Source organism: Bacillus sp. JS (assembly GCF_000259365.1).
Classification (GTDB): Bacteria; Bacillota; Bacilli; order Bacillales; family Bacillaceae; genus Bacillus; species Bacillus stercoris.
Map to the genome: position 1 here is coordinate 1,063,700 of NC_017743.1, position 57,257 is coordinate 1,120,956.

Here is a 57,257-nt window from a genome sequence, read left to right on the forward strand (position 1 = left end):
GCTTCGCCCTGGAGGATTGGAGAAAGGGCTGGCTGAAGCCATAAAAAGCTATGGCGCGCTTATTGGATTGAAGGTCATGTTTACCCAAAAAGGCTGCCCTGTTCTGACTGATGAACAGGAGCATATGCTATGGCGTGTCGTACAGGAAGCATTAAATAACTGCAAAAAGCATGCCGGAACAGATACGGCGTATGTCAGTCTGACTGCTGCTTTGGGCCATGCGGAGCTGGATATTATCGATCATGGGGCGGGGTTTTGTTATGAAGCGCATGCCGGTCTGCCTTCACTTGGCATCAAGGGCATGAAAGAACGAGCGGAAAAAGCCGGCGCGAAGTTTCGGATTGATTCAGCGCTTGGAGCGGGAACAAAGCTGTCCATCAGGCTTCCGCTATCAAGCCAAAAAGGAGGGACGGAATGAAAATTGTCATTGCTGATGACCACCATGTTGTCAGAAAGGGTCTGCGTTTTTTCTTTGCCACCCAGGATGATATTGAAGTGGCCGGGGAAGCCGCAACTGGAATAGAAGCTCTCCGCGTCATCGAAGAGACAAAGCCGGATCTTGTTCTAATGGATCTGTCCATGCCCGAGATGGATGGCATTCAAGCCATTAAAAAAGCAATACAGCAATTTCCTAAGATTAAAATTATTGTGCTAACGAGCTACTCTGATCAGGAGCACGTGATCCCCGCTCTTCAGGCAGGTGCGAAGGCGTATCAATTAAAGGATACTGAGCCCGAGGAATTGGTGAAAACATTAAGACAAGTGCATGCTGGCGAATACAAGCTTTCTTCAGCTATTATGCCCCATGTGCTGACACATATGAAAAATCAGCACGACCCGGAAAAAGAAAAATATTATCAATTAACAAGAAGGGAAAAAGACGTTCTGACTGAAATCGCGAACGGGAAAAGCAATAAAGAAATCGCAGCAGCCTTGTTTATTTCAGAAAAAACAGTGAAAACCCATGTATCGAATCTGTTAGCAAAACTTGAAGTGGCCGATCGCACGCAAGCAGCGCTTTTCGCAGTGAAATATAACTTGAATGGAGAGATCTCGAAATGAACATGTTAGTCATAAATGGCACGCCAAGAAAACATGGCAGAACAAGAATTGCAGCATCCTATATTTCCGCACTGTATCACACGGATTTGATTGATCTTAGCGAGTTTGTATTGCCGATTTTTAATGGTGAAGCGGATCAGTCTGAGCTGTTGCAGGTACAGGAGCTTAAGCAACGCGTTACTAAAGCGGATGCGATTGTATTATTATCGCCTGAATATCACAGCGGCATGAGCGGCGCTTTAAAAAATGCCTTGGATTTTCTTAGCAGTGAACAATTCAAATATAAGCCCGTTGCATTATTGGCAGTGGCGGGGGGCGGAAAAGGCGGCATCAATGCGCTGAACAATATGAGAACTGTGATGCGGGGTGTCTACGCCAATGTCATTCCGAAGCAGCTGGTGCTTGATCCGGTGCATATTGATGTTGAACATGCTACAGTGGCTGAAAATATTAAGGAAAGCTTAAAAGAGCTTGTCGAAGAACTCAGCATGTTCGCAAAAGCAGGAAATCCCGGCGTCTAAACGCCGGGATTTGTTTATGTGAGCAGGGCTAATTGATCTTCATAAGTCAGCTCTGTGGCATGATCTATATAACGGAGAAGGGAATACAGCATCTTTTCTAAAACGGCGTAATCCTGTTCAAAATGATACGCATGCAGAAAATGCTCGATTCGTTTTGACAACAAATCATCCTCTGTACGCACCATTAAAATTAATAAATTATCCCATTGAGAACGATGGGTGTAATAAAGCGCTTTATCATAATCGGCATAATCCATGAATCGCTTCTCCTTTCTTGGATGAGAAGTTCATGATTAGTTTATGCCGCATCCTCTGTTATTGACGGGGCAAAACTTGGCGTCTGCGGCAGTAAAGGGGTAGCAATATGAGGGAGACATAAAATCAAAATGCCTGAATGAAGATAGCGCTTTTGGTAAACCTATGAGGGAACATATTCTTGGTACAGGAGACTGTAAATATGAAATCTCTGCCGTATACCATCGCGCTTCTTTTTTGCGGATTGATCATCGTGTCAATGGCTGCAAAAGGTCATTCAACGGACACAAACGAATCCGTTCAAAAGTGGGAACAGCTTGCCTGGAGCAAAATTCAGGATGAATATAAGGGCGCTTCATTTTCTGACTATGCTTATATGGGGCGGACCGAGGTGAATGATCAGCAGACGAAAGATGTCTTTCGGGTGACAGTCAGACAGAAAGATGACACTTTTTCTGTTCGGGCCGAAGTCTATTTTCATCCGGTGACAAATCATATGATCAGCATCAACGTCTTTAGGCTCTAATAAAAAACTGTACAGCCGTTAAGGCCGCACAGTTTCTGTTTTTAGAAATATCGTTTTGCACCGAGATAGCGCTGTTTCCAGTAAGAGTTGTTCATATTGGAAATGACAACTCCGGAATCGTTGGCATTTATGAATTCCCCGTTTCCTAGGTAAACTCCAACGTGGGAAGGGCCGGCTTTATATGTTGTAAAGAAAACGAAATCTCCGACAGCAGGCTGGCTGACGGGCTTCATTGTGTTCCAATATCCAGCTGCCGTTAATCTAGATACGGATGTGACTTTGTTCAGTACATAGTAAATGAATCCGCTGCAGTCAAACCCGGATGGTGTCGTGCCTCCCCATCGATACGGAACCCCAATCTGCTCTTTAGCGGCGGCAATCATTGTGTTAATCTTCGCGCTCGTTGAGATGGTGGTGTTTGAAGAACCGGAGGAAGACGACGATGATGATGCTTTTCCGGTAATGACCAGCTTTTGGCCAACCTGCAAGACATCCGTTTTTAAATTGTTTTTCTCCCGGATCTGCTGAGCTGTTACATTAAATTTCTGAGCAATCACCCACAAGGAATCACCGCTTTTCACCGTGTATGTAGTCGTCGTGCCTGAGCTTGCATTTGACGAAGAAGACGACGATGATGAAGTGCCTGAAGATGCTTTACCTGTCAGCTTCAGTACTTGTCCAACATAAAGCACATCTGATTTCAGATTGTTGACATTTCGGATTTGCTGTACAGTCAGGTTATAGTTGTTTGCGATTTTCCAAAGTGAATCACCGCTTTTTACAGTATATTTCGTTGTTGCCGAATTTTGGTTCGGTTTGGATGAAGTGTCTTTGGAAGACGTATCAGAGCCGCTTGATTTTGTTTTCAACACCTGATTCACGTAAATGGTGTCTGATTTTAAGTTGTTCAAGACCTTCAATTCAGCAATGGACATATTGACTTTGTTTGCAATTTTCCAAAGTGAATCTCCAAGCTGCACCTTATATGTTCCCGTAGCAGATGAAGAACTTGAGCTCTTATTAGAACTGCTTTTTGAACTGGAGCTTGAGCTTTTATTAGAGTTGCTTTTTGTACTGGAACTAGAGCTTGAAGAAACTGTGCCGGACACCTTTAATTTCTGCCCCGCACGAATCAAATCGCTGCTTAGTCCGTTTAATTTCTTCAGTTCCTGCACCGTCATTTTATACTCATTTGCGATCAGCCAAAGTGAATCGCCGCTTTTCACAGTGTAAACAGAACTTCCGCTCTTCTTGGTTGTTGAGCTTGAAGTAGATGAAGTGCCGGAATTGCTGCCAGGAATGGTAAGCGTCTGGCCGATCGACAGAACAGTAGTCGAAAGATGATTGGCGGATGTGAGGGCCGCCACACTTGTGTTGTAGGTTTGGGCCAGTTTCCATAAAGAATCTCCGCTTTTGACCTTAATCGTTGCTGCTTCAGCTGGTGTTACTGCTAAAGTTGTGCCGACAATCGCAGATGCTGTCAGCCCTGCTGCTAATTTCTTTTTCATCTTAGCTCTCCTTTTTCCCCCAATGATTTTGAATTTGCTGTTTCTTTTTTATATCGGCACATTTTTCTTATCGTTTTGCCTTTTTTAAAAAATAGCTATATTATCTTAATACAAAAGGGGCAAAAGGGCACAAAAAAAGAAGGAATCATGGATCTATTCCTTCATTTTTAAAAGCTTCATGATATCTTCTTTGTTTTTGACGAGGTCGCGCAGTGTATATTTGTCTAAAACCGCAAGATAGGCCAAAAGCGCTTCATTAAGCACATGTTTTAAGCCGCACACCGGGGAAATAATGCAGAGATTCTTGTTCGCATCAAAACATTCAACAATATTAAAATCGTCCTCCGTTTTTCTGACAACCTCACCGATGTTGATGTCTTCAGGGGACATGCCTAATCGTATGCCGCCACCTCGTCCGCGTATCGTTTCTACGTAGCCGAGCTGGCCGAGCCTGTAAATGACTTTCATAAGATGATTTTTTGAAATAGAATACGTTTCAGCGATTTGCTTTATATTTGAAAGTTCTCCGGGACGCTCTGCAGCCAGAAAAATCAACACTCTTAATGAATAATCTGTATAATTGGTTAACTTCATAATAAGACCTCAGAATAAGACATTTTCTATATCTTATCATAATCGATTGAAAAATGAAAAAAAAGGAATTAAAAAACATGCACCCTGCTGGGTGCATGTTCTTTTGTTTACATGTCATTTGGCGGATTTTGGTTTTGGCCGTTTTTTTCAATTTCGGTGTTTTGCATTTTGCGTTCAAATGTAGACAGATAACGTGATGCAAAATCTTTTCCGCCAAGGCCGAAGGATAAACCAAAAGCGAGTGCGAAGCCGCTAAGAACGATGATGAACGCGGAATTGACAATTGTCGCAGCGACACCAAGCTGATCCAGGGCCATAAAGAAAGCAAGTGCGATAATGGTGTATTTAGCGATGGCCGCTAAAGATTTGAATTCCTTGCCTTTTATCATGCTTGCGAGCACTTTCCGCACCAATTCCCCGGCGTAAAGGCCGATTCCGAGAATGAATACGGCGACAAGGACATTCGGCAGATACGCGATGATGCCAGTCGCAATTTCTACGAGGAAGTGCAGCCGAACAATTTGAAGCGCCTCGGCTGTAAACAGCAGAATGACAATGATTTGCGCAATCAAACCGACAACTTGAGACAAGGACAGCTTTGCAGACGTTCCGGCTTCCATGCCAATTTTTCCTAAGACAGAATCAAAGCCTGCGCGATGGAGCAGTCCGGACACCATGGATTTCACCCATTTTCCTGCCCACATACCCGCTAAAACAAGCACGATGGCAATCATGATGTTCGGAAGCATGTTTAAAATCGTATTCAGCATAGAGACAGCCGGTTTTGAAATGCCGGCGACATTCAGCTGATCCAGCGCTGAAATGACCACCGGAATCATAATCAGCACATAAGCGATTGTTCCGATGACTGCAGAAAGGCTTGTATCTTTTAAGTAAATGGATAAACCCATACGTGCCGCGAATCTTTCCGTGCCGATGCTTGCAAGGAAATTCGTAACGATATCACGTACAAGGCGGGCAACAAGCCAGCCGATTAATACGATAAGCGCCGCTGCAAATAATTTCGGCAGAAAAGCGAGCACGCTTTCCATCATATTTGTAAAAGGGCCTGAAATGCCGCTTATTTTTAAAGAAGATAAGACCCCTGGCAGGAAAACAAGCAGCACGAGATAAAAGACAATTTGTGAAGCGGTATTGACAGCCTGATGAATATCTTTTCCTTCAGACACCAAATTCCACTTGCGCAGTTTGTCACTCGTGTTCAGCTTCATCCCGATTTTTTTGACAAGGAAGCTCAAAACAGAGGCTGCAGCCCATCCTACCAGCAGAATGAGTCCGGCTTTCAGCACGCTTGGGATCGCCGCTGCAATCGCCGACAGCATACTGACAAATGGTGATGCCACTGTTGTCAGGTGCAAAATGTTAAAGAATAAAATAAAGACGATGATCAATGCGATAAAATAAACGACTTTGCTTATGACTTTTTCCGAGGAATAGCGTGAAGGCTTTTTCCCGGCAAAGAGCTTGTCATCGATTTTTGTTTTGCTGAGTCCTTTGTATACCGCTTTTTCAATGATTTTAGCGATAGCCCATCCTATTAATAAGACAAGTAAAGCAATAATTACGTTTGGCAGCTTACTGAGATAAGAAGAAAGCACGTCTGCTACATTCAATTGGTATCGCTCCTTTTTTTCGTAGTATGGTGTGTGTTTACCCACTGATCCAATAAGCAAACTACTGAATGTGCCGGGGAATTTTTTTCTAGCCAGAGTGAGGCTATCATCTTTTGTCTGGCGGGGTCATACATTATAGATAAGTCCAAGTAGGGGGGATTCGGTTGAACGCGGAGGAGAAGAAAGAATTACAGCGGGCAATTGAGGAAATTACCGAAATTGCAAAAGGATTCGGCCTTGATTTCTACCCGATGAGATATGAAATCTGCCCGGCTGAAATTATTTATACATTTGGCGCGTACGGGATGCCGACAAGATTCAGCCACTGGAGCTTTGGCAAGCAGTTTCACAAAATGAAGCTGCATTATGATCTGGGATTAAGCAAGATTTATGAGCTGGTCATTAACTCAGATCCATGCTACGCTTTTTTGCTGGACAGCAACTCACTGATCCAAAATAAATTGATTGTCGCTCACGTTCTTGCCCATTGCGATTTCTTCAAAAACAACTGCCGTTTCCAAAACACGAAGCGCGATATGGTGGAAAGCATGGCGGCAACGGCTGAACGGATAAAACACTATGAACAGGTTCACGGGATAAAAGAAGTAGAGTCATTTTTAGATGCGATCCTTGCGATTCAGGAGCATATCGATCCGTCGTTGGTCCGCCCAAAGCTCCAATGGAGTGTGGATGATGAGGAAGAGGAGATTGAAGAGGCAGCCACACCTTACGATGATTTATGGTCTTTGGATGAAAAGAAACCGAAAAAACAAGTGAAAAAATCGAAAAAACCGTTCCCGCCGCGGCCAGAAAAAGATATCCTGCTTTTTATCGAGGAGCATTCGCGGGAGCTGGAGCCATGGCAGCGTGATATATTAACGATGATGAGAGAGGAAATGCTTTATTTCTGGCCTCAGCTGGAAACAAAGATTATGAATGAGGGCTGGGCTTCCTATTGGCACCAGCGAATTATACGTGAGCTTGATTTAACCTCTGATGAAGCGATCGAGTTCGCCAAGCTGAATGCAGGTGTCGTTCAGCCGTCCAAAACAGGCATTAACCCTTATTATTTAGGGCTGAAAATATTTGAAGACATTGAGGAGCGGTACAACAACCCGACGGAGGAAATGAAGAAAATGGGCGTGCAGCCTGACTCCGGTCGGGAGAAAATGTTTGAGGTCAGGGAGATTGAATCCGATATCTCTTTCATCCGCAATTATTTAACCAAAGACTTAGTCATGCGCGAAGATCTTTATTTGTTTCAAAAACAGGGCAGAGATTATAAGATCATTGATAAAGAGTGGAAGTCGGTGCGCGACCAGCTCGTAAGCATGCGGGTAAATGGCGGCTTTCCATATTTGACGGTAAACGACGGCGATTATATGAAAAATAACGAACTCTATATTAAGCATTGGTATGAGGGCATAGAGCTGGATTTGAAATACTTGGAGAAAGTGCTCCCTTATTTATTCCAGCTTTGGGGAAGAAGCGTGCACATTGAGTCTGTGCTTGAGGATAAGGAAGTCATGTTTTCGTATGATGGAAAAGGTGTTCACCGCAGGTATTTATAAAAAAAAGGATGCAGCGTTCTGCATCCTTTTTATTTTCCAGCTTTTAAAATCTTAAATATGATATTTGCCTGATCGGTATTGTTAATCAATCCGCGGAATTTTTCTTTTCCGGGACCGTACGCGTATACCGGCACTTGTTCGCCGGTGTGATCGGTACTCGTCCATCCGCTGTTAGAGCGAGTATTAAAAATCTTGATGATGGCTTTGTAGGCGCCTTTGCTTTTGTCAGCCTGTGCAGCAGCTTCAACACTTTTGATTTCTTCTGATGTAATTTTCAGATTTGTATAGCGGGCGAGCACATCTTTGACCGGTTTGCCTTCACTGATTTTTTTGGCCATAAATTCAGGCGTTTTTTTCGCGGAGAGAATCGGCTCCGCGTGCCAATTCTTTTCGCCGTTTGCGCCAATGGCAAAGCCGCCGGTTGTATGGTCAGCAGTTGCAATGACAAGTGTATGTTTGTCTTTTTTCGCAAATTCAATCGCGGCTTTATAGGCCTGTTCAAAGTCTTTCACCTCGCTCATGGCTCCTACTGTATCATTGTCATGGGCCGCCCAGTCAATTTGGCTGCCTTCGACCATCAAGAAAAATCCTTTTTTATTTTGGTTCAAGCGTTCAATTGCTGAAACCGTCATGTCTTTGAGAGACGGTGTTTTGCTGTCGCGATCAAGCGCTTTAGCAAGCCCTCCATCCGCGAAAAGCCCGAGCACCTGCTGATCCTTATTTTTCTTCAGAGCTTCTTTAGTAGTCACATAGCTGTAGCCGGCTTGTTTGAATTCCTTTGTCAAGTTTCTGTCCTTGCGGTTAAAATACGATTTTCCGCCGCCCAGCAAAACGTCTATTTTTTGTTTGCCTTTTATTTTGTCATCCATATAGCTATTGGCGATTTGGTCCATGTTTTTCCGAGATTTATTGTGGGCCCCATATGCGGCAGGGGTGGCGTGGTTAATTTCAGACGTTGCAACAAGACCTGTTGACTTGCCTTGTTGTTTGGCCTCTTCAAGCACAGATTTCACTTTTTTTCCGTTTTTATCGACGCCAATTGCATTGTTATATGTCTTAACGCCTGTCGCTAATGCTGTTCCGGCAGCTGCTGAATCTGTAATATTATAATCAGGGTCATCCGGATGCGTCATCATCATGCCTGTCAAATTCCGGTCAAATTCAGTCAACTTCGGGTTATTCGGTGTTTCACCGTTATTTTTCAGGGAACGGTAGGCGTTTATGTAAGACGTCCCCATGCCGTCGCCTATCATCACAATGACATTTCTGATCTCAGCTTTGTCTTGTTTTTTGGCGCTTGCCGTTTCGGTTTGCTGCAGCTCGGCTCCGGCAAAGATTCCAGCTGTAAGGACTGAAACAGCGGCGATTGGCAGAAGTTTTAATTTCATATTTTGAAACAAATTCATTTTTAGCATGCCTCCTTTAATGTGTTATGTTTATCATGTTAGGGAAATTTTGTTAAATGCATCTGTTGATCGTGTAAACATTAAGTAAAGCATTGTAAGGAAATGAAAAACGTCCTTTCGTTATTTTGCCTTAGTTGGTTCAAAGCATTCCTTTTTCAGAAAAATCTTTACCTCTCTGTCTTTGCATGATATGTTTGTTTAAATAAAAAAACTGCGGATAACCGCAGCTTTCCTCGTATATTCTTTATCACACATTCTTCCATAAGTGAGTGGACTCCCGAAAGTTTTCATTTATTTCCTTTATGTTGAAAAACATCCCATAAAACATGACAAAAGCACTCGTTTTTTGTCACCTTTGCAACGAAAATGAAATATTTAATACCCTTAAAAACTTTTTTTTAGAACGAATAATTAAGAAATTTGTCACATGAAGTCAAGACTATTTCTAATGGGAATCTATCCTTATAATAGAAACCAATAAGATTAATTAAAAAAAAGAGATACATATATAGAGAGTTAACATTTGGGGAGGAAAATATGAAAAAGCAAATCATTACAGCTACGACAGCAGTTGTTTTAGGATCGACATTATTTGCAGGAGCGGCGTCTGCACAAAGCATTAAGGTGAAAAAAGGCGACACGTTATGGGATCTTTCAAGAAAATACGACACAACGATCAGTAAAATTAAATCAGAGAACCACCTTCGTTCAGACTTTATTTATGTGGGACAGACTTTATCGATTAACGGCAAATCTACAAGTTCAAAAAGCAGCAGTTCTTCTTCTTCCTCTTCTTCTACGTACAAAGTAAAGAGCGGAGACAGCCTGTGGAAAATTTCAAAAAAATACGGCATGACAGTCAATGAACTGAAAAAACTGAATGGCTTAAAATCAGACTTGCTTCGTGTTGGACAAGTCCTGAAACTGAAAGGCTCATCAAGTTCAAGCAGCTCCAGCTCATCGAGCGTATCAACGTCATCAACTTCCACTTATAAAGTGAAGCGCGGGGACAGTCTGTCTAAAATCGCAAAACAATACGGCACTACGGTTAGCAAATTAAAAAGCTTAAACGGCTTAAAATCAGATGTAATCTATGTCAACCAAGTATTGAAGGTGAAAGGAACAAGCACTAGCAGCTCCAAACCTGCTTCTTCTTCATCATCTTCAAGCAGCAAAGCATCATCTACTACATCACTGAATGTGAGCAAGCTGGTTTCTGATGCGAAAGTGTTAGTCGGAACGCCATATAAATGGGGCGGAACGACAACTTCCGGCTTTGACTGCAGCGGATTCATTTGGTATGTACTGAATAAACAAACAAGTGTGGGCAGAACAAGCACTGCGGGATACTGGAGTTCTATGAAAAGCATTGCCAGCCCGTCTGTTGGTGACTTCGTCTTCTTCACAACATATAAATCCGGCCCTTCTCACATGGGGATTTACATTGGAAACAACAGCTTCATTCATGCAGGATCTGACGGCGTACAAATCAGCAGCCTGGACAACAGCTACTGGAAGCCTCGTTACCTCGGTGCGAAAAGATTCTAATTTTAGAGGAAACCCGTTCATTGGAACGGGTTTTTTTCATTAGACGGAGCACATTCATTTTGGTTGCTCCTAAAAATGAAAATGTGATAAAAAATCCAAGAATTTTTTTTCTTTCTTATTTTCATAAAGGGCGATTGCATAAGCGCCGGCATAGGGCAGCTGAGCAGACTGATAAGGGATTCTGATCATCTGTTTTTCTGCTAACTCCCGCTTTACTGTAGATAAAGGCAGAAATGAAACCCCGAGTCCTTCCTTGATAAACCGTTTCGTTATATGTGTTTGTGTAACCTTCATTGTCCTCACAAATGGAAATGTCACTCTGACTTGACGGAGCAAGTCGTCCCAGTAATCAGGATGATTGTGGGTCAAAAGCAGGTATTGCTCGAGCACCTCTTTGGCATCAATTTCTTTGTCTTCTATGAAACGCTGATCGGGCGGGGCAACAAGGACGACAGGGTCTTTATAAAGGCAGTGGCAGCTTAAAGAGGAAGACTGTACCTTTAGACAGCTCAATCCGATATCAGCTTCCCCGGCTTTTATCAGTGACGCGATTTCCGCTGATTCGAAAATCGTCACCGCCATTTCTGTTTCCGTGTTCATTGCTGTGTACCGCTTCATGACAGAAGGAAGCACAGTATCTGCAATAAGCGGAGAAACCGCGAGCTGTAAGGTTTGAGAGTAGCCTTGCCGCACTCTGTGAAGCTCTGCCATGCTGTTTTCATAATCATCAAGAAGCCTGAGCGCATACGGTAAATAAGCCCTGCCTTCATCAGTCAGCTGGATCTGTCTGCCTTTTCGCTCAAACAGCTTGCAGCTGATTTCTTTTTCTAATTGCTTGATATGCACAGTCACAGTGGGCTGAGATAAGAAAAGCGTTTCAGCTGTTTTTCGGAAGTTTTCATATTTCGCAGCGGTCACAAAGGTATGAAGCCATTTGAAATCCATTTCTATTCTCCCTCTGATTAATATTTTTAATTAATTTCCTTTAAAATATTCATTATTTTTTAAATATTATATTTACTATAATAACAGAAAAGGATAGGGGGAATACAAATGGTACATTACGGATTAAAGGGAATTACATGTGTGGAAACATCCATCAGCCATATTGATGGTGAAAAAGGACGTCTAATTTACAGAGGCCATCATGCAAAAGACATCGCACTGAATCATAGCTTTGAAGAAGCGGCTTATTTGATTTTATTTGGGAAACTGCCTTCAGCTGAAGAATTGCAGGTATTTAAAGATAAGCTGGCTGCGGACCGGCACCTTCCGGAACACATTGAGCGCTTGGTTCAGTCATTGCCAAACAACATGGACGATATGTCGGTGCTGAGAACGGTTGTGTCAGCATTGGGGGAAAATACGTACACATTCCATCCGAAAACAGAAGAAGCAATCCGGCTGATTGCAATCACGCCCTCCATCATTGCCTACAGAAAAAGATGGACGCGCGGTGAACAAGCTATAACACCTTCTTCCCAGTACGGACATGTCGAAAACTATTATTATATGCTCACAGGTGAACAGCCTTCAGAGGCAAAAAAGAAAGCGCTTGAAACCTATATGATTCTGGCCATGGAGCACGGCATGAACGCATCCACTTTTTCGGCACGGGTTACCTTATCTACAGAAAGTGATTTAGTGTCAGCCGTCACGGCTGCTCTTGGCACGATGAAAGGCCCGCTCCACGGAGGCGCCCCTTCTGCTGTGACAAAAATGCTTGAAGACATTGGAGAAAAAGAACATGCTGAAGCATATCTGAAAGAAAAACTCGAAAAAGGAGAGCGCTTGATGGGATTCGGCCACAGGGTGTACAAAACAAAAGACCCGCGGGCAGAAGCTTTGAGACAGAAAGCAGAAGAGGTGGCCGGCAATGACCGCGATCTCGCTCTCGCTCTCCATGTAGAAGCAGAAGCGATTCGTTTGCTTGAAATCTACAAACCGGGACGAAAGCTGTACACAAATGTTGAATTTTATGCGGCTGCTGTGATGAAGGCCATCGATTTTGACGATGAATTGTTTACACCGACCTTTTCAGCAAGCCGAATGGTGGGATGGTGCGCCCATGTGCTGGAACAGGCAGAAAACAACATGATTTTCCGCCCGTCAGCGAAATATACAGGTGCCATTCCTGAGGAAGTTCTTTCATAGCATATTTTGGCGTTTATTCACTTCTGTCGTGTGGTAACGTTCAGTATCAACCACATGTCTAGGAGTGATGAATGTGAACCCAATGGACAGACAAACAGAAGGACAAGAACCCCAGCATCAGGACAGACAGCCGGGGATTGAATCAGAAATGAATCCGCTGCCCCTGTCAGATGACGAGGATTATCGAGGAAGCGGAAAATTGAAAGGAAAAGTCGCGATCATTACCGGAGGCGACAGCGGGATAGGGAGAGCAGCAGCCATTGCGTTTGCTAAAGAGGGGGCTGATATCTCAATTCTTTACTTAGATGAGCATTCGGACGCAGAGGAAACACGTAAACGGATCGAAAAGGAAAATGTCCGCTGCCTGCTTATCCCGGGAGATGTCGGGGACGAGAACCATTGTGAACAAGCTGTGCAGCAAACAGTGGACCATTTTGGCAAACTAGATATCTTGGTGAACAACGCCGCTGAACAGCATCCCCAGGACAGCATTCTCAATATTTCAACAGAACAGCTGGAAAAAACCTTTCGCACAAATATTTTTTCCATGTTTCATATGACGAAGAAAGCTTTGCCTCACTTGCGAGAGGGGAGTGCCATTATTAATACGACGTCGATTACCGCTTATGAAGGAGATACGGCGTTAATTGATTATTCCAGCACAAAAGGTGCGATTGTCTCCTTTACGCGGTCCATGGCGATGTCGCTTGCGGATAAAGGCATCAGAGTGAATGCGGTGGCGCCCGGTCCGATTTGGACACCGCTTATTCCGGCGACATTCCCTGAGGAAAAAGTGAAACAGCATGGCTTGGATACCCCAATGGGAAGACCGGGACAGCCGGTTGAGCATGCGGGCGCCTATGTTCTGCTGGCGTCTGACGAATCTTCCTATATGACAGGGCAGACCATTCATGTGAATGGCGGCCGTTTTATTTCAACGTAATCAACGAAAAACCAGCTTTGATAGCTGGTTTTTTGTGTGGTTAGAAATTGGAAAATAAAAAATTTGTCGATTTTTCTAACAATTTTGTTTTCATTTTTGCAATTTTATATATAATATTGAGTAGGAGAAAGGAATGATTCACGACCAGTACAAATATAGTAGAAAAACAGGAAAATGACCATTGCCGCTCATGAATTCAGAAAATTCAAATAAAATATATAAAAATAGATGATCGGGAGTTGAAGGGGAATGAAAGGGAGCGTATTTAGGAAGAAAAGCATTCAGGATTTAATCGCTGCGACGAGCGGTGAAAAGTCTTTAAAAAGAGAATTAGGGGCGTTCGATTTAACGTTGCTTGGAATCGGCGCCATTATTGGTACAGGAATTTTTGTTCTGACGGGAACAGGCGCAGTCACGGCAGGTCCCGGACTGACCATTTCATTTGTTGTGGCGGCGCTGGCTTGTTTATTCGCCGCCCTGTCTTACGCGGAGTTTGCGTCAAGTGTGCCTGTTTCAGGTTCGGTGTATACATTCACTTATGCGACATTGGGAGAGCTTATGGCCTTTATTATCGGGTGGGATTTAATTTTAGAATACATGCTGGCGGTAAGTGCAGTGTCGGTCGGCTGGTCTGGTTATTTCCAATCATTTTTATCAGGGCTCGGCATTCATCTTCCGGTTGCTTTAACAGCGGCACCGGGCGCAGTGAAAGGCACCTTTACTCTGTTTAATCTTCCTGCATTCGTCATTGTAATGGCGATCACATATTTGCTATATTTAGGCATCAAAGAATCAAAAAGAGTCAACAATATCATGGTTATCTTGAAGATACTGGTTGTTCTGCTGTTTATCGCGGTGGCAGCCGTTTACGTAAAGCCGCATAACTGGCAGCCGTTTATGCCAATGGGCTTTGGCGGCGTATTCAGTGCAGCGGCGCTCGTATTCTTTGCTTTTATCGGATTTGACGCTGTATCCTCTGCTGCGGAAGAGACGAAAAATCCCGCGAAGGATCTGCCAAAAGGCATTATTTTCTCTTTATTGGTTTGCACGATTTTATATGTCACCGTATCAGCAATCATGACTGGGGTTATCCCGTTTGCTCAATTTGCGGGTGTGGATCATCCGGTTTCTCTTGTTCTTCAAAGCGCAGGGCAAAACTGGGTGGCTGGCATCATTGATATTGGCGCCGTGCTGGGAATGACAACAGTTATGCTCGTGATGCTTTACGGGCAGACCCGCGTCATGTTTGCCATGTCGCGTGACGGACTTGTGCCGGGCTCACTTTCTAAAGTGCATCCAAAGCACAAAACACCTTATGTAGCCACTTGGTTTTTCGGAACGATGTCGGCGCTTCTCGGCTCACTTGTTCCGCTGGATGAACTTGCAAAGCTGGTAAACATCGGGACGTTGTCGGCATTTGTCCTGATTTCTGTGGCAGTTATCGTTTTGAGAAAGAAACAGCCTGATCTTCCGAGAGCTTTTAAATGCCCGGGAGTTCCCGTGATCCCAGGCCTGGCGATTCTGTTCTGCCTGTTCTTGATTTTAAATCTGGGATGGGTGACGATTTTCCGCTTCCTGGTGTGGCTGTTAATCGGCTTGGTCATCTATTTCCTGTATTCAAGAAAGCATTCAAAATTAAATCAATAAATAACCTTTTGATAAAGAGAGCGGCCATACAGGCCGCTCTCTTTTCTGTTCTTGGCAAATGAATCTATAGAAATGAAGACAAAAATAAGAGATAATATAGGCTGGAAAGGAAGTGACGTTTATTGTCTGAGCAAAAACCAGTCCAATGGGCTTCGAAAATTGGTTTCGTCATGGCAGCGGCCGGTTCGGCTATCGGCTTGGGCGCGATTTGGAAGTTCCCTTACGTAGCGGGGACCAATGGGGGAGGAGCCTTTTTTCTTATCTTCGTGTTATTTACCATCCTCTTAGGCTATCCGCTTTTGGTGGGGGAATTTATTTTTGGAAGACGGAACCAGACGAATGCCATTGATGCATATAAAAAAGAAGCGCCGCGATCAGCTTGGTTTCTTACCGGGTGGATCGGTGTAGCCGCGTGTTTCTTAGTGCTGTCGTTTTACAGTGTAATCGGAGGATGGATCTTGCTGTATATCGTAAAAACGGCGTCAGGCTCACTGTCCGGGCTTTCCCAAGCACAGTATGGCGCTCTTTTTGCTTCTATTATCCAAAATCCGGTGCAGACGCTCACGGCTCAGCTTGTTTTTATGGTACTGACTGTCATCGTTGTCGCCAGAGGGGTTCAAAAAGGGATTGAACGGGTCAGCGCGGTGATAATGCCGATTTTGTTTTTGTTGTTTATTCTGCTTGTTCTCCGGTCTCTTACGCTTAATGGTGGAATGGAAGGCGTAAAGTTTCTGCTTGTGCCACATTTCAGCGATCTGACTCCGGAATCTATATTATTCGCTTTGGGACAGGCTTTCTTTACGTTAACATTGGGGGTATCGGTGATGGTGACCTATAGCTCCTATTTGCCGAAAACACAAAATATCCCTCGTTCGGCAGCCTCCATTGTCTTGATGAATATCATTGTGACACTCTTGGCAGGTTTGGCTATTTTTCCGGCGGTTTTTTCATTCGGTTTTCAGCCAAATGAAGGACCGACACTGCTGTTTACAGTGCTTCCAGCCGTTTTTGAACAGCTGCCGTTTGGCACGTTGTTTTTTATCGGCTTTCTCGTTGCATTTTTATTTGCGGCCTTAACCTCAGCATTTTCGATGGTTGAAATTATTGTCGCCACAATCGGAAAAGGGGACGAAAAGAAGAGAAAAAAACTGTCATGGACGAGCGGGCTTTTGATTTTTTTGGTCGGAATCCCATGCTGCTTGTCTTATGGCGTATTGAGTGATGTGCACCTATTTGGCAAAACGTTTTTTGATATTGCCGATTTTACCGTCAGCAATGTTTTAATGCCTTCAGGCGCTCTGTTAATTTCTCTGTTTATCCCGCTTAAAATTTCGAAGAGCGAGCTCTTGGCAGAAATGAGAAATGGATCAAATACAGGTAAAGCATTCTTTTACACATGGTTTTATTTGCTTCGTTTTATCGTGCCGCTTGCCATTATTATCGTGTTCTTAAATTTAATTGGAATTTTATCTTTTTAAAAAAACAGGCTCCGGGAATGGAGCCTGTTTTTTATTTAATAAGATGATATCAACGGCGTCCATGCCGTTTTTAGTTTTTGGATGCCGAGCTTGATGTCCTCTTCTGACAAACCGCCATAACCGATTAAGACAGAAACAAAAGGCGTTCGTTCTTTATATGAAGGGGAGACGGGATAGATGGTTACACCGTTGTTTGCTGCTGTTTTTATTGCTTCTTCCTCACTTGCTGGAAACAAAAGACGCAGCAGAATGTGAAGCCCTGAGTTTTTACCGAGAATCTCAACGGTGTTTCCTAGTTCAGAGCGGATGGCTTCTAACCGGACAGCGTGTTTTTTTCGGTATAGGCCTCTCATTCTATTTATGTGTTTTTGCCACTCTCCGGTTTCGATGAAGTCTGCCAGTGCGAATTGCGAGTGGGCAGAGACGGTTTGCTTCATTAACTGAGCGTTGTTTTTGATCGATTTCATGAGTTCAGGGGGCACAATCATGAAGCTAAGCCGCAAGGAAGGCAGAAGTGACTTTGAAAAAGTGCCAAGATATATGACTCTGCCATTCGGATCTAGACCCTGTAAAGACGGAATGGGATGGCCGCTGTAGCGAAATTCCCCGTCATAATCATCCTCTATAATGAATGAATTTGATTTTGCTGCCCATGCAAGCAGCTCCTGTCTGCGGGTTATCGTCATGATGGTCCCAAGCGGAAACTGATGCGAAGGAGTCGTATACATGAAATAAGGATTCCGGCGGTAGAGCTCATCCGGCAGGACGCCTTCTGCATCAGTACAAATCGGAATGACATTCATGCGATTTGCTTCAAATATCTTTCTTGAACGGTGAAAGCCCGGTTCTTCAAATCCGATTTTTGTCCCTGGTTTTAGCATAAGGCAAAGAATTTGCAGAAGCACGGTGGTTCCTGCACCAATGATAATCTGGCCGGGATCGCAATTGACTCCCCGAGACAGCCTGACGAATCGGGCAATCGTGTGTCTGAGTTCGTATTCTCCCTGAGGGTCGCCAGAGGTGTGAAACGAATCGGAATAGCGATCCAGACTTTTTACTATGCTTTTTCTCCATGCGGTAAACGGGAAGTGGGCCGGATCAACATTGCCTTGATGAAAGTCAATAGCAGGTGCGTTCTTTTTATGTGAGCCAGGCTGTGCAGACTGCTGAAAATGGTCAGGAGCTGACGGAAAATCTGGTTCTACTTCCGCGGCGAACCAGCCGATTTTCGGCTTGCTTTTGACATAGCCCTCAGCAGTTAATTGCTCGTAAGCTCGTTCTATTGTTGCCGTGCTGACATCGAGCAAGCTGGAGAGCCTGCGTTTTGAAGGAAGTTTTGTTCCCTTTGTGATTCGCGCATGTGAAATCTCTTGTTTGAAAAAGGTATAGAGCTGCTCATACAGCGGTATTTTGCTCTTTTTATCAAGAAACGGCGTGATATCCATCTCATGTCTCCTTTTTATCTGGCATGGTCATTTTTTCTGATATTGGCTATTTGGTAAATGCCATTTATTAGCTATGATCATTGTAACGAAAGGAAAGGGGATTGAGAAGATGATTCATATCAAACAATTAACCACGAAAGAAGAATGGGCTGAGTCGTATCCGATCATGGGTGAATTGAGAACAGAACTAGATATCGAGACGTATTTACAAAGGCTTGAAGCCTGTGTGCAGAAAGAATCGTATATGCTGTTTGCCTTATATGAAGATACAGAGATCAGAGCGCTGTGCGGCGCTCAGCCGAGGGTTTCCATTCATAAAGGAGAGCACTTGTGGGTTGCGGATCTAGTTACAACGGCACCTAGCCGATCAAAGGGATACGGCAAAATGCTTTTGGATTATGCCGCAGACTGGGCGAGTAAAGCCAGACTTGGCTTTGTCAGTCTTTCATCTGGCCTTCAGCGTAAAGACGCACATCGATTTTATACAGAAAAAATGGGTTTTGCTATAGAAAGCTATTTGTTCCGAAAACCGGTGTAAATGAAAAAAGACGCCTGAAAAGGCGTCTTTTTTTAAAAGCCAAACTGTAAATTTGTATCTACAGAAACAATGGTATACACACAAATAATCACAAAGAGATTAAGGATGACGCCGAGCAGGCCGGGGCCTGTGCGTCCTCTCTTGATGAAGAGTTCAACAACGCCGAACGGAACGGCAGCCATGGCGAACGGAAGCATTTGATAGGAATAAAACGTGACATTGCTGATAATCGCCAAATTCAGCAAGAGCAGGGACAGAACCGCTGTCCCGACAGAGATCCAGCCGAATACATTGTGTTCTTTAAAAATTCTTACCAGTTCCATAATTCCACCTCGCCGACATTCGCTGATTTTACAGATTTGTTTTTCAGCATCCGCTGGATTTCCTTGGTTGGTCCTGTAACGACCGAACCGTAAACATTGACACCGTTTTTCTCTACATAATCTAATCGGTTATCTACATTCAGGTCTTTGCGTTTTGAAATGACCTGAGCCCATTTTTCGTGTTTGGACATAAATTTCAGGGCGTTGATAAACTGATCGCCATTCGACTTGCCTTTTGTATTAAGGGCAGCCAAGAACTTTGAATCCTTTCCAGGATAGCCAAGAGGTTCTGTTGAAGCTGTCTTATTTGTGTTTTTCTCTGTTTCGATTGCGTTCCACAAAAAGCTCACATCATAGCCTTTGAATTTGTTATACACGTCTTTTGTCGGATATGCGCGGTCATATGAAAGGTAGACCTCGGATACCGTTCCTTCAGGCAATGTCTTTAATGTTTTTTCTGCTTTTGCGGTTGTTTGTTCAGACGTGTTTGAAGGGTGTGTGAAGTAATGGCCGGTTTTATTCGCTTCTAAGTCATAGTAGTTTACAGCCGGCGCTTTTACTTTGTTATAAAACATTTCAACCCGTTCATTCCCTACGGCAGCCGTCTTCGTGCCAATCTGCTTTTGCAGCGGGAATTCCGTATTCATGCCAAACAGCTTCACTTGGCTTTTCAGCCCGGAAGTATCAACAAGAACATTCGGCATGGTCAGGGCTACAGTGACGGCGGCGGTTTCCATAAACTCATTGCCGGTGCTGTGTTTTCCGCCCATCCCGTAATAGAGGTAGCTTCCCAGCGTGCAAAGTGGCAAAATCATCAATGTCGAAATGACGGCAAGTACAGAAATTCGCAAATAAGATTTGCGTTTGCCGTAGGCTAAAATCGCTTTTTGTTTTTCAGGACTGATGCTGATATCCCAATCGTTATCGTCCTCTAGCTCGCTGTCAATCAGTTCCTGATATACTTCGAGCTTCTCAAGTTCTTCCTCAAATGCGGTCATTTCCTGGTCGCTCATTTCCCCATTTTTATATTGATCAAAACGCTTTTTAAATTCTTCATTCATCATTAACACCTCTATTATAAAGTGCTTTCAGCCGCTGTCTGGCACGAAATAAAACACTTTTAAAATTCGCCTCTGAAATATTCATAATATGGGATGCTTCTTTGTAATTTAACTCTTTTAAATAATATAACGTTAAGGCCTCCCGATAATTATCGGGGAGCTCGGACATATAACCAGTCAGCACTTCCTTTATCTCTACCTGATGGGCAGGGCTCTGAACAGCATTTTGAAAGAGGCTTCCGATTAAGTCATCAGAAATGGTTACTTCTTTCTTATGCTTTCTGACGTAATCAATGAAGGCGTTTCGCGCCACTTGAAAAAGCCAGGGCTTTACTTTGCTGTGATCATAGGAGTGAATGTGTATGTATGCCCGCATAAAGGTTTCCTGCAGCAAGTCTTCAGCAAGATGCTTGTCTTTTGTCATGGAGAGCAGGAACCTGTAAACATCATTCATGTACATTTGGTAAATTTCATCGATCGTCACTGCCTTTTCTCCCCTCTATGTTATACACGCATAAGAAAGGTTTAAAGTTGCACATTACATGCAAACGGCTTTTTTATACCTAATCAAACACCATTCCTATATAGTACCCAAAAATGGCCGCAAAAGATAGTGCGGAGAAATGTTTAACAATTTTTCCAAGGGGAAAAGACAGTGAAAAAGTGAAGGAGTGGCACAATGGAATATACCAGTATCGCAGAAACAGGAATAGAAGCCGCCAGAATCGGCCTCGGCACATGGGCGATTGGAGGCACGATGTGGGGAGGCACTGACGAAAAAACATCGATTAAAACAATCCGCGCCGCTCTTGATCAGGGGATTACACTGATTGACACCGCGCCGGCTTACGGCTTCGGGCAGTCCGAGGAAATCGTCGGAAAGGCAATCAAGGAGTACGGCAAAAGAGAAAAGGTAATTCTCGCAACGAAAACGGCTTTGGACTGGAGGAACAACCAACTGTTCCGCCATGCGAACAGAGCGAGAATTGTAGAGGAAGTTGAGGATTCTTTAAAACGGCTTCAAACAGATTATATTGACCTTTATCAGGTGCATTGGCCTGATCCGCTTGTGCCAATTGAAGAAACAGCGGAAGTCATGAAGGAATTATATGATGCGGGAAAAATCCGGGCGATTGGCGTAAGCAATTTTTCGATTGAGCAAATGGATACATTTCGCGCTGTTTCACCACTCCATACGATTCAGCCTCCTTATAATTTGTTTGAAAGAGAAATGGAAGAGAATGTTCTTCCGTATGCGAGAGATCACAAGGTGACAACATTATTATACGGCAGTTTATGCAGAGGGCTGTTAACAGGCAAAATGACCGAAGAATATACATTTGAGGGCGATGATCTGCGTAATCACGATCCAAAATTCTTGAAGCCCCGCTTTAAAGAGTATCTTTCTGCTGTCAATCAATTGGATAAGCTGGCGAAGACACGTTATGGAAAATCAGTGATTCACTTGGCTGTCAGATGGATCTTAGATCAGCCGGGAGCGGATATCGCTCTTTGGGGAGCAAGAAAGCCTGGGCAGCTTGAGGCGCTATCTGAGATTACAGGCTGGACGCTGAATAGTGAAGATCAGAAAGATATCAATGCCATATTGGAAAATACAATTTCAGACCCAGTCGGACCGGAGTTTATGGCCCCGCCGACCAGAGAGGAAATATAACAAAAGCTGAGGGCGAATCCTCAGCTTTTTGGCGTTTTAACGGGAGAAATCTTAAAAATTAGTACCAGGTAATAAAAAATATTGTTATAATAGATGACAGAAAGAATCATTGATTACGACAAAGGAAGTGCGATATGTATAAGTTTTGTGCAAATGCTTTAAAAGTTATTCTTTCTCTTCGCGGAGGAGTGAAGGTGTATAACAAAGAAAACCTTCCGGCCGATTCAGGTTTTGTCATCGCGTGTACACATTCCGGCTGGGTTGATGTGATTACACTCGGAGTCGGGATTCTTCCTTATCAAATACACTACATGGCGAAAAAAGAGCTTTTTCAAAATAAATGGATCGGTTCGTTTCTGCAGAAAATTCATGCCTTTCCGGTAGATCGGGAAAATCCCGGGCCAAGCAGTATTAAAACACCGATTAAGCTGCTGAAAGAAGGAGAGATTGTCGGTATCTTCCCAAGCGGAACAAGAACCTCTGAGGACGTGCCTTTGAAAAGAGGTGCGGTGACAATTGCGCAAATGGGGAAAGCGCCGCTTGTTCCTGCTGCATATCAGGGCCCTTCAAGCGGAAAAGAATTGTTCAAAAAAGGAAAAATGAAGCTGATTATCGGTGAGCCTCTTCACCAGGCTGATTTTGCCCACCTGCCGTCAAAGGAAAGACTTGCAGCAATGACAGAGGCTTTGAATCAGCGGATTAAAGAATTAGAGAATAAACTTGATCAGCTATAGGCGTTAGCCTGAAACTGTGAAAATAAGAAAAGCACCTTGTATAAGGTGCTTTTCTTATTATGCTTCCTGCTGGTTAGCAGTCTCGAGAAGTTCTTCTTCTTGAAGCTTTTTCACTTCAATATATGCGACGTGGTGGCCGTCAATTTCATTAATGATGAATTCGCAGCCTTCTTCGATGATAGAATCATCTTTTTCAACATCGTATTTTTGAGTAAGGAACCAGCCGCCGATTGTATCGACTTCTTCGTTCTCTAAATGAATGCCGAGCAGGTCGTTTACTTGGTCAATTAGCACTTTTCCGTCAAGAATATAATGGCCTTCGCCGATTTTGCGGATTTCGCTAATTTCATCAATATCAAATTCATCGCGAATTTCACCGACAATTTCCTCGATGATGTCTTCAACCGTTACAAGCCCGGCAGTGCCGCCGTATTCATCAGACAAGATGGCCATGTGGACCCTCTCTTTTTGCATTTTGACAAGCAGGTCTTGGATCGGCGCAGATTCGATGACATGAATGATCGGATTGACGAATTCAGAAATGGTCGAATCAACAGATACCTCGCCGCTGATGCAGGCGGTCAGCACTTCTTTTATGTTAATAACCCCGATAATGTTATCTTTATCGCCCTCTTCCACAGGGTAGCGGGTATATTTTTCAATCTGAATGATGTCCATCATTTCAGAAATCTTGATATCATGCGGAAGGCTGACAATTTCGGTCCGCGGAATCATAATTTCTTTCGCGAGCCTGTCGTCAAATTCAAAGATTTTATTCACATATTTAAACTCTGACTGGTTGATTTCACCGCTTTTATAGCTTTCAGACAAAATGATTCGCAGCTCTTCTTCAGAGTGGGCCAGTTCGTTTTCTGAAACGGTCTCCAGGCCAAATGCTTTTGTCAATAACCGTGCGGAATTGTTCAAAAGCCAAATGAACGGGAACATAATGCGGTAAAACCAAATCAGCGGTTTCGCAAACAGCATAGACACTGCTTCCGCCTTTTGGATAGCGACTGTCTTAGGTGCAAGTTCTCCAACAACAACGTGCAGGAACGTGATAATGGCATACGCAAAAATAAACGATATGACATGTGAAAGGGAACCTGGAACGTTCAATTTTACGAAAAGCGGGTGAAGCAGCCTTTCAATCGTTGATTCACCTAAAACCCCTAATCCGATGGAAGTCAGTGTAATTCCGAGCTGACACGCAGATAAATATTCATCAAGATGCGTGGTCACTTTTTTTACGGCTATTGCTGCTTTATTTCCTTCCGCGATCAGCTGATCGATCCGTGAGCCTCTGATTCTGATAATGGCAAACTCAGATGCCACGAAAAATGCCGTCAGGGCGATTAAAACAGCAACTAAAATCAAATTCACTATGTCCAATTAGAACCTTCACTCTAGCAATGAGAATGAAGGTAACACCTCCTGTTAGATAAAATGGTTTTAACTTAACAGCAGCATTAATGATTGGAACACGGCGAGCTTTTCAGGCGGGAGCTTGCTTTTCAGCTTGTCACGATCCTCAGGCTTCAGCCGTTCAAACCGATGCAAGATTCCGGAGATGTTTTGATTCATATGATCAATTTCTAATGCCAGATTTCCAATTTCATCATTAAGTTTAGCTGAAGAGGGAAACTGGTTCTCCAGTCGATCTTTAATATCGGACAGGGCCAATCGCTGCTTCTTGCAATCTACAATAAATATAAGCCGTTTGAGTGCATTTTCGTCGTAGTAACGGTAATTTGAACAGGATCTGGCCGGCGTAAGCAGACCGAGATTCGTATAATAATCAACTGTCCTTTTCGTTACTCCGGCGAGCGCCGCTAGTTCACTGATGCGATAAGTCTCAGCCCCATCTATATCCCTCCCAACCATCACGTTATAGTTATGAGAATAGTTTAATATATGAACGGTGTCTTGCACAAGTTTATTGTTTTTTCCCAGACGGGAATTGGAAGCTGTGGAATTCATGATCTGATTGAAGTAACATAAGAAGATAGAATTTTCAAATGATGATACACGGAAGGGACAGATGAAATTGGCTGGGTTATCCCGGGAAGTTAAAGAAAACTTAAATAAAGGATCTTGGATTCGCAAGCTGTTTGATGAAGGTGCAAGGCTGAAGAAAGAGTTCGGGGAAGACCAGGTATTTGATTTTTCACTCGGCAACCCGATTGTTGAACCTCCTGAAGCTTTTAAGAGAGCGTTAATAGCGGAAGCTGAAAAAGGAAGCCACGGATACATACAAAACCAAGGTCTTCCGGCAGCGAGAGAAAAAGTCGCGCAATTTCTGGGGTCACGTTTTGAAGCTGATTTCTCAGCGGAGCGGATTGTCATGACGGTGGGCGCGGGCGGCGCTTTGAATGTTGCGTTAAAAAGCATCATAAACCCTGGGGAAGAAGTCATTATTCTTGCACCTTATTTTGCCGAATATAAGTTGTATATTGAGAACTATGGGGGCAAGGCCGTCAGCTGCCCGTTGACAGACCGGTTCGAGATCGACATTGAAGCGGTAAGGCAATCGATCACCCCGCAGACAAAAGGGCTGATTCTCAATACACCGCATAACCCGACAGGCACTGTTCTCAGCCAGAAAAATATAGACGATTTAGGCGCTTTATTAAAAGAAATAGAAGAAAAAAACGGCCAGACGATTTATGTGCTGTTTGATGAACCGTATAGTCAATTAATCTATGATGAAGAGCTGGCAAATCCGTTTCAATCGTATCATCGTGTGATTTTGGCCAGCTCATTCAGTAAGGATCTCGGCATAGCCGGGGAGCGGCTCGGGTATATCGGATTAGACAGCCGAATGCCGAATGCGGACCTTTTGATTAACGCTTTTGTGTATTGTAATCGAACGCTTGGATTTGTGAATGCCCCTGTTATGATGCAGCGGACTGTGGCACGAATGGATGATTTAAGAGTAGACGCAAGCGCGTATAAGGAGCGTCGGGATTTAATGGTAGATATTTTAAAAGAAGCCGGTTTTGAATTTGAAATGCCAAAGGGAGGCTTCTTTGTTTTTCCGAAATCGCCGATTGAAGATGAAGTCGCATTTTGCGTGCATGCCGCCCAAAAATACAAATTATTAATTGTGCCGAGCAGCGGTTTTGGAATGAGCGGGCATTTCCGTTTATCCTTCAGTGTGCCGATCGAGCAGATTAAAAACTCACGGGATATTTTCATTTCTTTATATAAAGATTTTGCTTAAGAAGGCAAAGAAAGAGAAAACAGTTTTCCATGCTGTTTTCTTTTTTATATTCACAAAATCCTTACTTCTCCAATCCAGGCAGTCAGCAGAATTGACAAGCAGCGCGTGCAATTAAGGCTTTCTCTATAATAAAAGTCTAAAAATTAAAAAAACATTTTTGGAATGAGTTGTGTTACAATAAAATATACAATTTATAATCAAACTTTGACTTTTGGAGGTGGTATGATGGGGCCCTCTGCTTAGGCAACAATACACCGCGTACCTCAATGTTAAGGAAAAATGATTATATCAGGAGGTGACTCCTTATCCTTTAATAAGAGGGATAAGGTTAAATGGACGATATTGACAGTCTGATTTTAATTGGCGTGCTCATTGCTTTAACCGCGTTTTTCGTTGCAAGCGAGTTTGCGATTGTTAGAGTAAGGAGATCCAGAATAGATCAGCTTATCACAGAAGGAAACAAACGGGCGATACTCGCAAAGCGTGTCATTACAGATTTGGATGAATATTTATCAGCATCCCAGCTGGGCATTACATTGACATCAATTGGACTTGGCGTACTGGGTGAACCGGCCTTTGAACGGCTTCTGCATCCATTGTTTGAACCGCTCGGCTTGCCGGACTCGGTTTCTCATGCAGTCTCTTTTGCAGTCGCGTATGGCTTGATCACATTCCTGCACGTCGTTGTAGGTGAACTGGCCCCGAAAACGGTCGCGATTCAAAAGGCAGAGCAGCTGACCTTGCTGATAGCGGGTCCTTTGCGTTTATTCTATTTGCTCCTGTTTCCGTTTATTTGGATCCTCAATGGATCGGCGCGGCTTTTATGCGGAATGTTCGGTTTAAAGCCTGCGTCAGAACATGACGGTTCCCATTCTGAGGAAGAACTCAGGATGCTGTTGTCTGAGAGCTTAAAAAACGGAGAGATTAATCCGTCTGAATATAAATATGTAAATAAGATTTTTGAATTTGATAATCGGATCGCCAAAGAAATTATGATACCGCGGAAGGAAATGGCCGCGGTATCCACAGAGATGACGATGGCTGAAATGCTTGAAGTCATGCTGAAGGAAAAATACACGCGCTGGCCAGTCACAGCTGGGGACAAAGACAGTGTGATCGGTTTGGTCAATACGAAGCATTTGTTTTCAGATTTGCTGTTTATGACAGAAGAAGAACGAATGAAAATGACGATCCATCCGTATGTGCGGCCGGTCATCGAAGTGATTGAAACGATCCCGGTTCATGATTTGCTGATTAAGATGCAGCGCGAGCGCATTCATATGGCTATATTGTCTGATGAATACGGAGGAACCTCGGGACTTGTGACGACAGAGGATATTCTTGAGGAAATTGTCGGCGAGATCAGAGATGAATTTGATGAAGATGAACAGCCGCTGATCCAAAAGCTTGGCGACGGCCATTATGTGATGGATGGAAAGGTTCGGATCGATCAGGTGAATAGCCTTCTTGGCGCATCGATTCAAGAAGACGTCGATACGATCGGCGGATTGATATTAAAAGAAAACATCGATATTGAGGCTGGTGAATCCATTCGCATCGGTTCATATACGATAAAGGTGCTGAAGATGGACGGCCGATTAATCAAGCAAATCGATATAAAAGAAGAAGCCGGCAGCACAACAGGGATTACGGCGCACCGCAAGCTTCCGCTGCCCGAGCCTGTGATGCTGAACAGTGCAACCTTGAGCGAGAAATAAGCTCAAGGTTTTTTTTACATTGCGATTGTCCAGCCGCACCAAAACGCCAAAAGCGACCCGCAAAGTGTCAGGGCGATGTACAGGAGGCTTTCCATTACACGTTTGGCCATTAGGAGTTGAACACTTTCAACGCTGAAAGTGGAAAAGGTCGTAAAGGCGCCAAAAAAACCCGTTCCAATGATAAGCGAAACCGAAGCATTTGTAACGTGAAGCCCTGTAAATATTCCGAGCCCGAGAGCTCCGAGAATATTGACTGTCAGTATGCCAATGGGCAGGCTGAGACCTTTGGCTCTGGCGGTTATCACATTGCCAAGCCAGAAGCGAAGCATGGCGCCAAGTCCGCCCCCTATGAAAATACCCGCTAGTGTCATCTTTCCTGCAGCCCCTTTCTTTGCTGAATGTCTGCTATGCGCCGTCCTGCAAAAACACCAATCAGTGCAAATATGATCCCTGATATCAATGAGATTGCCAGATACAAAACAGCCAGTGAGGGTTGTCCTTGCAAAAGCATCACTGTTTCCTTAGAAAACGTGGACATTGTTGTGAAGCCTCCGCAAAAGCCGGTGCCTAACAAAGCTGACAGCAGAGGGCGTTTTGCCCCAATCATAAAAAATCCGGTTAGAATGCCTAATAGAAGGCTGCCTGCCGCATTTTCCAGCCAGGTTGCCGCAGGGAACTGACCAGTGTGTATCCATAAGTTTAATCCGTATCGGAGGCAGGCGCCAAGCGCGCCTCCGATAAAAACCGCGCTATATCTTTTCATGTTTGCCATCCTTTATGATCAAATCCGGGTAATCTGTAACGATGCCATCCACGCCCATGGCTCGTAATTTTGCCGCTGTCTTTTCATTGTTGACAGTCCATGCAAATATTTTCAAGCCGCTTTTATGGACGGAACCAATCATCATACGGTTGAGCCGTGTGTATTTTATATTGACATAGTTTGCAAAAGAGCGGAAGGCCTTCAGCTGATTTCTGGACAGCATGCCAAAATTGGGTCTTGTAATGACCGCTGTCGGAATCGATGGATATAGCTCGCGGAACCTCTGAACGGAACGGAACTGAAAGGATTGGACAATATTGTTGATAGAAAAAGAAAATTGCCCTAACAGCTGTCCCACCTCTTCTTCAATTCCAACTTGAGACGGATGGCCTTTTAGCTCAATTAAAAGGCCAATTTTTTTGTGGTATCGCTTGAGCACCGCTTCCAGGGTCGGAATACGCTCTCCTTGAAAAGCGGGGCCGTACCAGCTTCCTGCATCGAGTTTCTGCAATTCCTCCAAGGTAAAATCCTTAACAAAGCCCGACCCGTTTGTCGTTCGGTCAACTCTGTCATCGTGTATCACAACAATCTGCCTGTCTTTTGTAAGCTGGACATCCAGTTCAATCATATCTGCATTCATTTTCACCGCAAGGTCAAATGCGGCAATCGTATTTTCCGGAGCGTAACCTGATGCTCCGCGATGGGCAATGGTGTACAAGCTAAGTCAGCTCCTCGTATGGGCATTTCTGTTATTGTATCAAATCCATATATGCACAGCGATACAAAGTGGTGAATTTTTTCTGCCATATCGGAATGGTCCGGGCTGAGGAATGCGTATAACTAAAAAAAGACATTCAGCGTATTAGAACACATTTCGTCAGAAAATTAGGTCTTTCGACATGTTCACAACAAAATATGATCCTTTATAATAGCAAAAAAGGAGGCGAGATCATGGGAAAAGGGAGAATCAGAGTGGAGGAAAGAATTAAAGCCGAAACGGATGCTGAAATGCAAAAAGCAACTCTCCTTGATCAGACACAAACGAAAAAAAGTAAGTGACTGTCCCTATTGAATCTGGCTGATAGATGAATTGAGAAATGACCCCGGCGTTTCGCCGGGGTTTTGTGCTTGAAAAAAGACATTTAAATAAGCATCATTACGAATATTTTAGTATAATAAACAATCGATTGGGATAGAGGGGAGACAGTCATGCCAGATTATTTGCAGCAGTATTTTACGCTTGATAACATCATACAAATCGGCATCAGCTTGGCGATTTTGCTGGTGTTTCTTATACTCAGAAAATTGTTCACGAGATATTTCTTTAACCTGCTTTTTAATTTGACAAACCGGCCGAAAACAGAAATTTTTAAACAGGTGGTTCTGGCGTTTGATAAGCCGGCCAGATGGTTTTTTGTTGCCCTTGGGCTGTTTTTAGCGATCCGGTATTCACCGTTTTTTGACGAGCAAATGCCTGTCATCAGCAAAATATACCGTTCGCTGATTGTGGCGCTCTTGTCCTGGGGGCTTTGTAATTTGACCGCAACGTCGTCGTTTATCTTCCATAAGGTGAATCAGCGCTTCGAATTGGACATGGATGACATTTTGGCGCCGTTTTTATCCAAGCTGCTCCGTTTTGTGATCATAGCGCTCAGTGTCAGTGTGATCGCTCAGGAATTCAATTATGATGTCAACGGATTTGTAGCGGGCCTTGGTCTTGGCGGACTGGCTTTTGCGCTTGCTGCGAAGGATACCATCAGCAACTTCTTTGGCGGTATTATTATTATTACTGAAAAGCCGTTTACGATTGGTGACTGGGTGGAGACGTCGACGGTAACAGGGTCAGTCGAGGATATTACCTTTAGGAGCACGAGATTCAGAACAGCACAGGGGGCGCTTGTAACAGTGCCGAACTCTACGCTGTCGATGGAAGCGATCACGAACTGGACAAGAATGACCAAACGTCAGATTACGTTTTCCATCCATGTGTCCTACGCTACGCCGATTGAGAATCTTGAACGTTCCATTCGTTCTCTGAGAACAATGCTGCTGGAGCATGAAGGCGTTGATAATGAAACAATCATGGTCAACTTTGATACGTTTGCCGACAGCTACTATAATTTATTTTTTAATTTCTATACAAAAACGACGGTTTGGGCTGAAAACCTTGATATTCGAGAGGATATCAACTATAAAATTATTGATATTTTAGGTGCGGAAGGCGTCCAGTTTGCATATCCCGGCCAAATGGTTGTTGTAAAGCAAAAGCACGAAAGCGACCCATTCCAAGTGAATCTAAATAAAGAGGAAAAGGAACGGGCTTAAAAGAGAGACTTCGTCTGACAGAGGCGGAGTCTTTTTCATGGTAAAATAAGAGAAAAAGGGGGTGTTGAGTTGGAAGCATTCAAAAAAATTTTAAATGAAGCACAGAGAATTGTCGTTCTGACTGGAGCGGGGATGAGCACAGAATCAGGAATTCCTGACTTTCGTTCAGCAGGAGGCATTTGGACGGAGGATGCCTCAAGAATGGAAGCGATGAGCCTTGATTATTTTTTAAGCCATCCGCGTCTGTTTTGGCCCAAATTCAAAGAATTGTTCCAGATGAAAATGAGCGGCAGCTTCGAACCGAATGAAGGGCATTTGCTTTTAGCTGAGCTGGAGAAACAAGGGAAGCAGGTCGATATTTTCACGCAAAACATTGACGGTCTTCATAAAAAAGCCGGGAGCAGGCATGTATACGAGCTGCATGGTTCTATCCAGACAGCAGCTTGTCCGGCATGCGGCGCCCGATATGACCTTCCTCATTTACTGGAGCGGGAGGTGCCGGAGTGCACGGCCGCCGGAAATAATGGTGACATCTGCGGAAGGGTATTAAAAACCGATGTTGTTCTCTTTGGCGATGCCGTCTTGCACTTTGACACCCTTTATGAAAAGCTGGATCAAGCAGATCTTTTATTGGTTATCGGCACGTCTCTCGAAGTAGCTCCTGCGAGATTTGTGCCTGAGGATGCAAGCCTGATTCCCGGCATGAAGAAAGTCATCATAAACCTTGAACCAACGTATTGTGACAGCCTGTTTGACATGGTCATCCATCAAAAAATCGGCGAGTTTGCCCGAAATTTGGGCATAAAAAAGTGAGCCGCCGTATGCGCCTCACTTTTTTATTCATGAACAGGAACCATTGTGTCCTCTAACACTCCGAAGGAATAGCCCTTTTCTTTTAATTTATTGATTAGCACCGGCAGCGCGTTTACGGTAGCGGGAAGGTCATGCATGAGAATTACATTTGGGCGGCTTGAAGAGCTGTGTTCCATATTCTCAAGCTGCTGTAATACGGCGGTCACATACTGTGAATTCCGGTATTTCCAGTCCATGCTGTCGATCGTCCAATCCCAGTACACAAACCCCTCTTTCTCCAGATTGCGGATTTGTGGGGCGGTTAGTGACGGCTTGCTTCCGTATGGCGTTCTGACAAGATCGGTTTTATATCCTGTAATGTCTTGCAGCGTGTCACGCGCCTCCTGCATTTCTTTTAACGGAGATGTCTCTGTTTGATAGAACAATCTGTTATTATGAGTCACGCCATGTAAACCGAGTGCGTGGCCTTCCTTTTCTGCTCTTTTCACCGCCTGCTTGAATTCATTCATCCGCGGTGAAAGCATGAAAAATGTCGCTTTTACATCAGCGCTTTTCAGTACGTCGAGCAAGCGGGTTGTAACGGCTGAAGGGCCGTCGTCGAAGGTTAAGTAAACTGTTTTATCTCCCATGTTCTGCTTTGTCTGCAGATGTTTTATCAGCAGGTCGGGGGAGTCGTTTTTCAGCTTAAGGCTTTCCTTCTCATCTCGAAGCTGGCCGTTTGTTGTGACAGTGACTTCCTTTGCTTTCGTTGAACTGTTGGAATAACCCAAAATCACCATAAGCAAAAGCAGCACACATAAAACTGCTAAACTTGCAAATTTAAAAGCAAGCGAAACTGCAGAAGGAGAAGCTTCTCCTCTCGTTTGTCGCATAACAATCTCTCCATTGGCATAAAATCTCTACATAATGCTGTACAGCAGGCAGCTTATGATGATGCCTTATGTTACAACCTATGTATTACCAATCAAGTATACAGGAATAAAACTGGAAAGCACATAGAAAATTTGTCGAAATATCTGATTTTAAGGAAAAAATAAACTCCTTTCCGCTATAGATCTCTTGATCTTTCTGTTTTTCAGCATGTCCAATATGATAGAATTAGTGACAATGACAGCTTGAAATACATCAGGGAAATCTCGAAAAGGGAGGGCTTTTATGAAGGTTTTAGTCAATGGCCGGCTGATTGGGCGCAGTGAAGCATCGATCGATTTGGAAGATCGCGGTTACCAGTTTGGTGACGGCATCTATGAAGTGATCAGGGTGTACAAAGGAGTATTGTTTGGGTTACGTGAGCATGCAGAACGTTTTTTCAGAAGTGCGGCTGAAATCGGAATTTCACTGCCGTTCAGCATAGAAGATCTCGAGTGGGACCTGCAAAAGCTTGTACAGGAAAATGCGGTCAGTGAGGGAGCGGTATACATTCAGACAACTAGAGGCGTGGCCCCGCGAAAACATCAATATGAAGCAGGCCTTGAGCCGCAAACCACTGCTTACACGTTTGCTGTGAAAAAACCGGAGCAAGAGCAGGCATACGGAGTGGCGGCGATTACAGATGAGGATCTTCGCTGGCTAAGATGCGATATCAAAAGTCTGAATTTACTGTATAATGTGATGACGAAGCAAAAGGCCTATGAAGCGGGAGCATTTGAAGCCATTTTACTGAGAGACGGCGTTGTTACGGAGGGTACATCCTCTAACGTTTATGCCGTTATCAACGGGACGGTGCGAACACATCCGGCTAACCGGCTCATTCTCAATGGAATTACCCGGATGAATATTTTAGGGCTGATTGAAAAGAATGGGATCAAACTGGATGAGAATCCTGTCAGTGAAGAAGAGTTGAAACAGGCGGAAGAGATCTTTATTTCGTCAACGACGGCAGAAATTATTCCGGTCGTGACGCTAGATGGACAATCGGTCGGAAGCGGGAAACCCGGACCAGTGACAAAACAGCTTCAGGCTGCTTTTCAAGAAAGCATTCAGCAGGCTGCAAGCATTTCATAAAACAACGAAAAAAAGAGCCCGCTATTGCAGCGGAGCTCTTTTTATTTTTTCACAAATCCAATCAAAATGGAGATCATTGGCGATATATAGAGGAAGAACGCAAACGGGAAGTAGTCTATGACGGGAACACCAAGCGCGCTCGCCATAAAAGCGCCGCTGACGCCCCAAGGGATTAACGGGTTAATTAATGTTCCGCCGTCCTCTAATGATCTTGTCAAAAATTTTCTCTGGATGTTTTGTTTGTCATATAAGGATTTAAATGATTGTCCCGGTATTAATATCGATAAATACTGTTCGCCGGTTGCCAAATTGACGCCGATGCTTGAGCAGACAGTTGCCGCAACAAGACGACCTTTTGAACGGATGCCTTTCATGACGCCTTCCAATAGTGCTGAAATCAATCCGATTTTCTCCATCAATCCGCCTAGTGCAAAAGCAATCATAATGAGAGAGACTGAGCCCATCATGGATTGCAGTCCGCCTCTGTTGATAATTTTAGCGGCTGCCTCATTGTCAGTGTCAAAACTCGTGCCATTTTGCAGAGCTGTCATAAACGCCTGCAGGCTGCTGTCGGGTACAAATATAGCAGTCAAAATTCCCGAGGAAATAATTCCGGCAGCCAGAACGGGAATGACTGATACTCGTTTAATTGCCAGCAAAACGACTAAGAGCGGGGAAAGAAGGGCCCACGGTGTCACGTTTGCGGCATCTTTGATTGCGGTTATGACTTGTTGAATATCATCGGTTGAAGCAGCGTCCACTGACACTGATGAACCGAGAAAATAAAACAGAACGACAGTGATGAGCAAAGCTGGAATGGTTGTGCCTGTCATATGGCGAATGTGTTCGAAGATCGGTATTTCGCCTATTCCGGCGGCAAAGTTGGTTGTGTCCGACAGCGGCGACATTTTATCACCAAAACAAGCGCCGCATATGACTGCGCCTGCCGTCCATTCAAGCGGGACGCCTGCCGCGCTCGCCACGCCAATCAGTGCTACTCCGATTGTGCTTACAGTTGTCAGGCTTGAGCCAACAAGTGTGCTGATGATCATGCATGAAAACAAAGCGGTCAGCAGAAGGTGGCTTGGTTCAATAAAGGATAGGGCATACACCGTCACAGACGGTATTGCGCCGCTGTACATCCATGCGCCGATTAAGATGCCGATCAGCGCCAGAACGATAATCGGCTGTACGCCGTTTTTGATCCCGTCTACAATCCCTTTTTCAATACTCTTCCAGGAAAATCCGAACCATAATCCGGCTGCTGAAAGCGTGACAACACATAAAAACAGCGGGATATGCGGTTCCACGTGAAGAAAAAATAAGCAAGAAATAATAATGCATAACATAAATATAAATAAACCGACGGCTAACGGAAACGTCAGCTTTTTTTGAGAATCCAAAATAACACCCCATAATTATCTTTAATGCTTTTGTGCTTTTGGGCACGAAAGCATTATAACAGAAAAAAACGAAAATCTATGTTTTTTCACAATTATGAATATAAAAGAAGTGAGCACAGGGCGTGCTCACTTTACAATCAGGACGGGTATATCCGATTTCGCTGAAAGCTTTTCACTTACACTTCCGAATATTAATTTTTTCAGCCTGTTTTGGTCTCTGCTTCCGGTTACGATCATATCGGCAGAAATGCGGTTCGCATGCTCGATAATTGATTCAGCCGGATCGCCTTCTAATATATCGATATCTCCATCTGCCTGCTGTTCATTCAGCATCATTCTGGCTTCGGCGACGACTTCTTCCGTACGGTCTTCATAGATGATTGGTTCAGGTGAAGCAACATCTGATATCAGCGGATCGGGAACACCTGTCATGCCTCCGCTGATATAGCTTGCTTCAGCTGCGGGTCTGGGCGGGTCGATGACGGTCTGATTGTCTTTCATATCATGTGAATGGGCGACGGTAATAGCGGCATTTACGGTTTTAGCAAGATCAATGGCTGTCTGAAGCGCTTTCTTACTATTTTCACTTCCGTCAAACGCAACGATGATACGGTCAGCATGGAACATCCTTCTCACCCTTTCAAAGCGTCTTACAACACTACTACCCGAAATTGAGCCCAATTAACCCTTTCCTATTCAAGTAATGATTGACAAAAAAAGGTTTTGTTTATATGATGATAAAAAGATGAAATCAGAATGGAAGGAGGGTTTGCTATGCCAAGGAATTTGCGTGTTTATCAAACAGTTTCATATTGGCGCGGCAAACCCTTTGTACTGTTTTCGTGAACGGTTTTTTAGGCCTGGCCGCGCGCTGAAAAGCGCTGTGCATAACATATCGGTTAAAAAAGGCATGGAGCTGACGCTTCATGCCTTTTTTATATACAAAATCTAAGGAAAGACAGGTGTATGGGATGTGAAGACAAATACAGAGGCGAGGGCTGTTCATGCCAAATTGGATGAAAAAAGCTGCAAGGAAAAAATAGAAGGCGGCTGATGAGGAGATGGGGATAGATGTTTTCAGTATTGAAAAAGCTTGGCTGGTTTTTTAAGGCGTACTGGCTGCGCTATACGATTGCGATTGTCCTTTTATTAGCAGTCAATGTCATTGAAATGTTTCCGCCTAAGCTCTTGGGGAACGCCATAGATGATATGAAATCGGGGGCGTTTACTCAGGAAGGGCTGCTGTTTTATATCGGTATCTTTTTTGTACTGACAGCAGTCGTGTATATGATGTCTTATTTTTGGATGCACCAGCTGTTTGGCGGTGCAAATCTGATGGAGAAAATTCTTCGTACGAAGCTGATGGGGCATCTGCTGACTATGTCGCCGCCGTTTTATGAAAAAAACCGGACAGGCGATTTAATGGCACGGGGGACGAATGATCTTCAGGCCGTCAGCTTAACGACAGGGTTTGGCATCTTGACGTTAGTCGATTCTACGATGTTTATGATGACGATCTTTTTGACGATGGGGTTTTTGATCAGCTGGAAGCTGACCTTTGCCGCGATTATCCCGCTTCCAGTCATGGCGATTGCAATCAGCCTATATGGAAGTAAAATTCATGAGCGGTTTACGGAGGCCCAAAATGCGTTCGGGGCGCTGAATGACAGGGTGCTGGAATCTGTTTCCGGCGTGCGGGTGATTCGTGCGTATGTACAGGAAACAAACGATGTTCGCCGGTTTAATGAAATGACCGCTGATGTTTATCAGAAAAATATGAAAGTGGCTTTTATTGATTCACTGTTCGAGCCGACGGTGAAGCTGCTTGTCGGGGCAAGCTATCTGATTGGGCTCGGCTACGGAGCGTTTCTTGTGTTCCGGAACGAACTGACGCTTGGAGAGCTTGTGTCCTTTAATGTTTATCTCGGTATGATGATTTGGCCGATGTTTGCAATTGGTGAACTCATTAACGTGATGCAGCGCGGCAATGCGTCATTAGACCGGGTAAATGAAACCCTTTCTTCTCAACCGGACGTGACAGATCCAAAACGGCCCGTTGATCTTAAAGAGCCTGGAGATATCGTTTTCAGCAATGTCAGCTTTACATATCCAAGCTCAACAAGCTGCAATATTCAGGATGTTTCATTTGCGGTGCGAAAAGGACAGACGGTCGGAATTGCCGGTAAAACCGGGAGCGGAAAAACGACAATTATTAAACAGCTTTTGCGCCAGTACCCTCCAGGTGAAGGGAGCATTACATTTTCAGGCGTGCCGATTCAGCAGATCCCTCTTGACCGGGTCCGCGGGTGGATCGGATATGTGCCGCAGGATCATTTGCTGTTTTCGCGGACTGTAAAAGAAAATATTTTATACGGAAAACAGGATGCGAGTGATGAAGAGGTTCAGCAAGCCATTGCCGAAGCATACTTTGAAAAAGATTTGCACATGCTTCCAGCAGGTCTGGAGACAATGGTCGGCGAAAAAGGCGTGGCACTGTCAGGCGGACAGAAACAAAGAATTTCGATTGCAAGAGCACTTATGGCGAATCCAGAGATCTTGATTCTGGATGATTCGCTTTCCGCTGTAGATGCCAAAACAGAGGCTGCGATTATCAGGAACATCAGAGAAAACCGCAAAGGAAAAACGACATTTATTTTGACGCACCGATTATCCGCTGTAGAGCACGCTGACCTGATCCTTGTGATGGACGGCGGCGTCATTGCAGAGAGAGGCACGCATCAAGAATTGCTGGCCAATAATGGGTGGTACCGGGAACAATATGAAAGGCAGCAGCTGTTCACTGCGGAAGAAGGGGGAGCAGGAGCATGAAAATAGGAAAAACGTTATGGAGATACGCACTCCTTTATCGAAAATTGCTAATCACGGCCGTCCTATTGCTAGCTGTCGCCGTCGGTGCAGAACTGACCGGGCCGTTTATCGGCAAGAAAATGATAGACGACCATATCCTCGGCATTGAGAAAACATGGTATGAAGCTGCGGAAAAAGATAAAAATGCTGTTCAGTTTCACGGCGTCTCATATGTCAGAGAGGACCGAATGCAGGAACCTGTTTCAAAAGCAAAAGAAGCACATATTTATCAAGTGGGAATGGCGTTTTATTTTGTTGATCAGGCTGTCAGCTTCGACGGGAATAGAACGGTTTCTGACGGGAAGCTGACGATCTCAAATGGAGACGTGAGCCGAACATATACTGCCGAAAAGCTGACTAAGCAGGAACTTTTCAGGTTCTATCAGCCGGAAATAAAGGGAATGGTGTTTCTGATCTGCCTGTATGGAGGCTTGCTGGTGTTTTCGGTATTTTTTCAATACGGACAGAATTATCTGCTGCAGATGAGCGCCAATCGGATTATTCAAAAGATGAGGCAGGACGTGTTTTCGCACATACAGAAAATGCCGATTCGATATTTTGACAACCTTCCGGCCGGAAAAGTCGTTGCGCGAATTACCAATGATACGGAGGCTATCAGGGATTTATATGTCACCGTGCTTTCTACATTTGTGACAAGCGGAATCTATATGTTCGGGATATTCACGGCTTTGTTTCTGCTTGATGTGAAGCTTGCGTTTGTATGTCTGGCAATTGTGCCGATGATCTGGCTGTGGTCGGTCATTTACCGAAGATACGCCTCATATTACAATCAAAAAATCCGCTCGATCAACAGTGACATTAACGCAAAAATGAATGAGTCCATCCAAGGCATGACCATTATTCAGGCTTTCCGCCATCAAAAGGAAACGATGAGAGAATTTGAGGAATTAAATGAATCACATTTTTATTTCCAAAACAGGATGCTGAATTTAAACTCCTTAATGTCCCATAATCTGGTCAATGTCATCCGCAATCTTGCGTTCGTCTGTCTAATTTGGCATTTTGGCGGTGCGAGCCTGAATGCGGCTGGGATTGTTTCTGTCGGAGTGCTGTACGCGTTTGTCGATTATTTGAACCGGCTGTTTCAGCCGATCACAGGCATCGTCAATCAGTTTTCAAAGCTGGAGCTTGCTAGGGTCTCCGCCGGGCGTGTTTTTGAACTGCTTGAAGAAAAGAATACGGAAGAAGCAGGTCAACCGGCGAAGGAGCGTGCGCTGGGACGGGTTGAGTTTCGTGATGTGTCATTTGCCTATCAAGATGGTGAAGAGGTATTAAAACATATTTCCTTTACCGCGCAAAAAGGCGAAACCGTAGCGCTCGTCGGTCATACCGGATCAGGAAAAAGCTCGATTTTAAATCTTCTGTTTCGTTTTTATGATGCGCAAAAAGGTGATGTTCTGATTGATGGGAAAAGCATTTACAACATGTCAAGACAGGAACTCAGATCTCATATGGGCATTGTGCTTCAGGATCCGTACTTATTTTCGGGCACAATCGGATCTAACGTAAGTCTGGATGACGAAAGAATGACTGAAGAAGAAATGAAAAAAGCACTGCGGCAAGTTGGTGCCGAGCCGCTTCTAAAAAAGCTTCCAAAGGGCATGAATGAACCCGTGATTGAGAAAGGCAGCACGCTATCCTCTGGCGAGCGGCAGTTAATTTCCTTCGCCAGAGCTTTGGCGTTTGATCCCGCAATTTTGATTTTAGATGAAGCAACGGCGCACATTGATACAGAGACAGAGGCCGTAATCCAGAAGGCGCTTGATGTCGTCAAACAAGGACGAACTACCTTCGTCATCGCTCACCGGCTTTCAACAATCAGAAATGCAGATCAGATTTTGGTTCTTGATAAAGGAGAAATCGTTGAGAGAGGGAACCACGAGGAATTGATGGCATTAGAAGGCCAATATTATCAAATGTATAAACTGCAAAAAGGACAGAAACATTCCATTGCATAACGCTAAAAAACCCAAAACAATCGTGTTTTGGGTTTTTGATTATGTAGTTAATAAGCCAGCCCGACTCGGAATCCGACATACTCTCCTGTAACGAGCTCACGATATAGAAAATCAGCAGTATCGCCGACCGAAATGCTTGTGCCGCTCTCAGGCAAAACGTTACGCTCCGTACGATAAATGCCGGTTGCTGTTCCGTCCGGGAGGTAAGTGGGGCAGATGATTGTCCAGTCTAATGATGATTCTTTAAGCATTTCGTATACTTTTGCATGCTCCTTGGCTGCGCGGGTCTGCTTTCGTTTCGATTCATTTGTTTCAAACCGGAATTTTCCCGGCTCATATCGGGAATCAAGAATACCTGCGGTGCCGATCGAAATAAGCCGTTTGATATGTTGTTCCTGCATCGTGGAGAGAATGTGTGACATAGCAGTTGACAAGGTATCATCACCATCTGTGCCTAGACAACTGATCACAATTTCGGCATTCTCCAATATTTTTTTCACATCTTCTAAGCGGCGGGCGTTCCCCATGACGATTCGATCTTTTGGAAGGGGAAGATCAGCATGTTGAGATCTGATCAGAGCGTGAATGGCAAACCGTTCATCTGCTGCAGCTTGAGTTGAAAAGGCTTGTCCGACGCGGCCGCTGGCTCCTAATAAAGCGATTTTCATCAAAAAACCTCCTCGCCTTTCATTATAAAAGGATGTTCTCAGTTTGAACAGCGCGGGAAAGAATACCTGTACCAATAGACAGAACGATGGGAAACATATTCATGAATCATGGATACACTTACGAACTGAACCAGCTCCCAATTCACAATGGTGATAAATGACACCCTGATTCCCTCCCTTTCTTTCTAGGATATGTGGAGTGGGAAAAATGGGTGACAAAATAAAGAGAGCGCGGAAACCGCGCCCTCTATAGCCATATATTGAGTTGTTATTGAACTCTGCCGCCCATTTGCTGCTGAGCGAAAGATACTAAACGTTTTGTGATTTCTCCTCCGACAGAACCGTTAGCGCGGGAAGTTGTGTCCGCTCCAAGGTGAACGCCGAATTCAGAAGCGATTTCAAGTTTCATTTGGTCGATAGCCTGAGCTGCGCCAGGAACTAGTAATTCATTTGAAGAGTTTTGGTTAGCCATGTGTAAAATCTCCTTTTTTGTTTAGTATGGTTGGGTTAACTGGAGTTGCACCAATCTGTGAACCCTTCTCGGGTGTCACTGCCGCCTCGGCGTAACCCAATGCTTTGCCGGCTTGTTACTACGTATTATGTTAAAATGGCCGGAAACTCATGCGGAGAATTGTATGGTAAATGTTGAGAAAGCACAAAAAAAGCCTAGCCATTTGGCTAAGCTAGTCATAAATATGATAAAGCATCAGTTCATGTATCTCGTTTGTAAGAGCAGGCTCGTCAGCGCGGGCGGGAAACAAATCTCCCCATTCAATCTCACCGCTCTTATGATAGATACCTTCATAATGAGTACCTTTAAAATAAAATGAAATTTTCCATCCGGGCAGCTTTTCTTTTGGGAACAAAGGTTTCCAGCTGAAATGAGAAATCATAACGGCCACGCTCCTTACATTTAGTATCAATTGACCTGAATCTAAACGGCTTATGTTCATTGTATCATTGTTTGAGAACATCATTGAAGGGTCTTACTGATGCAGTTTGTCCCAGCTTTGGATAAAGATAAGCCCGCTTTATTAAAAAAGCGGACAGGTTACGAAGGCCACAGCGCTTCAGGGGATGTGATTGCCTTCTCAGATAAATAAGACGCGTATTCAAAGCTTCTTCGTTTTGTCAGAGAATCAACATGATGCAAGTTTGGATGAGAAAAAATGCTCCGGCCCGGGCGCGAATTTGCTTCAAACATCCATACTTTACCGTTCTGATCAATGCCAAAATCGAAACCGATCTCGCCGATAAACCCCTCGATATGATCATGAAGCACATGGCTTGCAGTCAGCGCCGCTGCAGAAAGCTTTTTAATGACCTCAACTCTTTCAGCGGGATCATCGTAAACTTCCGCAAGTGTCTTTACAGTGCCGCCGTTAGAAAGATGTGTTGTTATGCTGTTTTCTCCGGAAATTTTTACGGCTATTGCTGTTACTGTCCATTTCCCTTTTCTGTTTTTATTGGTATGGACACGGAAATCCGCTGGTTTGCCTTGAAATTCGATGAGATCAACACCTTGCTGAATGAGAAAGTCAGATGGGCTGTGCTGTTTTTGAAATTCTGCAAGAAAAGCGGCGGCATCAGGATAATCAATGGAAGTAAATGTTTTGGCGTCATTCGTGTGCTTCACCGTCAGACTCTCATCTGTCCTTGTCAGCTGATAAATGCCGGTGCCGAGTGCTCCGTTTGCCGGTTTGATATAGACTTTTTTGTATGCATCACAGAGCTCATCGATCAGCTCTACAGACGGTGTCAGCTCGGATCGAGGCAAAAAAGGAGCTGTTCTCGGGTCTTTTTCGAGCAATTGATGAACGCTCCATTTATTGAAAAACGTTTTATTAAACCATGGGATTTGATATTCATCGATCAGTCTCTTTTTTGTATGTTGCAAGAGAAGAGAATCTTCAATTTTTCGGTTAGGCAAACGGTCATAAACGACGTTCGGCAATGGAACGATTTTTTTCACCCAGCCGTTTTCCCTGTAAAGGAGGCCTTCAATCGTGCCTTCCTCCCAATTGATTTGATGTGCGCCAAAAACGAAACAGTAGCCTCCGGCTTGCTCATGTAATGTGACAAGCTTAGAAAAAAAGAGGGAACGATCCTTAAAAGGACGCTCAAGAGATACCGTAAACCCAGCCGTAAAGATGCCGACTAACGGCCCGATATGCACTGTATGATCATGAATCAGTATATCAGCCCGGCTTCGGTGGGGGAGCAAAAGCTCATGAAACAGATTTTCAGAGAGAAGCACGGTTTGTTCCAGATGCCGTCTGTAAGCAACATGGCATCTGACAACCTTCGTTCCGAACGCGGCATGCAAAAGTCCGTCTTGCTTCAGCGAAGAGGGCAGAAACAGGGTATTTTCACTGGTTTTGTCTATGCCGATCAAAAACCGTTTACGATTCACGCGGAAGAACTCCTTTCTGGCTTTGCTCAGAAAACAGGTACTGGCAGCGCTTTAGAGGACAAGTGTACAGCTGTTCTTTTTGCTCGGGAGAGACACGCAGGATTGACTTCCTGCCCGGTTTGGAATTGATATCTAAAATCCAAATTCTCCCGTCCTTCGCAAGACATATATCAAGTCCGAGTTCAAACAGCGGCCCGTAGCGCTCGTCAAGATAATACGGAACCGATTGGGTAATCGAAAACACATCATCCAGTAAGACCACTTGCTGTTTTTTCGGTATATCCTCAAACCATGAGTCAAATGTCAGCGCATCAGATCCGCCTGACAAATTGGCCAGCAGCCCGTGTTTATAGCCGCGTCTCACTGCCTTTCCGACTGTATTCCATTCACCTGCTTCGTTTTTTTCCATAAACAGGCGAATATCACAAGGGTATTGTTCCTTATCTTGAATGTTTAAGTAAGGCTGAAGCAAATATTGATGCTGAAGCACTTTTTTGCACCATGTTTTAAAAGAAGTTTGGTTGGAAAACGTTTTTGTCTGCTTATCCTTTCCGATGTGATAAGTAGCGGTGATGTTTTTCTTGCCCAGCTTCAAAAGAATCACGCCTCTGCCTCCTGCGCCGAATGCCGGTTTAAGGATACAGGCTTTTTCTTTGGATAAAAAGGAATGAATTTGTTCATAGCGGCTCACCTTCATTGTTTCCGGAATATAGGGGTTGATTACAGAATTCTGCTGCAAATCGTGAAGGACGGTCCATTTATCGGGAAGCCCCCGCCCGATAAATTCCGTTTTCGGATATTTTTTAAGCCACTCAACGATCGGTTTTGCTTTTTGGGAATGTGAATCCTTGCCGTAAAAACAGCGATCATAAATATAATCTGGAATCGCCATTTCAGTTTCGTTCCAAGTGCTGCTGGCGGAATGATAGACCGATGCTTTGACACGCAAGGTGTCAGGTAAAATATCAAATGGTGTAAACCGAACGAAACGTATGCCAAATTCGGGTGCTCTTTTGGCCAGTTCTGCGGAATAATCCGCTTCATGCTGGCGGGATAAGGACATAAAACCGAGTGTTATCATGATGAGACTCCCCCTTTTATTCAAAAGCTGCCGGCGGGTGTCAGCAGCTTTACGGTAAAAACATTCAGGACGAACGCAGCTGACAGTATTCTACTTTACAGATTACGATTCTTTACCTTGCCCTATTCCAAAAGAACAAGCTGATTTTCTGAGAACAGGAATTTGTCTCCTTGTTTGCTAAGTGATTGCATGAGCCTCTATAATACGTATAGGTACATGATCTATATGAAAAAAGCTGAAGCACAGATGGAGGAAGATGAATAGGAATGGGTATTGCAGGAACCTTTATTTTTATGATCGTGATCGGTGCTGCCATTGGAGCGGTGACCAATCATTTAGCAATTCAAATGCTGTTTAGGCCGTATAAAGCGTACTATTTGTTTGGGAAACGAGTTCCTTTTACGCCCGGGCTGATCCCGAGACGGCGGGATGAGCTTGCAAAACAAATGGGACTGGTGGTGGTCAATCATCTCTTAACCCCTGAGGGCATTAAAAAGCGGCTCGTCTCTGAGGCCGCTAAAACGAAGGCTCTTCAAGTGGGGGAACAGCTGATTCAAAAGCTGTCACTTTCTGAGGTGACAGTCAAAGAGGCGCTTGAAAAAGCCGGGGTGAAGCGTCCTGATGAAGCGGCAGATGCATGGATTAGCAGTTGGACGGATGATAAGCTGCATGAGCTTTTCCGCCGATACGGGAATCAATCGTTAAAAGAGCTGGTGCCTTTAGAGGCGCAGGAAAAGCTTGAAGAAAAGATTCCGATGATTTCAGAATATATATTGTCACGGAGTGTCCGTTATTTTGAAAGTGATGAAGGGAAAATGCGTCTCGGCAATATGATTGATGACTTTTTAAAAGAGCGCGGCATGCTTGGGAGCATGGTGCAAATGTTTCTCGGCAATTCAAGCTTGGCGGATCGCGTGCTGCCGGAACTGCTAAAATTTTTGCGGAATGAGGAAACAAATAAATTGCTTTCTGATCTCTTAAAAAACGAATGGGGCAAGCTGAGGGAGTATACGTTTAATGAAGCAGACGAAAAATGGAATGCAAGGGCGCTTATTTTCAGTTTGAAACGAAGCGTGCTGCAAGCATTTTCGACTGCTCCTTTCTTCGACAATACGATTGGGACGCTTACCGTTCGTTATGAATCTGAGCTGACCCAGCACATGCTGCCGGCACTGTTAGACAAATTGCTTGAAGGGGTTTCGGCCAACCTTGAAAGTGTCTTTAAACGGTTGCGTCTTGAGGAAATCGTCAAGGAGCAGGTGGATCAGTTCCCGGTGGAGCGTCTTGAAGAAATGGTGCTGTCCATTTCAAAAAAAGAATTTAAAATGATTACCTATTTGGGAGGCCTTCTTGGCGGAATGATAGGCGCGGTTCAAGCACTGTTTGTCATCCTTTTTTAAGAAGAAATGGTCTTTGTTTAATGAAAGGAGCTCCATAGTCTGTTATAGTGGAGTGGTATGTCAAACGGCAATGATGAAAGGAGCTATTTACAATGGCTGTTAATTTTTATGATGTAGCGTATGATCTGGAAAATGCATTACGCGGGAGCGAAGAGTTTACCCGTTTAAAAAACCTTTACGACGAAGTGAACGCAGATGAATCAGCGAAGCGCATGTTTGAAAACTTCCGTGATGTGCAGCTTAGACTCCAGCAAAAACAAATGGCAGGGGAAGAAATTACACAAGAAGAAGTGACACAGGCTCAAAAAACAGTTGCGCTTGTACAGCAGCACGAAAAAATTTCTCAGCTGATGGAAGCGGAGCAGCGCATGAGCATGCTGATCGGTGAATTGAACAAAATCATTATGAAGCCTTTAGAAGAGCTTTACGGCAGTGTTGAAGGCTAATCAGTAAATCCCTTCTTGGAAAAGAAGGGATTTTTTATTCATCAGCCAACTTGGAAATCCAATGAATCTTTTACCTCTCCATTGATGATCACTGATAATGTATGGATTCCTTTGTAATGCTTTCTGGTAGTCAAATCCTTGAAGGATTGGATTCTTGTGTATGACTTCGTTTCGTTTTTTCTTATATTTGTTTCTGTTATGTTAAATACTTTCTGATGACGCTGACCTCTTGCTTTTACAAAATCAATTGCGTACTCAATTCTTACTTTTTGATCCCTGTCTGAATGAATATAGAAAGAAAATTCAAGGCTTTCGCCAATAGCTATCCGACTGGGCCGGCATGTTAAATCATGTAGATGTATCGAATCAGCATTTCCATAACCAAAAAGCGCTAAGGCCTGTTTATCACCCTTTTTTAATAAGGTCCGATAGGCGTGTTTGATAATCCAATCTGTATGGGGATATGTTCCATACCATTGATCCGCGACTTTTTCCAGCAAATGAGGATGCGTTTTTGATATATCATTTAGATTGTTGGCCACGCTTTTTCTTACATATAAGGACTCGTCCTGCATCAGCTTCTCAAGTATCGGCAATACGGGCGTAGGGTCCGATTTCAAAGCCGGTATCGATTTTCCCCATGGTAGGCGGGGCCTGCTTCCTTCGCTCGCAAGTCTTCTCACGTGTTCATTTTCATGCTCAGACCATGTACGCAATTGTGCAATCATTTTTTCTTGGTCTAACAGCAAAAAAGGCCTTACAGCGAATTCTGAGGTCGAATATTGTGTAAAGTATTCCAATGCCTTTATTGATTCTTCCCAATGCGCCAACCCGTACTGCTCCACATAATCAGGGAATAAAATTCCGCTGAGACCTTTAAAATGAGGAGCTGTCTCCCGTAAAATGGCCAGAGCTTCAACGTATTGTTTTGGCAAAGTTTCGTATAAGGAAACTGTAATGCGGCGCATCCGCTCTTTTAAAGTGAATTCAGGCCAGGTTTCGAGCTGCAACGTATCCTTGAATTGGTCTTTGTTAAAGTCAGGATAGGATGACCTTACATGATGGATCAAACGAGTTAACAGTTCTTCATTAAATATTTCTTTTAAATCAGCCATATCAACACCGCTTTTTTGTTTAGTATTTATATTGTATGGGAATGTATGTTCTAAATCAAGTGGTGAATCCCAATAATTAACAACGAGTCCTACCAGGGATATACAAAAGCTGATTACTTTTTTTAGTTAAAAAAACCCTTGTCATCGGTAAGGAAAACTGAGATAATAGCATTGAAAGCGCCTACACTTACCTATTTCAAATGGATACGGTCGCATATCATGCCGTTATATTGAGGGGATAAGCAACAGAGAGTAAGTGTTCGGAGCGCATCATTGGTCAAACAAGGGGTTCCTGATACATGATTTTTCGTAAATCGAAATAACGATATTAGGGAGAATGGCTGCTTCGATCGTATCCTATCAACAAGCCATACATAAAGTCTGCTGAGCCAGGCTTTTTTTGCTTTAAGAAAAGGTTGTTCTAAACACAGAGACAGGGTCATATCCTATACACAAGTACAGTCATCAAGGAGGGGGACATCTCTGTGTCAAAACAATTGCTTGCCTTAAATATAGATGGAGCGCTGCTTCGGTCGAACGGGAAGATTCATCAGGCAACGAAAGACGCCATTGAATATGTAAAGAAAAAAGGGATTTACGTCACACTCGTGACCAACCGCCACTTTCGTTCAGCACAGAAAATAGCGAAATCGCTAAAGCTTGATGCCAAGCTGATCACCCATAGCGGGGCATATATCGCTGAGAAAATAGACGCCCCGTTTTTTGAAAAAAGAATTTCTGATGATCATACCTTTAACATTGTTCAAGTATTGGAGAGCTACCAATGCAATATTCGGCTTCTTCACGAAAAGTATTCCATCGGAAACAAAAAGAAGGTCAATTCGAATTTATTGGGGAAAGCACTCATTCATCCGTCTGACCCGATCTTTTATCCAGTCCAGTTCGTGGAATCATTAAGCGATCTCCTCATGGATGAGCCAGTGAGTGCACCTGTCATCGAGGTGTACACGGAGCACGACATTCAGCATGACATTACAGAAACGATTACAAAAGCTTTCCCTGCGGTTGATGTGATTCGCGTGAACGATGAGAAGCTGAATATCGTTCCGAAAGGCGTCTCGAAGGAAGCGGGTCTGGCCCTCGTCGCTTCAGAACTGGGCCTGAATATGGAGGATGTCGTGGCCATTGGGCATCAGTATGACGATCTGCCGATGATCGAACTTGCCGGTCTTGGGGTAGCGATGGGGAATGCCGTGCCGGAATTGAAGAGAAAGGCAGACTGGGTCACAAGGTCCAATGACGAGCAAGGTGTCGCTTACATGATGAAGGAATATTTCCGAATGCAGCAGCGAAAAGGGTTTCTTGATAAGTTCCACATGAAACGTGTGTAAAAAAGCCGCTCGCGCCCTAATAGGTGCGGCGGCTTTTTTGCCGGATTGATTTTAGCGGTTTATTTCTGTACACTAAAGAAAGTTTTGAATCTGATAAATTAGGTGATGAAGTTGCAAATAAAAATAGAAGGCATACATGATGACCGCTTGCATCGGCCTCTTCAAAATATTGCAAATTTGTTTTATGAAGAGTGCGAGCTTGTGTATGGCGGAGACGAGCCCGCAGATGTTGTCATTTCTTTAGCGTTCTCACAAACGAATGAGCATGTGACGGTTTCGGGAGAAGTAAAGGGAACGGGCATAAAGGAGCAGCATACAAAATCCTTTTCTCCCGGCTTGAATGAAAAAGAAGCTTTTAAGCAAGTGAAAAACACAATGTCTTATGTGTATCTCAATCTTCTTCAGGCGCACACGGGCATCACGCAGAAGTGGGGAATCCTCACAGGAATCCGGCCTACAAAGCTGCTTCATAAAAAGCTGCAAAGCGGAATGCCCAAGGAGCAAGCGCATGCTGAATTGAAAAAAGACTATTTAATTCACGATGAAAAAATCAAGCTCATGCAGGAAATTGTTGACCGTCAGCTGGCGGCAGTTCCGGATTTGTACCGAGTAAAGGATGAAGTCAGCATTTATATCGGCATTCCGTTCTGCCCGACAAAATGTGCGTATTGCACATTCCCTGCGTACGCCATTCAAGGACAGGCGGGCAGAGTCGGCTCATTCTTATGGGGGCTGCATTACGAAATGCAGAAAATCGGTGAATGGCTGAAGGAGCATGATGTTAAGGTGACAACCATTTACTTTGGCGGCGGAACGCCGACAAGCATTACAGCGGAAGAAATGGATCTGCTGTATGAAGAAATGGTCCGCTCCTTCCCGAATGTGAAAAACATTCGCGAGATTACGGTGGAGGCCGGCCGCCCTGACACGATCACAGAAGAAAAACTTGCCGTTTTAAACAAATATGACATTGACCGGATCAGCATCAATCCGCAATCCTATGAAAACGAAACGCTAAAGGCGATCGGGAGGCACCATACGGTTGAAGAGACCATTGAGAAATATCATCTGTCACGCCAGCACGGCATGAATAATATCAACATGGACTTGATTATCGGTTTGCCTGGGGAAGGCGTGAAGGAGTTTAGGCACAGTCTTTCAGAAACGGAAAAGCTGATGCCGGAATCCCTGACCGTTCATACTCTTTCTTTTAAACGGGCGTCAGAAATGACGAGAAACAAGCATAAGTACAAAGTCGCCGGCAGGGAAGAGGTTTCTCAAATGATGGAAGACGCGGTAGCTTGGACGAAAGAGCATGGGTATGTGCCCTATTATTTATACCGCCAGAAAAACATTCTTGGAAACCTTGAAAACGTCGGATACTCTTTGCCTGGGCAAGAAAGCATCTACAACATTATGATTATGGAAGAGGTGCAGACGATTATCGGCATCGGCTGCGGAGCTGCCAGTAAATTTATTGATCGGGATACAGGGAAAATCACACATTTTGCGAATCCGAAAGATCCGAAATCGTATAATGAGCGCTTCGAACACTATACGGACGAAAAAATCAAATATTTAGAGCAGATATTTGAGAAAACGACAAAGCAGCACTGATCACAGTGCTGCTTTTTTTATCCCTGTTTTTTTGCGGGCTGAACATCAGGCTTCCATTTAAATACCTTGTTCAGCAAGCGGTAAATCCGTTTTGATTCCTTTGTTACGAGCGGTCCCAAAATGGCCAGAATGAGGACATATAATGCGGCAAACGGCTTTAATGTGGCTGACAGTCCGCCGGCTATCCCAAGATTGGCAACGATAATCGAAAATTCTCCCCGTGATACGATCGTAAGCCCGATATTGGATGAAGCCTTATGAGAAAGCCCTGCGCGTCGTCCTGCGACCATTCCGGCGATAAAGTTTCCCACAATGGTCAAAATCACTGCACCTAACGCAAGCCAAACCGCTTCACCGAGCGAAAACGGATCAATGCTGAGGCCGAAGCTGAAAAAGAACATCGCACCGAAGAAGTCGCGGAACGGAATGACAAGGTGCTCAATCCTATCGGAATGCTCTGTTTCTGAAAAGACCAAACCGAGCAACAGCGCGCCGATGGCTTCCGCTACATGGATCGTCTCTGAAAACCCGGCGATAAAAAAGAGCGCTGCGAAAATGACGATAATAAACACTTCATTTGAGCGAATGTCCAACAGTTTATTCAACAGCGGCGGGAGTTTTCTGGCTACGATAAAAAACAGCAGCATATAACCGAAGGCGATCAAAATGGACAAGAGCGCACTCCCTACGGATGTCGCATCACCTAGCACAAGGCCGGAAACAACCGACAGATATACGGCAAGGAAAATATCTTCAAACATAATGATGCCGAGAATCAGTTCGGTCTCGGGATTGGCGGTTCTTTTTAAATCAACGAGCACTTTTGCGACAATCGCACTTGACGAGATTGTGATGACACCTGCGAGGACGAGGACTTCCAGAAAGGAAAACCCGGTGATAAATCCGTAAAGCAGCCCGAGGGTGAAGTTAATCAAGATATAAATCGTTCCGCCGACCGCAATTGATTTTCCTGATTTGATTAATTTCCCGACGGAGAATTCGATCCCGAGATAGAAGAGGAGGAACAGTACGCCCATTCGCCCGAAAAACTCAATGATTTCACTGCTTTCAATAAATGTAAGATCAATAATTCCCATTTTCGGCGCGTGCGGCCCAACCAGCATGCCCAGCACAATCAGAAATGGAATAATTGAAAATTTAATTTTGTTGGCGATCACACTGGCGATTGCCACAAGCACAAGTGCAGTTCCGACTTCAAATACAAGATGGTCCATAGGCGCTCACACGCCCTCTCCAGAAAGAAAATCGTGAATCAGTTTCTTCAGATGCTTTCTCTCACCTGAGAGGACAAGGGTGTCATTTTCTTCAATAATCGAATCGGCTCCGGGATTTAGGAGCTTTTCCTGATTGTGTTTGATGATGGCAATCACAGTGACATCGTAGTTCTGGCGGACATCAAGCTCTCCGAGTGTGCGCCCGATCGATTTGGCGCCTTTTTCGACCTTAAACCATTCAATAATAAGATCGCTGAAGGCCATTTCGATGGACTCCAGAGCTTGCGGTTTATAGACCATGCCTCCGAGAATAGCTGCAATTTGCCTTGCCTCAGAATCATCCAATGAAATATTTGAAAGGAGCTCATCCGGGTCTCGGTCATTAAACCGGTAAATTTCCCTTCTTCCGTCATCATGAATGATTATCGTCATTTTTTCGCGGTTTCTCGTTTCGATTTCAAACTTTTTGCCGATGCCCGGCAGATCGTTTTCTTTAATATTCAATGAAAATCCCTCCGAATGTCATGTTGGCAAGATGGGGTGAGTTACAAATAAAACTTGAGCAAATTATATTCGGAGGTAATTAGACTGGTATTTGACAGGGGCGGCAAAAGCTTTTTCCAGCCTGTTTATCAGCGGTTCGTCAAGGGGCTTGACAGAGAGCTGCCTGATAGAGTGCGACAGCGGGCTGTACGCGTTGATCAGCTCAGCAGGGTGCACGCTGCCCGGCGACGGTGTTTTTGCCGATTGTGTTTCCTGCGGATATGAAGACATAGGCACATAGCTGTCAGAGCTTGCTTCAAGCTGGGAAGGCAGAACCACGTCCGAAGGGGGAAAGTACACCATAAATAAACTTAACAGAAAACTGATCAGCAATTTATCCATGTTTCTTTCCTCCTTTCCCATCAAGATATCCCTTCTTTTTCACTATATAAAACTTTATGTGTTCATTCAAACAATATGCATTTTTCAGTATCTATTGACCTTGAAAAATATGAAGGTTTATTTGGGGATGACGGGGAATGTATAGGAGAAAGAAAAAAAGAAAGCGTATACATGGAGGTGCTTCATATGGAGTTTATTCAATATGAATGTGATGGGGCTGTTGCGGAGATTATCCTGAATCGCCCTGATGCCCATCACGCCCTGAATGAACAGATGCTGGCTGAATTGAAGGAGGCAGTCGAAATGGCGGCTGCAAGCGAGGCGCTCATTGTTCTCCTGAGAGGAAGCGGGAAAGGCTTTTCCGCCGGCGGTGATATCAGGATGATGACGTCAGAGCATGAACCTGATCAATTTAAACGACTGATGGATACGATTGAGGCTGTCACCCTGAAGTTATACCAGATGAAGAAAGTGACAATTGCAGCCATTCACGGTGCTGCTGCGGGGCTGGGCCTGAGTTTGGCGCTTTGTGCGGACATTGTGCTCGCTGAAAAAAACGCCGTTCTCGCGATGAATTTTATTGGCATTGGGCTTGTTCCGGACGGCGGCGGACATTATTTGCTGAAGAAAAGAATCGGCGAAGCAAAAGCGAAAAAGCTGATTTGGAGCGGGAAAAAACTATCTTCCTCTGAAGCTGCCGATATGGGGCTTCTAGATGGAACATTTACCGGAGATCCTGCCGAAGGTGCAAGACCCATTATCGAAACCTTGTTGGCTTCACCTCTTTTGGCGATGATCGAAACGAAAGCCATCTTTCAAAGCCTCCATCTTGAAGAACTGAAAAAGGTGCTTTCTCTTGAGCGCAGCGCCCAAGAGAAAATGAGGATGACCAAGGATCATCAAGAAGGAATCCGTGCCTTTTTAGAGAAACGGGAGCCGAAGTTTCAAGCGTAACAGATCAGCCGGAAAGCTGATCATCTGTGAAACAAAATCAGCTTTCCGGCTGCATTGACTAAACGATGAGTATGACTGTGAAGCTCTTTTTCTTTTAAGATAACTTCACCATGCGTTTTAGCCGCTTCTTCATTTTCCGCCTCGAATCGCTCGTTTACCAGTGTGTTCCCCGAAGGATCAAAAACGGTTAGGAAATAATCAGCCATCAGGTTTCTCCTCCATTTTTCATGATTTATCAGTCTTTCTTCATTTATATTCTAACTAGGAAATGAAAATCCTCTATTATGTTTCATCCAAAATTAGTATATAATGGGTCAGGGAAGGAGGAGATTCGGTGCTTACAATTGATCACGTAACGAAGACATTCGGAGATTACAAAGCTGTTGACGGATTGGACTTAGATATTCCGGAACAGCAAATGTTCGGTCTGTTAGGCGCAAACGGAGCGGGAAAAACGACGACGTTTCGCATGATCCTAGGATTATTAAGCATTACGGAGGGCTCAATCAGCTGGAAGGGCCGTCCTGTGAATTATCATATCAGCAACAAAATCGGTTATTTGCCGGAAGAGCGGGGTCTTTATCCGAAAATGAAGGTAAAGGATCAGCTTGTCTATCTCGCCAGATTAAAAGGGATGGAGAAGCGGGAGGCTGTAAAAGAGCTTGGGACATGGCTTGAACGCTTCAATATTACAGATTACGAGAATAAGAAGGTGGAAGAGCTTTCAAAGGGGAATCAGCAGAAAATCCAATTCATTTCGGCAGTTTTGCATAAGCCGGAGCTGCTGATTCTTGATGAACCTTTCAGCGGCCTGGACCCTGTCAATGTTGAGCTGTTAAAAGAGGCTGTGATCTCGCTGAAAAACAGCGGCGTTTCTATTTTATTTTCAAGCCATCGGATGGAACATGTGGAGGAGCTCTGTGAGAACCTTTGCATATTACAGAAAGGAAGACCGGTCGTGCAAGGCAAGCTGAAGGAGATAAAGCGCTCCTTCGGTAAAAAGAATGTTACCATTTACTCCGATGACGATCTGCGCTTTTTGCAGTCTCATGAGGGTATTCTTCAATGGAAGGAAACGGCCGACGGCGTCAAGCTGCAGATCGCCAATGAAGACATCTCCCAAGAGATTTTTGCGATGCTTCAGGGAAAAGGATTTATCAGAAAGTTTGAGCTTGAAGAGCCGTCACTGCATGATATTTTTATAGAAAAGGTGGGGGCCGTCTATGAATAAATTTTGGATCATGCTCTCTCATACATACAAAAATAAGATTATGGCAAAATCCTTTATTATTTCGACTGTCATCACTGTGCTGCTTGTTTTAGCTGTAACGAATCTGGAGTCGATCATTTCTTTGTTTCAAGGTGACGATGCGAAAGAAAAAATCGCTGTTATTGATGAAACAAACGAATTATATCCGATTTTTTCAAAGCAGCTGAAAGCGGTCGATACAGACGGCGATCTTGAGGTGAAGCTGTCGAAGCAATCGGAGGATGAGGTGACAAAGCAAGTCAAAGATGAAGCGTTCGATGGCATGCTCATCATCAAACGAGATGAAAAAGGGACCATTTCAGGAACATATAAAGCATTAACGATTTCTGATGAAAGCACGTATCAAACGCTGCAGCAGGCGCTGACGCAAACCAAAACAGCTGTCGGAACGGCGGAGCTCGGCGTGTCGCAGGAAACGATCAGCAGCCTTTATGCGCCCGTTACTGTGGGGCAGAAGGCACTGAAAGAAGGAGCGAAGTCTGAGGAAGAGCTTGGCCAGACGGTAGGGCTTGTTTACATTATGCTGTTTGTCATTTATTTTTCAGTGATTATGTATGCCAGCATGATTGCGATGGAGGTCGCAACTGAAAAATCTTCGCGAGTCATGGAAATCCTGATCTCAAGCATGCCGCCGATCCAGCAAATGTTTGCAAAGCTGCTCGGTATCGGGCTTGTAGGGATCACACAGCTTGCTATCATTATCGGAGCCGGCTCTCTGTCTCTTAAGCTGAACCAAAAGAGCGAAACGGCATCATCTGTCGGCGGATTCCTTAATCTGACTGACGTATCAGCAACGACTGTCATCTATGCTGTCATTTTCTTTTTGCTCGGATACTTTTTATACGCGACACTCGCCGCGTTTCTCGGCAGCGTTGTCAGCAGAATAGAGGACGTGCAGCAAACGATCACGCCGATGACGCTTTTGGTTGTCGCGGGTTTTATGATCGCGATGTTCGGATTGAATGCGCCTGACGCAGGATTTATTACGGTAACTTCGTTTATTCCGTTCTTTACGCCAATGATTATGTTCTTGCGCGTCGGCATGCTTGATATTCCATTCTGGCAGGCGGCAGCCGGAATCGGAATCACACTGCTCACCATTGTCATACTGGCCGTTATCGGCGCCAGAATTTATAAAGGCGGTGTATTGATTTACAGCAATTCAAGCGCGTTCAAAGCGATCAAACAAGCGCTTCGTTTAGCGAAAAACTGATTGGAAAACAGCCTGGGGATTCTCAGGCTGTTTCTTTATTGACAGAACGTGCATTCGGAAGAATTCGGTGCTAAAATAAGGGTACTTCATCCTGGAAAGGAGCAGAATGTTGACTGATCTAACCTTTATTCATGCGGCAGATCTTCATCTTGACAGCCCGTTTTACGGGATATCGCAGTTGCCGGAGCCGATTTTTGCGCGGATTAAAGAAAGCACGTTTGCAAGCGTGAGACATATAATAAACGCCGCAATGAGAGAACACGTTGATTTCATTTTGCTGGCGGGGGATCTGTTTGACGAAGCCAACCGAAGCTTAAAGGCCCAGCTCTTTTTGAAAAAGCAGTTTGAAAGACTCAGAGAGTGCGGAATTTCGGTGTACGTCATTTTTGGGAATCACGATCATCTTGGCGGGGAATGGACGCCGATTGAATGGCCTGAGAATGTCCATATTTTTTCGTCCGCTGTTCCAGAAGAAAAATCGTTTTTTAAAGAAGGCAGGCGCATAGCGAGCATTTATGGCTTCAGCTATCAGGCCAGAGCCGTGACGGAAAACCAAGCCGCCCGCTATCGGAGATCAACTGACGCACCGTTTCATATTGGTATGCTCCACGGCACGCTGTCTGGATCTGAAGGACACGATCCGTATTGCCCGTTTACACATGATGACCTCGTGAAAAGCGGGATGGATTATTGGGCGCTTGGCCATATACATAAACGCCAGGTTCTATCTGCCGAGCACCCGGCAGTCATTTACCCGGGAAACACGCAAGCACGCCATATGAAGGAGACGGGAGAAAAAGGCTATTATCTCGTTCATGTGACAAACGGAGAAATATCTTATGAATTTCAGAGAGCGCATGATGTCCTGTGGGAAAAAGCAGCGGTAGATGTGACGGAGGCAAAGAATATGACCGTTCTCTTCCAAATGGTGGAGGACACGTTTTCGAAGCTGCGAAAAAAGGGGAGCCCTGTTTGTGTAAGGATTGTTTTACAAGGAACTGCGCCAGAATGGCTGCTGAAGGCGCCAAAAGGCACCTTGGAAGAGTTTCTTGAGACGCTTCAGGAGCAAGAAGCGGAGGAGGAACTGTTCGTTTGGCCTCTTGCATTGGATGATGAGACAGAAAACGAAGCTAACGTAACAAATCTTGATCCTTTTTTTGGCGGTTTATTTGAAGACATAGATCGCAGCGATCTGTCAGACGTGCTGGAAGGGCTTGAGCGGCATCCAGTGTATAGAAGGCACGCAGACCGGTTTAGCCAAGAGGAAGTAAAGGAAATAAAAGAACAGGCACAAATTTTATTGAAAAAGCAGCTTAAGGTGCTTGAACCATGAGGCGGTGACAGCTTTGCGAATTATATCTTTACACATCTACCAATATGGAAAATTTTCTAATCGAACCTTTCATTTTTCCGCCTCTCCTGTCCAAGTTATCTACGGATTAAATGAGGCAGGAAAAACGACGATGATGTCATTTATTGAAAGCATGCTGTTCGGTTTTCCGAAAACGAAAAAATATGAACCGAAATCAGGCGGTGTCTACGGTGGTATTCTTGAAGCTGAACATCCTGAGTATGGGGTGCTGAAGATCGAACGGACGAAAGGGACTGCCGAAAAGTTAAGAGTGTATACAGAAAAGGGCGAAGTAAAGGATGGAGATGTTTTAAAGCGACTGTTCCAGGGCACAGACAGGTCGTTGTACAAAGCCATTTATTCGTTTGATGTATTCGGGTTGCAGGAAATTCATGCTTTTAACCGGGACAAGATAGGCGAATTTTTGCTATTCTCCAGCTTGTTTGGAGCTGAAGCCGTATCAAAGCTTGATTCAAGGCTGACGAAGGAAAGCGAAAGGCTCTATAAACCAAACGGGCGAAACCCTCAATTGAATCAG

Annotated in this window: 60 protein-coding genes (2 of these 60 running past the window's edge); 31 read left to right on the forward strand and 29 right to left on the reverse strand. The window is 44.3% G+C overall.

Annotated features, from left to right (window positions below):
- The 3 genes in view from yhcY to yhdA are tightly spaced (each overlapping or abutting the next) and all read left to right on the forward strand, a layout consistent with a single transcriptional unit that may run on beyond the window.
- Positions 1-418: the end of a two-component system sensor histidine kinase YhcY gene (gene yhcY, locus MY9_RS05310; protein ID WP_014663339.1), read on the forward strand. Its footprint begins 722 nt before the window's first position; 418 of the gene's 1,140 nt are visible here — the last part of the coding sequence; its start codon lies beyond the left edge, outside the window; its stop codon occupies positions 416-418.
- Positions 415-1,062, forward strand: coding sequence for a two-component system response regulator YhcZ (gene yhcZ, locus MY9_RS05315; RefSeq protein ID WP_014663340.1), 648 nt, complete (start codon positions 415-417; stop codon positions 1,060-1,062). Before yhcY ends, yhcZ begins: the two co-directional genes overlap by 4 nt.
- Positions 1,059-1,583, forward strand: coding sequence for an FMN-dependent NADPH-azoreductase (yhdA, locus tag MY9_RS05320; RefSeq protein ID WP_014663341.1), 525 nt, complete (start codon positions 1,059-1,061; stop codon positions 1,581-1,583). Before yhcZ ends, yhdA begins: the two co-directional genes overlap by 4 nt.
- Positions 1,584-1,597: 14 nt before the next feature.
- Here yhdA and MY9_RS05325 read toward each other — a convergent pair whose 3' ends face one another.
- On the reverse strand, positions 1,598-1,840 hold the full coding sequence (locus tag MY9_RS05325; protein WP_003224139.1) for a YhdB family protein: 243 nt from the start codon (positions 1,838-1,840) through the stop codon (positions 1,598-1,600).
- Between the two features lie 200 nt (positions 1,841-2,040).
- Here MY9_RS05325 and MY9_RS05330 point away from each other — a divergent pair, with 200 nt between their 5' ends.
- Positions 2,041-2,364, forward strand: coding sequence for a YqzG/YhdC family protein (locus MY9_RS05330; protein ID WP_014476269.1), 324 nt, complete (start codon positions 2,041-2,043; stop codon positions 2,362-2,364).
- A gap of 41 nt (positions 2,365-2,405) precedes the next feature.
- Here MY9_RS05330 and lytF read toward each other — a convergent pair whose 3' ends face one another.
- The 3 genes from lytF to MY9_RS05345 form a co-directional block, all read right to left on the reverse strand.
- Positions 2,406-3,872 carry a peptidoglycan endopeptidase LytF gene (gene lytF, locus MY9_RS05335; protein ID WP_014663342.1) on the reverse strand — a complete coding sequence of 489 codons (1,467 nt, stop codon included), beginning with the start codon at positions 3,870-3,872 and terminating at the stop codon, positions 2,406-2,408.
- 153 nt (positions 3,873-4,025) lie between these two features.
- A complete protein-coding gene (gene nsrR / locus MY9_RS05340; RefSeq protein WP_014663343.1) occupies positions 4,026-4,466 on the reverse strand; it encodes a nitric oxide-sensing transcriptional repressor NsrR in 441 nt (146 codons plus the stop codon).
- 107 nt (positions 4,467-4,573) lie between these two features.
- Complete coding sequence (locus tag MY9_RS05345) at positions 4,574-6,100, reverse strand: mechanosensitive ion channel (protein ID WP_014663344.1); 1,527 nt, start codon at positions 6,098-6,100, stop codon at positions 4,574-4,576.
- Between the two features lie 164 nt (positions 6,101-6,264).
- Between MY9_RS05345 and spoVR the strand changes: the two genes are divergently transcribed.
- Positions 6,265-7,671 (forward strand): stage V sporulation protein SpoVR, encoded by a 1,407-nt coding sequence (gene spoVR / locus MY9_RS05350; protein ID WP_014663345.1) that lies wholly within the window; start codon positions 6,265-6,267, stop codon positions 7,669-7,671.
- A gap of 29 nt (positions 7,672-7,700) precedes the next feature.
- On the opposite strand, the gene phoA is transcribed toward spoVR, so the two are convergent.
- The gene (gene phoA / locus MY9_RS05355; RefSeq protein WP_081483605.1) at positions 7,701-9,086 is read right to left on the reverse strand and encodes an alkaline phosphatase PhoA; all 1,386 of its coding nucleotides are present in this window, start codon (positions 9,084-9,086) and stop codon (positions 7,701-7,703) included.
- A gap of 528 nt (positions 9,087-9,614) precedes the next feature.
- On the opposite strand from phoA, the gene lytE reads away from it, so the two are divergent.
- Positions 9,615-10,625, forward strand: coding sequence for a peptidoglycan endopeptidase LytE (gene lytE / locus MY9_RS05360; RefSeq protein WP_014663347.1), 1,011 nt, complete (start codon positions 9,615-9,617; stop codon positions 10,623-10,625).
- Between the two features lie 69 nt (positions 10,626-10,694).
- On the opposite strand, the gene citR is transcribed toward lytE, so the two are convergent.
- Positions 10,695-11,570 (reverse strand): transcriptional regulator CitR, encoded by an 876-nt coding sequence (gene citR, locus MY9_RS05365; RefSeq protein WP_014663348.1) that lies wholly within the window; start codon positions 11,568-11,570, stop codon positions 10,695-10,697.
- 108 nt (positions 11,571-11,678) lie between these two features.
- Here citR and citA point away from each other — a divergent pair, with 108 nt between their 5' ends.
- The 4 genes from citA to MY9_RS05385 all read left to right on the forward strand — a co-directional run bounded on the left by citA (position 11,679) and on the right by MY9_RS05385 (position 16,847).
- Positions 11,679-12,779, forward strand: a complete 1,101-nt coding sequence (citA, locus tag MY9_RS05370; RefSeq protein ID WP_014663349.1) for a citrate synthase CitA — start codon at positions 11,679-11,681, stop codon at positions 12,777-12,779.
- Between the two features lie 73 nt (positions 12,780-12,852).
- Positions 12,853-13,722 (forward strand): SDR family oxidoreductase, encoded by an 870-nt coding sequence (locus MY9_RS05375; RefSeq protein WP_014663350.1) that lies wholly within the window; start codon positions 12,853-12,855, stop codon positions 13,720-13,722.
- Between the two features lie 249 nt (positions 13,723-13,971).
- The gene (bcaP, locus tag MY9_RS05380) at positions 13,972-15,369 is read left to right on the forward strand and encodes a branched-chain amino acid transporter BcaP (protein ID WP_014663351.1); all 1,398 of its coding nucleotides are present in this window, start codon (positions 13,972-13,974) and stop codon (positions 15,367-15,369) included.
- A 122-nt stretch (positions 15,370-15,491) separates the two neighbouring features.
- A complete protein-coding gene (locus MY9_RS05385; RefSeq protein ID WP_014663352.1) occupies positions 15,492-16,847 on the forward strand; it encodes a sodium-dependent transporter in 1,356 nt (451 codons plus the stop codon).
- Between the two features lie 35 nt (positions 16,848-16,882).
- Here the strand turns inward: MY9_RS05385 and pdxR are convergent, their stop codons facing one another.
- A complete protein-coding gene (gene pdxR, locus MY9_RS05390) occupies positions 16,883-18,292 on the reverse strand; it encodes a MocR-like pyridoxine biosynthesis transcription factor PdxR (RefSeq protein WP_014663353.1) in 1,410 nt (469 codons plus the stop codon).
- Between the two features lie 109 nt (positions 18,293-18,401).
- Between pdxR and MY9_RS05395 the strand changes: the two genes are divergently transcribed.
- Complete coding sequence (locus tag MY9_RS05395) at positions 18,402-18,830, forward strand: GNAT family N-acetyltransferase (protein ID WP_041521283.1); 429 nt, start codon at positions 18,402-18,404, stop codon at positions 18,828-18,830.
- Positions 18,831-18,862: 32 nt separating this feature from the next.
- Here MY9_RS05395 and MY9_RS05400 read toward each other — a convergent pair whose 3' ends face one another.
- From MY9_RS05400 to sigM, 3 genes are read right to left on the reverse strand one after another with little or no spacing between them, the layout of a single operon-like run.
- Positions 18,863-19,153: an anti-sigma-M factor gene (locus tag MY9_RS05400; RefSeq protein ID WP_003233341.1), complete on the reverse strand. Its 291-nt coding sequence runs from the start codon at positions 19,151-19,153 to the stop codon at positions 18,863-18,865.
- The gene (locus tag MY9_RS05405; RefSeq protein ID WP_014663355.1) at positions 19,141-20,217 is read right to left on the reverse strand and encodes an anti-sigma factor; all 1,077 of its coding nucleotides are present in this window, start codon (positions 20,215-20,217) and stop codon (positions 19,141-19,143) included. The genes MY9_RS05400 and MY9_RS05405 overlap by 13 nt, the downstream gene beginning before the upstream one ends.
- The gene (gene sigM, locus MY9_RS05410; RefSeq protein WP_003224177.1) at positions 20,207-20,698 is read right to left on the reverse strand and encodes an RNA polymerase sigma factor SigM; all 492 of its coding nucleotides are present in this window, start codon (positions 20,696-20,698) and stop codon (positions 20,207-20,209) included. The genes MY9_RS05405 and sigM overlap by 11 nt, the downstream gene beginning before the upstream one ends.
- A gap of 195 nt (positions 20,699-20,893) precedes the next feature.
- On the opposite strand from sigM, the gene akrN reads away from it, so the two are divergent.
- Positions 20,894-21,889, forward strand: coding sequence for an aldo/keto reductase AkrN (gene akrN, locus MY9_RS05415; RefSeq protein WP_014663356.1), 996 nt, complete (start codon positions 20,894-20,896; stop codon positions 21,887-21,889).
- Positions 21,890-22,023: 134 nt separating this feature from the next.
- A complete protein-coding gene (locus MY9_RS05420; RefSeq protein ID WP_014663357.1) occupies positions 22,024-22,623 on the forward strand; it encodes a 1-acylglycerol-3-phosphate O-acyltransferase in 600 nt (199 codons plus the stop codon).
- A 57-nt stretch (positions 22,624-22,680) separates the two neighbouring features.
- Here MY9_RS05420 and MY9_RS05425 read toward each other — a convergent pair whose 3' ends face one another.
- Positions 22,681-24,015 carry a hemolysin family protein gene (locus MY9_RS05425; RefSeq protein WP_040083600.1) on the reverse strand — a complete coding sequence of 445 codons (1,335 nt, stop codon included), beginning with the start codon at positions 24,013-24,015 and terminating at the stop codon, positions 22,681-22,683.
- Between the two features lie 60 nt (positions 24,016-24,075).
- Positions 24,076-24,507 (reverse strand): Cu(I)-responsive transcriptional regulator, encoded by a 432-nt coding sequence (gene cueR / locus MY9_RS05430; RefSeq protein ID WP_040083818.1) that lies wholly within the window; start codon positions 24,505-24,507, stop codon positions 24,076-24,078.
- A 157-nt stretch (positions 24,508-24,664) separates the two neighbouring features.
- On the opposite strand from cueR, the gene MY9_RS05435 reads away from it, so the two are divergent.
- The gene (locus tag MY9_RS05435; protein ID WP_014663360.1) at positions 24,665-25,846 is read left to right on the forward strand and encodes a pyridoxal phosphate-dependent aminotransferase; all 1,182 of its coding nucleotides are present in this window, start codon (positions 24,665-24,667) and stop codon (positions 25,844-25,846) included.
- Positions 25,847-26,178: 332 nt separating this feature from the next.
- The gene (locus MY9_RS05440; RefSeq protein ID WP_014663361.1) at positions 26,179-27,564 is read left to right on the forward strand and encodes a hemolysin family protein; all 1,386 of its coding nucleotides are present in this window, start codon (positions 26,179-26,181) and stop codon (positions 27,562-27,564) included.
- Between the two features lie 14 nt (positions 27,565-27,578).
- Here the strand turns inward: MY9_RS05440 and crcB are convergent, their stop codons facing one another.
- From crcB to MY9_RS05455, 3 genes are read right to left on the reverse strand one after another with little or no spacing between them, the layout of a single operon-like run.
- On the reverse strand, positions 27,579-27,935 hold the full coding sequence (crcB, locus tag MY9_RS05445; RefSeq protein WP_014663362.1) for a fluoride efflux transporter CrcB: 357 nt from the start codon (positions 27,933-27,935) through the stop codon (positions 27,579-27,581).
- A complete protein-coding gene (locus MY9_RS05450) occupies positions 27,932-28,327 on the reverse strand; it encodes a fluoride efflux transporter FluC (protein WP_014663363.1) in 396 nt (131 codons plus the stop codon). Before MY9_RS05450 ends, crcB begins: the two co-directional genes overlap by 4 nt.
- Complete coding sequence (locus MY9_RS05455) at positions 28,314-29,045, reverse strand: glycerophosphodiester phosphodiesterase (RefSeq protein ID WP_014663364.1); 732 nt, start codon at positions 29,043-29,045, stop codon at positions 28,314-28,316. Before MY9_RS05455 ends, MY9_RS05450 begins: the two co-directional genes overlap by 14 nt.
- 233 nt (positions 29,046-29,278) lie before the next feature.
- Between MY9_RS05455 and MY9_RS05460 the strand changes: the two genes are divergently transcribed.
- From MY9_RS05460 to srtN, 3 genes are all read left to right on the forward strand, one after another.
- Entirely contained in the window at positions 29,279-29,386 is a 108-nt protein-coding gene (locus MY9_RS05460) for a YhdX family protein (protein WP_003224203.1), read from the forward strand.
- Between the two features lie 150 nt (positions 29,387-29,536).
- On the forward strand, positions 29,537-30,652 hold the full coding sequence (gene mscY / locus MY9_RS05465) for a small-conductance mechanosensitive channel protein MscY (protein WP_014663365.1): 1,116 nt from the start codon (positions 29,537-29,539) through the stop codon (positions 30,650-30,652).
- Positions 30,653-30,721: 69 nt separating this feature from the next.
- Entirely contained in the window at positions 30,722-31,465 is a 744-nt protein-coding gene (gene srtN / locus MY9_RS05470; RefSeq protein WP_014663366.1) for a sirtuin NAD-dependent deacetylase, read from the forward strand.
- 23 nt (positions 31,466-31,488) lie between these two features.
- Here the strand turns inward: srtN and MY9_RS05475 are convergent, their stop codons facing one another.
- The gene (locus tag MY9_RS05475; RefSeq protein ID WP_014663367.1) at positions 31,489-32,337 is read right to left on the reverse strand and encodes a polysaccharide deacetylase family protein; all 849 of its coding nucleotides are present in this window, start codon (positions 32,335-32,337) and stop codon (positions 31,489-31,491) included.
- 283 nt (positions 32,338-32,620) lie between these two features.
- Between MY9_RS05475 and dat the strand changes: the two genes are divergently transcribed.
- On the forward strand, positions 32,621-33,469 hold the full coding sequence (gene dat / locus MY9_RS05480) for a D-amino-acid transaminase (RefSeq protein ID WP_014663368.1): 849 nt from the start codon (positions 32,621-32,623) through the stop codon (positions 33,467-33,469).
- 41 nt (positions 33,470-33,510) lie between these two features.
- Here dat and nhaC read toward each other — a convergent pair whose 3' ends face one another.
- Both nhaC and MY9_RS05490 read right to left on the reverse strand, forming a co-directional pair.
- Positions 33,511-34,872 carry a Na+/H+ antiporter NhaC gene (gene nhaC / locus MY9_RS05485; protein ID WP_041521285.1) on the reverse strand — a complete coding sequence of 454 codons (1,362 nt, stop codon included), beginning with the start codon at positions 34,870-34,872 and terminating at the stop codon, positions 33,511-33,513.
- Between the two features lie 126 nt (positions 34,873-34,998).
- The gene (locus MY9_RS05490) at positions 34,999-35,499 is read right to left on the reverse strand and encodes a universal stress protein (RefSeq protein WP_014663370.1); all 501 of its coding nucleotides are present in this window, start codon (positions 35,497-35,499) and stop codon (positions 34,999-35,001) included.
- Between the two features lie 163 nt (positions 35,500-35,662).
- Between MY9_RS05490 and MY9_RS05495 the strand changes: the two genes are divergently transcribed.
- The 3 genes from MY9_RS05495 to bmrD all read left to right on the forward strand — a co-directional run bounded on the left by MY9_RS05495 (position 35,663) and on the right by bmrD (position 39,719).
- Complete coding sequence (locus MY9_RS05495) at positions 35,663-35,824, forward strand: hypothetical protein (RefSeq protein ID WP_041521286.1); 162 nt, start codon at positions 35,663-35,665, stop codon at positions 35,822-35,824.
- Between the two features lie 119 nt (positions 35,825-35,943).
- Positions 35,944-37,701 (forward strand): multidrug ABC transporter ATP-binding protein BmrC, encoded by a 1,758-nt coding sequence (gene bmrC / locus MY9_RS05500; protein ID WP_014663372.1) that lies wholly within the window; start codon positions 35,944-35,946, stop codon positions 37,699-37,701.
- Positions 37,698-39,719: a multidrug resistance ABC transporter ATP-binding protein/permease BmrD gene (bmrD, locus tag MY9_RS05505; RefSeq protein ID WP_014663373.1), complete on the forward strand. Its 2,022-nt coding sequence runs from the start codon at positions 37,698-37,700 to the stop codon at positions 39,717-39,719. Before bmrC ends, bmrD begins: the two co-directional genes overlap by 4 nt.
- Before the next feature lie 47 nt (positions 39,720-39,766).
- On the opposite strand, the gene MY9_RS05510 is transcribed toward bmrD, so the two are convergent.
- From MY9_RS05510 to spaC, 6 genes are all read right to left on the reverse strand, one after another.
- Positions 39,767-40,387: an SDR family oxidoreductase gene (locus tag MY9_RS05510; protein WP_014663374.1), complete on the reverse strand. Its 621-nt coding sequence runs from the start codon at positions 40,385-40,387 to the stop codon at positions 39,767-39,769.
- A gap of 38 nt (positions 40,388-40,425) precedes the next feature.
- Entirely contained in the window at positions 40,426-40,551 is a 126-nt protein-coding gene (locus tag MY9_RS21095) for a hypothetical protein (protein WP_014663375.1), read from the reverse strand.
- Positions 40,552-40,655: 104 nt separating this feature from the next.
- Entirely contained in the window at positions 40,656-40,859 is a 204-nt protein-coding gene (sspB, locus tag MY9_RS05515; protein WP_014663376.1) for a beta type acid-soluble spore protein SspB, read from the reverse strand.
- 211 nt (positions 40,860-41,070) lie between these two features.
- Complete coding sequence (locus tag MY9_RS05520; protein ID WP_081483606.1) at positions 41,071-41,289, reverse strand: YheE family protein; 219 nt, start codon at positions 41,287-41,289, stop codon at positions 41,071-41,073.
- 149 nt (positions 41,290-41,438) lie between these two features.
- Complete coding sequence (yheD, locus tag MY9_RS05525) at positions 41,439-42,800, reverse strand: spore coat associated protein YheD (RefSeq protein WP_014663378.1); 1,362 nt, start codon at positions 42,798-42,800, stop codon at positions 41,439-41,441.
- On the reverse strand, positions 42,790-43,881 hold the full coding sequence (spaC, locus tag MY9_RS05530) for a spore coat associated protein SpaC (protein ID WP_014663379.1): 1,092 nt from the start codon (positions 43,879-43,881) through the stop codon (positions 42,790-42,792). Before spaC ends, yheD begins: the two co-directional genes overlap by 11 nt.
- 266 nt (positions 43,882-44,147) lie before the next feature.
- Here spaC and MY9_RS05535 point away from each other — a divergent pair, with 266 nt between their 5' ends.
- Positions 44,148-45,281, forward strand: a complete 1,134-nt coding sequence (locus MY9_RS05535) for a DUF445 domain-containing protein (protein ID WP_014663380.1) — start codon at positions 44,148-44,150, stop codon at positions 45,279-45,281.
- Positions 45,282-45,373: 92 nt separating this feature from the next.
- Positions 45,374-45,727: a YlbF family regulator gene (locus MY9_RS05540; RefSeq protein WP_003224239.1), complete on the forward strand. Its 354-nt coding sequence runs from the start codon at positions 45,374-45,376 to the stop codon at positions 45,725-45,727.
- Between the two features lie 41 nt (positions 45,728-45,768).
- On the opposite strand, the gene MY9_RS05545 is transcribed toward MY9_RS05540, so the two are convergent.
- Positions 45,769-46,842: a DNA alkylation repair protein gene (locus tag MY9_RS05545; RefSeq protein ID WP_014663381.1), complete on the reverse strand. Its 1,074-nt coding sequence runs from the start codon at positions 46,840-46,842 to the stop codon at positions 45,769-45,771.
- 485 nt (positions 46,843-47,327) lie between these two features.
- On the opposite strand from MY9_RS05545, the gene MY9_RS05550 reads away from it, so the two are divergent.
- Both MY9_RS05550 and MY9_RS05555 read left to right on the forward strand, forming a co-directional pair.
- Positions 47,328-48,194 (forward strand): Cof-type HAD-IIB family hydrolase, encoded by an 867-nt coding sequence (locus MY9_RS05550; protein ID WP_014663382.1) that lies wholly within the window; start codon positions 47,328-47,330, stop codon positions 48,192-48,194.
- 111 nt (positions 48,195-48,305) lie between these two features.
- A complete protein-coding gene (locus MY9_RS05555) occupies positions 48,306-49,811 on the forward strand; it encodes a coproporphyrinogen III oxidase (RefSeq protein WP_014663384.1) in 1,506 nt (501 codons plus the stop codon).
- Positions 49,812-49,828: 17 nt separating this feature from the next.
- Here MY9_RS05555 and khtU read toward each other — a convergent pair whose 3' ends face one another.
- The 3 genes from khtU to MY9_RS05570 all read right to left on the reverse strand — a co-directional run bounded on the left by khtU (position 49,829) and on the right by MY9_RS05570 (position 51,952).
- The gene (khtU, locus tag MY9_RS05560; RefSeq protein ID WP_014663385.1) at positions 49,829-51,046 is read right to left on the reverse strand and encodes a K(+)/H(+) antiporter subunit KhtU; all 1,218 of its coding nucleotides are present in this window, start codon (positions 51,044-51,046) and stop codon (positions 49,829-49,831) included.
- A gap of 6 nt (positions 51,047-51,052) precedes the next feature.
- Positions 51,053-51,550: a K(+)/H(+) antiporter subunit KhtT gene (khtT, locus tag MY9_RS05565; protein WP_014663386.1), complete on the reverse strand. Its 498-nt coding sequence runs from the start codon at positions 51,548-51,550 to the stop codon at positions 51,053-51,055.
- A 63-nt stretch (positions 51,551-51,613) separates the two neighbouring features.
- Complete coding sequence (locus MY9_RS05570) at positions 51,614-51,952, reverse strand: hypothetical protein (RefSeq protein ID WP_014663387.1); 339 nt, start codon at positions 51,950-51,952, stop codon at positions 51,614-51,616.
- A 165-nt stretch (positions 51,953-52,117) separates the two neighbouring features.
- Here MY9_RS05570 and MY9_RS05575 point away from each other — a divergent pair, with 165 nt between their 5' ends.
- Positions 52,118-52,885, forward strand: a complete 768-nt coding sequence (locus MY9_RS05575; RefSeq protein ID WP_041521495.1) for an enoyl-CoA hydratase — start codon at positions 52,118-52,120, stop codon at positions 52,883-52,885.
- A 20-nt stretch (positions 52,886-52,905) separates the two neighbouring features.
- Here MY9_RS05575 and MY9_RS05580 read toward each other — a convergent pair whose 3' ends face one another.
- The gene (locus tag MY9_RS05580) at positions 52,906-53,091 is read right to left on the reverse strand and encodes a YhzD family protein (RefSeq protein WP_014663389.1); all 186 of its coding nucleotides are present in this window, start codon (positions 53,089-53,091) and stop codon (positions 52,906-52,908) included.
- Positions 53,092-53,219: 128 nt separating this feature from the next.
- On the opposite strand from MY9_RS05580, the gene MY9_RS05585 reads away from it, so the two are divergent.
- From MY9_RS05585 to sbcE, 4 genes are all read left to right on the forward strand, one after another.
- Positions 53,220-54,116 carry an ABC transporter ATP-binding protein gene (locus MY9_RS05585; protein ID WP_014663390.1) on the forward strand — a complete coding sequence of 299 codons (897 nt, stop codon included), beginning with the start codon at positions 53,220-53,222 and terminating at the stop codon, positions 54,114-54,116.
- Complete coding sequence (locus tag MY9_RS05590; protein ID WP_014663391.1) at positions 54,109-55,368, forward strand: ABC transporter permease; 1,260 nt, start codon at positions 54,109-54,111, stop codon at positions 55,366-55,368. The genes MY9_RS05585 and MY9_RS05590 overlap by 8 nt, the downstream gene beginning before the upstream one ends.
- A 106-nt stretch (positions 55,369-55,474) precedes the next feature.
- The gene (locus tag MY9_RS05595; RefSeq protein ID WP_014663392.1) at positions 55,475-56,701 is read left to right on the forward strand and encodes a metallophosphoesterase family protein; all 1,227 of its coding nucleotides are present in this window, start codon (positions 55,475-55,477) and stop codon (positions 56,699-56,701) included.
- A 4-nt stretch (positions 56,702-56,705) separates the two neighbouring features.
- Positions 56,706-57,257: the beginning of a DNA repair/recombination ATPase SbcE gene (gene sbcE, locus MY9_RS05600; protein ID WP_081483665.1), read on the forward strand. The gene runs 2,337 nt beyond the window's last position; the window shows 552 of its 2,889 coding nt (coding positions 1-552); its start codon is at positions 56,706-56,708; its stop codon lies beyond the right edge, outside the window.

What these genes read in the sequence shown, in the direction of transcription:
- MY9_RS05590 (WP_014663391.1), top strand. Translation starts at nt 54,109, where the DNA reads ATGAATAAATTTTGGATCATGCTCTCTCATACATACAAAAATAAGATT.
- yhcZ (WP_014663340.1), top strand. Translation starts at nt 415, where the DNA reads ATGAAAATTGTCATTGCTGATGACCACCATGTTGTCAGAAAGGGTCTG.
- MY9_RS05490 (WP_014663370.1), bottom strand. Translation starts at nt 35,499, where the DNA reads ATGTTCCATGCTGACCGTATCATCGTTGCGTTTGACGGAAGTGAAAAT.
- MY9_RS05475 (WP_014663367.1), bottom strand. Translation starts at nt 32,337, where the DNA reads ATGCGACAAACGAGAGGAGAAGCTTCTCCTTCTGCAGTTTCGCTTGCT.
- cueR (WP_040083818.1), bottom strand. Translation starts at nt 24,507, where the DNA reads ATGGTTGGGAGGGATATAGATGGGGCTGAGACTTATCGCATCAGTGAA.
- bcaP (WP_014663351.1), top strand. Translation starts at nt 13,972, where the DNA reads ATGAAAGGGAGCGTATTTAGGAAGAAAAGCATTCAGGATTTAATCGCT.
- MY9_RS05510 (WP_014663374.1), bottom strand. Translation starts at nt 40,387, where the DNA reads ATGAAAATCGCTTTATTAGGAGCCAGCGGCCGCGTCGGACAAGCCTTT.
- MY9_RS05545 (WP_014663381.1), bottom strand. Translation starts at nt 46,842, where the DNA reads ATGGCTGATTTAAAAGAAATATTTAATGAAGAACTGTTAACTCGTTTG.
- lytF (WP_014663342.1), bottom strand. Translation starts at nt 3,872, where the DNA reads ATGAAAAAGAAATTAGCAGCAGGGCTGACAGCATCTGCGATTGTCGGC.
- crcB (WP_014663362.1), bottom strand. Translation starts at nt 27,935, where the DNA reads ATGACACTAGCGGGTATTTTCATAGGGGGCGGACTTGGCGCCATGCTT.
- mscY (WP_014663365.1), top strand. Translation starts at nt 29,537, where the DNA reads ATGCCAGATTATTTGCAGCAGTATTTTACGCTTGATAACATCATACAA.
- pdxR (WP_014663353.1), bottom strand. Translation starts at nt 18,292, where the DNA reads ATGGATATCACGCCGTTTCTTGATAAAAAGAGCAAAATACCGCTGTAT.
- bmrD (WP_014663373.1), top strand. Translation starts at nt 37,698, where the DNA reads ATGAAAATAGGAAAAACGTTATGGAGATACGCACTCCTTTATCGAAAA.
- dat (WP_014663368.1), top strand. Translation starts at nt 32,621, where the DNA reads ATGAAGGTTTTAGTCAATGGCCGGCTGATTGGGCGCAGTGAAGCATCG.
- MY9_RS05330 (WP_014476269.1), top strand. Translation starts at nt 2,041, where the DNA reads ATGAAATCTCTGCCGTATACCATCGCGCTTCTTTTTTGCGGATTGATC.
- MY9_RS05325 (WP_003224139.1), bottom strand. Translation starts at nt 1,840, where the DNA reads ATGGATTATGCCGATTATGATAAAGCGCTTTATTACACCCATCGTTCT.
- MY9_RS05595 (WP_014663392.1), top strand. Translation starts at nt 55,475, where the DNA reads ATGTTGACTGATCTAACCTTTATTCATGCGGCAGATCTTCATCTTGAC.
- lytE (WP_014663347.1), top strand. Translation starts at nt 9,615, where the DNA reads ATGAAAAAGCAAATCATTACAGCTACGACAGCAGTTGTTTTAGGATCG.
- MY9_RS05535 (WP_014663380.1), top strand. Translation starts at nt 44,148, where the DNA reads ATGGGTATTGCAGGAACCTTTATTTTTATGATCGTGATCGGTGCTGCC.
- MY9_RS05570 (WP_014663387.1), bottom strand. Translation starts at nt 51,952, where the DNA reads ATGGGAAAGGAGGAAAGAAACATGGATAAATTGCTGATCAGTTTTCTG.
- MY9_RS05450 (WP_014663363.1), bottom strand. Translation starts at nt 28,327, where the DNA reads ATGAAAAGATATAGCGCGGTTTTTATCGGAGGCGCGCTTGGCGCCTGC.
- MY9_RS05395 (WP_041521283.1), top strand. Translation starts at nt 18,402, where the DNA reads ATGATTCATATCAAACAATTAACCACGAAAGAAGAATGGGCTGAGTCG.
- yhdA (WP_014663341.1), top strand. Translation starts at nt 1,059, where the DNA reads ATGAACATGTTAGTCATAAATGGCACGCCAAGAAAACATGGCAGAACA.
- spaC (WP_014663379.1), bottom strand. Translation starts at nt 43,881, where the DNA reads ATGATAACACTCGGTTTTATGTCCTTATCCCGCCAGCATGAAGCGGAT.
- citA (WP_014663349.1), top strand. Translation starts at nt 11,679, where the DNA reads ATGGTACATTACGGATTAAAGGGAATTACATGTGTGGAAACATCCATC.
- MY9_RS05575 (WP_041521495.1), top strand. Translation starts at nt 52,118, where the DNA reads ATGGAGTTTATTCAATATGAATGTGATGGGGCTGTTGCGGAGATTATC.
- bmrC (WP_014663372.1), top strand. Translation starts at nt 35,944, where the DNA reads ATGTTTTCAGTATTGAAAAAGCTTGGCTGGTTTTTTAAGGCGTACTGG.
- MY9_RS05440 (WP_014663361.1), top strand. Translation starts at nt 26,179, where the DNA reads ATGGACGATATTGACAGTCTGATTTTAATTGGCGTGCTCATTGCTTTA.
- MY9_RS05540 (WP_003224239.1), top strand. Translation starts at nt 45,374, where the DNA reads ATGGCTGTTAATTTTTATGATGTAGCGTATGATCTGGAAAATGCATTA.
- MY9_RS05400 (WP_003233341.1), bottom strand. Translation starts at nt 19,153, where the DNA reads ATGGAACTGGTAAGAATTTTTAAAGAACACAATGTATTCGGCTGGATC.
- nsrR (WP_014663343.1), bottom strand. Translation starts at nt 4,466, where the DNA reads ATGAAGTTAACCAATTATACAGATTATTCATTAAGAGTGTTGATTTTT.
- MY9_RS05460 (WP_003224203.1), top strand. Translation starts at nt 29,279, where the DNA reads ATGGGAAAAGGGAGAATCAGAGTGGAGGAAAGAATTAAAGCCGAAACG.
- khtU (WP_014663385.1), bottom strand. Translation starts at nt 51,046, where the DNA reads ATGGACCATCTTGTATTTGAAGTCGGAACTGCACTTGTGCTTGTGGCA.
- citR (WP_014663348.1), bottom strand. Translation starts at nt 11,570, where the DNA reads ATGGATTTCAAATGGCTTCATACCTTTGTGACCGCTGCGAAATATGAA.
- MY9_RS05435 (WP_014663360.1), top strand. Translation starts at nt 24,665, where the DNA reads ATGAAATTGGCTGGGTTATCCCGGGAAGTTAAAGAAAACTTAAATAAA.
- MY9_RS05580 (WP_014663389.1), bottom strand. Translation starts at nt 53,091, where the DNA reads ATGGCTGATTATTTCCTAACCGTTTTTGATCCTTCGGGGAACACACTG.
- MY9_RS05420 (WP_014663357.1), top strand. Translation starts at nt 22,024, where the DNA reads ATGTATAAGTTTTGTGCAAATGCTTTAAAAGTTATTCTTTCTCTTCGC.
- phoA (WP_081483605.1), bottom strand. Translation starts at nt 9,086, where the DNA reads ATGCTAAAAATGAATTTGTTTCAAAATATGAAATTAAAACTTCTGCCA.
- sspB (WP_014663376.1), bottom strand. Translation starts at nt 40,859, where the DNA reads ATGGCTAACCAAAACTCTTCAAATGAATTACTAGTTCCTGGCGCAGCT.
- akrN (WP_014663356.1), top strand. Translation starts at nt 20,894, where the DNA reads ATGGAATATACCAGTATCGCAGAAACAGGAATAGAAGCCGCCAGAATC.
- MY9_RS05405 (WP_014663355.1), bottom strand. Translation starts at nt 20,217, where the DNA reads ATGATGAATGAAGAATTTAAAAAGCGTTTTGATCAATATAAAAATGGG.